General features: G+C 56.1%; 60 protein-coding genes, 2 tRNA genes and 1 pseudogene (1 of these 63 only partly in view). 39 read left to right on the top strand and 24 right to left on the bottom strand.

The window, feature by feature from the left end; all coding sequences use genetic code 11:
- The 3 genes from arcB to mtgA all read left to right on the top strand — a co-directional run.
- Positions 1-2148, top strand: the 3' portion of a protein-coding gene (gene arcB, locus PFH44_RS00925; protein ID WP_283824084.1) for an aerobic respiration two-component sensor histidine kinase ArcB. It extends 192 nt beyond the left edge of the window; 2148 of the gene's 2340 nt are visible here — the last part of the coding sequence; the start codon falls outside the window, past its left edge; the stop codon is at positions 2146-2148.
- Between the two features lie 234 nt (positions 2149-2382).
- Positions 2383-3036 (top strand): isoprenoid biosynthesis glyoxalase ElbB, encoded by a 654-nt coding sequence (gene elbB / locus PFH44_RS00920; RefSeq protein ID WP_283824083.1) that lies wholly within the window; start codon positions 2383-2385, stop codon positions 3034-3036.
- Positions 3033-3758: a monofunctional biosynthetic peptidoglycan transglycosylase gene (gene mtgA, locus PFH44_RS00915; RefSeq protein WP_045856569.1), complete on the top strand. Its 726-nt coding sequence runs from the start codon at positions 3033-3035 to the stop codon at positions 3756-3758. The genes elbB and mtgA overlap by 4 nt, the downstream gene beginning before the upstream one ends.
- A 60-nt stretch (positions 3759-3818) precedes the next feature.
- Here mtgA and npr read toward each other — a convergent pair whose 3' ends face one another.
- The 11 genes from npr to PFH44_RS00860 all read right to left on the bottom strand — a co-directional run bounded on the left by npr (position 3819) and on the right by PFH44_RS00860 (position 11718).
- A complete protein-coding gene (npr, locus tag PFH44_RS00910) occupies positions 3819-4091 on the bottom strand; it encodes a PTS phosphocarrier protein NPr (RefSeq protein WP_041147423.1) in 273 nt (90 codons plus the stop codon).
- Positions 4088-4942, bottom strand: a complete 855-nt coding sequence (gene rapZ / locus PFH44_RS00905) for an RNase adapter RapZ (protein WP_041147422.1) — start codon at positions 4940-4942, stop codon at positions 4088-4090. Before rapZ ends, npr begins: the two co-directional genes overlap by 4 nt.
- A 45-nt stretch (positions 4943-4987) precedes the next feature.
- Positions 4988-5476 carry a PTS IIA-like nitrogen regulatory protein PtsN gene (ptsN, locus tag PFH44_RS00900; RefSeq protein WP_045856571.1) on the bottom strand — a complete coding sequence of 163 codons (489 nt, stop codon included), beginning with the start codon at positions 5474-5476 and terminating at the stop codon, positions 4988-4990.
- A 73-nt stretch (positions 5477-5549) separates the two neighbouring features.
- Positions 5550-5837 carry a ribosome hibernation promoting factor gene (gene hpf / locus PFH44_RS00895; protein ID WP_004868168.1) on the bottom strand — a complete coding sequence of 96 codons (288 nt, stop codon included), beginning with the start codon at positions 5835-5837 and terminating at the stop codon, positions 5550-5552.
- A gap of 22 nt (positions 5838-5859) precedes the next feature.
- The gene (gene rpoN, locus PFH44_RS00890; protein ID WP_045856573.1) at positions 5860-7293 is read right to left on the bottom strand and encodes an RNA polymerase factor sigma-54; all 1434 of its coding nucleotides are present in this window, start codon (positions 7291-7293) and stop codon (positions 5860-5862) included.
- 47 nt (positions 7294-7340) lie between these two features.
- On the bottom strand, positions 7341-8066 hold the full coding sequence (lptB, locus tag PFH44_RS00885; RefSeq protein ID WP_045856575.1) for an LPS export ABC transporter ATP-binding protein: 726 nt from the start codon (positions 8064-8066) through the stop codon (positions 7341-7343).
- A 6-nt stretch (positions 8067-8072) separates the two neighbouring features.
- The gene (gene lptA / locus PFH44_RS00880; RefSeq protein ID WP_045856577.1) at positions 8073-8618 is read right to left on the bottom strand and encodes a lipopolysaccharide ABC transporter substrate-binding protein LptA; all 546 of its coding nucleotides are present in this window, start codon (positions 8616-8618) and stop codon (positions 8073-8075) included.
- Entirely contained in the window at positions 8587-9162 is a 576-nt protein-coding gene (lptC, locus tag PFH44_RS00875) for an LPS export ABC transporter periplasmic protein LptC (RefSeq protein WP_283824082.1), read from the bottom strand. Before lptC ends, lptA begins: the two co-directional genes overlap by 32 nt.
- The gene (gene kdsC, locus PFH44_RS00870) at positions 9159-9725 is read right to left on the bottom strand and encodes a 3-deoxy-manno-octulosonate-8-phosphatase KdsC (protein ID WP_045856581.1); all 567 of its coding nucleotides are present in this window, start codon (positions 9723-9725) and stop codon (positions 9159-9161) included. Before kdsC ends, lptC begins: the two co-directional genes overlap by 4 nt.
- Before the next feature lie 14 nt (positions 9726-9739).
- A complete protein-coding gene (kdsD, locus tag PFH44_RS00865) occupies positions 9740-10744 on the bottom strand; it encodes an arabinose-5-phosphate isomerase KdsD (RefSeq protein ID WP_200842819.1) in 1005 nt (334 codons plus the stop codon).
- Positions 10741-11718, bottom strand: coding sequence for a calcium/sodium antiporter (locus PFH44_RS00860; protein WP_045856583.1), 978 nt, complete (start codon positions 11716-11718; stop codon positions 10741-10743). The genes kdsD and PFH44_RS00860 overlap by 4 nt, the downstream gene beginning before the upstream one ends.
- 209 nt (positions 11719-11927) lie before the next feature.
- Here PFH44_RS00860 and mlaF point away from each other — a divergent pair, with 209 nt between their 5' ends.
- The 7 genes from mlaF to murA all read left to right on the top strand — a co-directional run bounded on the left by mlaF (position 11928) and on the right by murA (position 16734).
- Positions 11928-12740 (top strand): phospholipid ABC transporter ATP-binding protein MlaF, encoded by an 813-nt coding sequence (mlaF, locus tag PFH44_RS00855; protein ID WP_041147415.1) that lies wholly within the window; start codon positions 11928-11930, stop codon positions 12738-12740.
- Between the two features lie 7 nt (positions 12741-12747).
- Complete coding sequence (mlaE, locus tag PFH44_RS00850; protein ID WP_045856585.1) at positions 12748-13530, top strand: lipid asymmetry maintenance ABC transporter permease subunit MlaE; 783 nt, start codon at positions 12748-12750, stop codon at positions 13528-13530.
- Between the two features lie 4 nt (positions 13531-13534).
- Positions 13535-14086 (top strand): outer membrane lipid asymmetry maintenance protein MlaD, encoded by a 552-nt coding sequence (mlaD, locus tag PFH44_RS00845; protein WP_045857854.1) that lies wholly within the window; start codon positions 13535-13537, stop codon positions 14084-14086.
- Positions 14087-14103: 17 nt separating this feature from the next.
- Positions 14104-14739 (top strand): phospholipid-binding protein MlaC, encoded by a 636-nt coding sequence (gene mlaC / locus PFH44_RS00840; RefSeq protein ID WP_045856587.1) that lies wholly within the window; start codon positions 14104-14106, stop codon positions 14737-14739.
- Positions 14739-15029, top strand: coding sequence for a lipid asymmetry maintenance protein MlaB (gene mlaB / locus PFH44_RS00835; RefSeq protein ID WP_045856589.1), 291 nt, complete (start codon positions 14739-14741; stop codon positions 15027-15029). The genes mlaC and mlaB overlap by 1 nt, the downstream gene beginning before the upstream one ends.
- Before the next feature lie 136 nt (positions 15030-15165).
- On the top strand, positions 15166-15420 hold the full coding sequence (ibaG, locus tag PFH44_RS00830) for a BolA family iron metabolism protein IbaG (protein ID WP_041147411.1): 255 nt from the start codon (positions 15166-15168) through the stop codon (positions 15418-15420).
- A gap of 54 nt (positions 15421-15474) precedes the next feature.
- A complete protein-coding gene (murA, locus tag PFH44_RS00825) occupies positions 15475-16734 on the top strand; it encodes a UDP-N-acetylglucosamine 1-carboxyvinyltransferase (RefSeq protein WP_041147410.1) in 1260 nt (419 codons plus the stop codon).
- A gap of 58 nt (positions 16735-16792) precedes the next feature.
- Here the strand turns inward: murA and sfsB are convergent, their stop codons facing one another.
- On the bottom strand, positions 16793-17065 hold the full coding sequence (gene sfsB / locus PFH44_RS00820; protein WP_041147409.1) for a DNA-binding transcriptional regulator SfsB: 273 nt from the start codon (positions 17063-17065) through the stop codon (positions 16793-16795).
- Between the two features lie 199 nt (positions 17066-17264).
- Positions 17265-18236, bottom strand: a complete 972-nt coding sequence (ispB, locus tag PFH44_RS00815; RefSeq protein WP_283824081.1) for an octaprenyl diphosphate synthase — start codon at positions 18234-18236, stop codon at positions 17265-17267.
- A 260-nt stretch (positions 18237-18496) separates the two neighbouring features.
- On the opposite strand from ispB, the gene rplU reads away from it, so the two are divergent.
- The 4 genes from rplU to cgtA all read left to right on the top strand — a co-directional run bounded on the left by rplU (position 18497) and on the right by cgtA (position 21340).
- Positions 18497-18808, top strand: coding sequence for a 50S ribosomal protein L21 (gene rplU / locus PFH44_RS00810; RefSeq protein ID WP_041147407.1), 312 nt, complete (start codon positions 18497-18499; stop codon positions 18806-18808).
- 19 nt (positions 18809-18827) lie between these two features.
- Positions 18828-19085, top strand: a complete 258-nt coding sequence (gene rpmA, locus PFH44_RS00805) for a 50S ribosomal protein L27 (RefSeq protein WP_041147406.1) — start codon at positions 18828-18830, stop codon at positions 19083-19085.
- Positions 19086-19180: 95 nt separating this feature from the next.
- Positions 19181-20146 (top strand): DMT family transporter, encoded by a 966-nt coding sequence (locus PFH44_RS00800; RefSeq protein ID WP_045856593.1) that lies wholly within the window; start codon positions 19181-19183, stop codon positions 20144-20146.
- Between the two features lie 15 nt (positions 20147-20161).
- Positions 20162-21340, top strand: a complete 1179-nt coding sequence (cgtA, locus tag PFH44_RS00795; RefSeq protein ID WP_045856595.1) for an Obg family GTPase CgtA — start codon at positions 20162-20164, stop codon at positions 21338-21340.
- A gap of 94 nt (positions 21341-21434) precedes the next feature.
- Here the strand turns inward: cgtA and dacB are convergent, their stop codons facing one another.
- Positions 21435-22868 carry a serine-type D-Ala-D-Ala carboxypeptidase gene (dacB, locus tag PFH44_RS00790; RefSeq protein ID WP_283824080.1) on the bottom strand — a complete coding sequence of 478 codons (1434 nt, stop codon included), beginning with the start codon at positions 22866-22868 and terminating at the stop codon, positions 21435-21437.
- A gap of 235 nt (positions 22869-23103) precedes the next feature.
- On the opposite strand from dacB, the gene greA reads away from it, so the two are divergent.
- Positions 23104-23580, top strand: a complete 477-nt coding sequence (gene greA, locus PFH44_RS00785) for a transcription elongation factor GreA (RefSeq protein ID WP_045856599.1) — start codon at positions 23104-23106, stop codon at positions 23578-23580.
- A 152-nt stretch (positions 23581-23732) separates the two neighbouring features.
- On the opposite strand, the gene yhbY is transcribed toward greA, so the two are convergent.
- Positions 23733-24026 carry a ribosome assembly RNA-binding protein YhbY gene (gene yhbY, locus PFH44_RS00780; RefSeq protein ID WP_041147757.1) on the bottom strand — a complete coding sequence of 98 codons (294 nt, stop codon included), beginning with the start codon at positions 24024-24026 and terminating at the stop codon, positions 23733-23735.
- A 124-nt stretch (positions 24027-24150) separates the two neighbouring features.
- On the opposite strand from yhbY, the gene rlmE reads away from it, so the two are divergent.
- The 7 genes and pseudogenes from rlmE to PFH44_RS00745 all read left to right on the top strand — a co-directional run bounded on the left by rlmE (position 24151) and on the right by PFH44_RS00745 (position 30294).
- Positions 24151-24780, top strand: coding sequence for a 23S rRNA (uridine(2552)-2'-O)-methyltransferase RlmE (gene rlmE, locus PFH44_RS00775; protein ID WP_041147401.1), 630 nt, complete (start codon positions 24151-24153; stop codon positions 24778-24780).
- 99 nt (positions 24781-24879) lie between these two features.
- Positions 24880-26811, top strand: a complete 1932-nt coding sequence (ftsH, locus tag PFH44_RS00770) for an ATP-dependent zinc metalloprotease FtsH (protein WP_045856601.1) — start codon at positions 24880-24882, stop codon at positions 26809-26811.
- 98 nt (positions 26812-26909) lie between these two features.
- Positions 26910-27758, top strand: a complete 849-nt coding sequence (folP, locus tag PFH44_RS00765) for a dihydropteroate synthase (RefSeq protein WP_123708951.1) — start codon at positions 26910-26912, stop codon at positions 27756-27758.
- The gene (gene glmM / locus PFH44_RS00760) at positions 27751-29088 is read left to right on the top strand and encodes a phosphoglucosamine mutase (RefSeq protein WP_045856605.1); all 1338 of its coding nucleotides are present in this window, start codon (positions 27751-27753) and stop codon (positions 29086-29088) included. The genes folP and glmM overlap by 8 nt, the downstream gene beginning before the upstream one ends.
- Before the next feature lie 229 nt (positions 29089-29317).
- Positions 29318-29647, top strand: a complete 330-nt coding sequence (secG, locus tag PFH44_RS00755; protein ID WP_041147397.1) for a preprotein translocase subunit SecG — start codon at positions 29318-29320, stop codon at positions 29645-29647.
- 14 nt (positions 29648-29661) lie between these two features.
- Positions 29662-29748, top strand: a tRNA-Leu gene (locus PFH44_RS00750).
- 144 nt (positions 29749-29892) lie between these two features.
- Positions 29893-30294 (top strand): annotated as a pseudogene (locus PFH44_RS00745) (hypothetical protein).
- A gap of 92 nt (positions 30295-30386) precedes the next feature.
- Here PFH44_RS00745 and argG read toward each other — a convergent pair.
- Entirely contained in the window at positions 30387-31730 is a 1344-nt protein-coding gene (argG, locus tag PFH44_RS00740) for an argininosuccinate synthase (protein ID WP_076946560.1), read from the bottom strand.
- Positions 31731-32181: 451 nt separating this feature from the next.
- Between argG and PFH44_RS00735 the strand changes: the two genes are divergently transcribed.
- The 12 genes from PFH44_RS00735 (at position 32182) to mtr (ending at position 45991) form a co-directional block, all read left to right on the top strand.
- Positions 32182-32258: transfer RNA gene (locus PFH44_RS00735), tRNA-Met, on the top strand.
- Positions 32259-32464: 206 nt separating this feature from the next.
- A complete protein-coding gene (gene rimP / locus PFH44_RS00730; protein ID WP_072051836.1) occupies positions 32465-32917 on the top strand; it encodes a ribosome maturation factor RimP in 453 nt (150 codons plus the stop codon).
- A gap of 27 nt (positions 32918-32944) precedes the next feature.
- Positions 32945-34432, top strand: coding sequence for a transcription termination factor NusA (gene nusA / locus PFH44_RS00725; RefSeq protein WP_045856615.1), 1488 nt, complete (start codon positions 32945-32947; stop codon positions 34430-34432).
- 24 nt (positions 34433-34456) lie between these two features.
- On the top strand, positions 34457-37147 hold the full coding sequence (infB, locus tag PFH44_RS00720; protein WP_045856617.1) for a translation initiation factor IF-2: 2691 nt from the start codon (positions 34457-34459) through the stop codon (positions 37145-37147).
- Positions 37148-37301: 154 nt separating this feature from the next.
- Positions 37302-37703, top strand: a complete 402-nt coding sequence (rbfA, locus tag PFH44_RS00715; RefSeq protein ID WP_041147389.1) for a 30S ribosome-binding factor RbfA — start codon at positions 37302-37304, stop codon at positions 37701-37703.
- Complete coding sequence (truB, locus tag PFH44_RS00710; RefSeq protein ID WP_045856618.1) at positions 37703-38647, top strand: tRNA pseudouridine(55) synthase TruB; 945 nt, start codon at positions 37703-37705, stop codon at positions 38645-38647. Before rbfA ends, truB begins: the two co-directional genes overlap by 1 nt.
- 147 nt (positions 38648-38794) lie before the next feature.
- The gene (gene rpsO, locus PFH44_RS00705) at positions 38795-39064 is read left to right on the top strand and encodes a 30S ribosomal protein S15 (protein ID WP_004868066.1); all 270 of its coding nucleotides are present in this window, start codon (positions 38795-38797) and stop codon (positions 39062-39064) included.
- Positions 39065-39305: 241 nt separating this feature from the next.
- Complete coding sequence (gene pnp / locus PFH44_RS00700) at positions 39306-41441, top strand: polyribonucleotide nucleotidyltransferase (RefSeq protein ID WP_045856622.1); 2136 nt, start codon at positions 39306-39308, stop codon at positions 41439-41441.
- Between the two features lie 108 nt (positions 41442-41549).
- Positions 41550-42434, top strand: a complete 885-nt coding sequence (nlpI, locus tag PFH44_RS00695; protein WP_045856624.1) for a lipoprotein NlpI — start codon at positions 41550-41552, stop codon at positions 42432-42434.
- Between the two features lie 103 nt (positions 42435-42537).
- The gene (yrbN, locus tag PFH44_RS00690) at positions 42538-42618 is read left to right on the top strand and encodes a protein YrbN (RefSeq protein ID WP_115191791.1); all 81 of its coding nucleotides are present in this window, start codon (positions 42538-42540) and stop codon (positions 42616-42618) included.
- A complete protein-coding gene (locus PFH44_RS00685; RefSeq protein WP_283824079.1) occupies positions 42611-44605 on the top strand; it encodes a DEAD/DEAH family ATP-dependent RNA helicase in 1995 nt (664 codons plus the stop codon). Before yrbN ends, PFH44_RS00685 begins: the two co-directional genes overlap by 8 nt.
- Positions 44606-44746: 141 nt before the next feature.
- Positions 44747-45991: a tryptophan permease gene (mtr, locus tag PFH44_RS00680; RefSeq protein ID WP_045856629.1), complete on the top strand. Its 1245-nt coding sequence runs from the start codon at positions 44747-44749 to the stop codon at positions 45989-45991.
- Positions 45992-46042: 51 nt separating this feature from the next.
- On the opposite strand, the gene PFH44_RS00675 is transcribed toward mtr, so the two are convergent.
- From PFH44_RS00675 to ubiU, 3 genes are all read right to left on the bottom strand, one after another.
- On the bottom strand, positions 46043-47050 hold the full coding sequence (locus PFH44_RS00675; RefSeq protein WP_041147383.1) for a luciferase-like monooxygenase: 1008 nt from the start codon (positions 47048-47050) through the stop codon (positions 46043-46045).
- Between the two features lie 143 nt (positions 47051-47193).
- The gene (locus PFH44_RS00670) at positions 47194-48072 is read right to left on the bottom strand and encodes a U32 family peptidase (RefSeq protein WP_283824078.1); all 879 of its coding nucleotides are present in this window, start codon (positions 48070-48072) and stop codon (positions 47194-47196) included.
- 8 nt (positions 48073-48080) lie between these two features.
- Positions 48081-49076: a ubiquinone anaerobic biosynthesis protein UbiU gene (gene ubiU / locus PFH44_RS00665; RefSeq protein ID WP_045856633.1), complete on the bottom strand. Its 996-nt coding sequence runs from the start codon at positions 49074-49076 to the stop codon at positions 48081-48083.
- Positions 49077-49297: 221 nt separating this feature from the next.
- Between ubiU and ubiT the strand changes: the two genes are divergently transcribed.
- Positions 49298-49822 carry a ubiquinone anaerobic biosynthesis accessory factor UbiT gene (gene ubiT / locus PFH44_RS00660; RefSeq protein WP_041147380.1) on the top strand — a complete coding sequence of 175 codons (525 nt, stop codon included), beginning with the start codon at positions 49298-49300 and terminating at the stop codon, positions 49820-49822.
- Entirely contained in the window at positions 49816-50319 is a 504-nt protein-coding gene (locus PFH44_RS00655; RefSeq protein ID WP_045856636.1) for a GNAT family N-acetyltransferase, read from the top strand. The genes ubiT and PFH44_RS00655 overlap by 7 nt, the downstream gene beginning before the upstream one ends.
- On the opposite strand, the gene PFH44_RS00650 is transcribed toward PFH44_RS00655, so the two are convergent.
- A complete protein-coding gene (locus tag PFH44_RS00650; RefSeq protein WP_283824076.1) occupies positions 50306-50590 on the bottom strand; it encodes a GIY-YIG nuclease family protein in 285 nt (94 codons plus the stop codon). The genes PFH44_RS00655 and PFH44_RS00650 overlap by 14 nt on opposite strands.
- A 55-nt stretch (positions 50591-50645) precedes the next feature.
- On the opposite strand from PFH44_RS00650, the gene PFH44_RS00645 reads away from it, so the two are divergent.
- From PFH44_RS00645 to PFH44_RS00635, 3 genes are all read left to right on the top strand, one after another.
- Positions 50646-51083 (top strand): YhbP family protein, encoded by a 438-nt coding sequence (locus PFH44_RS00645; protein ID WP_133600847.1) that lies wholly within the window; start codon positions 50646-50648, stop codon positions 51081-51083.
- Positions 51084-51174: 91 nt separating this feature from the next.
- Entirely contained in the window at positions 51175-51819 is a 645-nt protein-coding gene (locus tag PFH44_RS00640) for an NAD(P)H-binding protein (RefSeq protein ID WP_045856641.1), read from the top strand.
- Positions 51820-51865: 46 nt separating this feature from the next.
- Positions 51866-52906 carry a permease gene (locus tag PFH44_RS00635; protein ID WP_283824075.1) on the top strand — a complete coding sequence of 347 codons (1041 nt, stop codon included), beginning with the start codon at positions 51866-51868 and terminating at the stop codon, positions 52904-52906.
- Positions 52907-52956: 50 nt separating this feature from the next.
- Here PFH44_RS00635 and dolP read toward each other — a convergent pair whose 3' ends face one another.
- The 4 genes from dolP to PFH44_RS00615 all read right to left on the bottom strand — a co-directional run.
- A complete protein-coding gene (gene dolP / locus PFH44_RS00630) occupies positions 52957-53532 on the bottom strand; it encodes a division/outer membrane stress-associated lipid-binding lipoprotein (protein ID WP_045856646.1) in 576 nt (191 codons plus the stop codon).
- A gap of 9 nt (positions 53533-53541) precedes the next feature.
- A complete protein-coding gene (gene diaA, locus PFH44_RS00625; RefSeq protein WP_041147373.1) occupies positions 53542-54132 on the bottom strand; it encodes a DnaA initiator-associating protein DiaA in 591 nt (196 codons plus the stop codon).
- Between the two features lie 23 nt (positions 54133-54155).
- Positions 54156-54542 (bottom strand): YraN family protein, encoded by a 387-nt coding sequence (locus PFH44_RS00620; protein WP_045856648.1) that lies wholly within the window; start codon positions 54540-54542, stop codon positions 54156-54158.
- On the bottom strand, positions 54500-55590 hold a 1091-nt coding region (locus PFH44_RS00615; protein ID WP_283824074.1), incomplete at its 5' end, for a penicillin-binding protein activator. The genes PFH44_RS00615 and PFH44_RS00620, both read right to left, overlap by 43 nt.

Raw genomic sequence — 55590 nt, 5'->3', positions numbered from 1 at the left:
ATTACCCCGTGGGCGGTCTACTTTCTGTCGGTGGTGGTTGAGCAGCTTGAGGAGTCGCGACAGCGCCTCTCGAGGCTGGTGGAGAAGCTGGAGGAGATGCGCGAGCGGGATCTGAAGCTCAACGTGCAGCTCAAAGACAACATCGCCCAGCTCAATCAGGAGATTGGCGAGCGCGAGAAGGCGGAAGCCGAGCGCGAAACCACGCTGGAACAGCTGAAGATTGAGATGAAAGAGCGTGAAGAGACGCAGATTCAGCTCGAGCAGCAGTCCTCCTTCCTGCGCTCATTCCTCGACGCCTCGCCGGACCTTGTTTTCTATCGCAATGAAGATAAAGAGTTTTCCGGCTGTAACCGGGCGATGGAGCTGCTGACGGGTAAAAGCGAGAAGCAGCTTATCCACCTCAAGCCGCAGGATGTCTATAACGAAGAGGCGGCGGAGAAGGTGCTGGAAACGGATGAGAAAGTCTTCCGACATAACGTCTCTCTGACCTACGAACAGTGGCTGGATTACCCGGACGGGCGCAAAGCCTGCTTTGAAATCCGCAAGGTTCCTTACTACGATCGCGTCGGCAAACGCCGTGGCCTGATGGGCTTCGGCCGCGATATTACCGAACGTAAGCGCTATCAGGACGCTCTGGAGCGAGCCAGCCGCGATAAGACGACCTTTATCTCGACTATCAGCCACGAGCTGCGTACGCCGCTTAACGGCATCGTGGGGCTCAGCCGCATCCTGCTGGATACCGAACTCACCGGCGAGCAGGAAAAATACCTGAAAACGATCCACGTCTCGGCGGTGACGCTGGGCAATATCTTCAACGATATTATCGATATGGATAAGATGGAGCGGCGTAAGGTCCAGCTCGATAATCAGCCGGTGGACTTCACCAGCTTCCTTGCCGACCTCGAAAACCTCTCCGGCCTGCAGGCGCAGCAGAAAGGGCTGCGCTTCGTGATGGATCCGACGCTGCCGCTGCCGCATAAGGTCGTCACCGACGGTACGCGTCTGCGGCAGATCCTGTGGAATCTCATCAGCAACGCGGTCAAATTTACCCCTCAGGGCGGCAACGTGACCGTCCGTATTCGCTACGATGAGGGCAATATTCTGCACTTTGAGGTCGAGGATTCCGGTATCGGTATCCCGCAGGCGGAGCAGGATAAAATCTTCGCCATGTACTATCAGGTTAAGGATAGCCACGGCGGGAAACCTGCCACCGGCACCGGAATTGGCCTGGCGGTGTCGCGCCGGCTGGCACGCAATATGGGCGGCGATATCAACGTCGCCAGCCAGCCGGGCCAGGGCGCAACCTTTACCTTAACCGTGCATGCGCCGGCGGTAGCGGAGGAGGTTGAAGACACGCTGGCGGAAGATGAAATGCCGCTCCCGGCGCTGAGCGTGCTGCTGGTAGAGGATATTGAGCTGAACGTGATTGTCGCCCGCTCGGTGCTGGAAAAACTGGGCAATAGCGTTGATGTGGCGATGACCGGTAAAGCCGCGCTGGAGATGTTCGAACCCGGTGAATATGACCTGGTGCTGCTGGATATTCAGCTACCGGATATGACCGGCCTCGATATCTCACGCCACCTGAAGCAGCGCTTTGCCGCCGACGAGCTGCCGCCGCTGGTGGCGCTCACGGCCAACGTTCTGAAGGACAAAAAAGAGTACCTGAATGCCGGTATGGATGATGTGCTGAGTAAGCCGCTGTCGGTCCCGGCGCTCACCGCCATCATCAAAAAGTTCTGGGATTCGCCGGAAGATGACGAAGACGAGGCACCGGCCGTGGATGCGGCTAAATCGGCCTCGGTGCTGGATATTCCGATGCTGGAGCAGTACATCGAGCTGGTGGGGCCGAAGCTTATCAGCGACGGTCTGGCGGTTTTCGAGAAGATGATGCCGGGCTATCTGGCGGTGCTGGAGTCCAACCTGACCGCCCGCGACCAGAAAGGGATTGTCGATGAAGGCCATAAGATTAAGGGCGCCGCGGGCTCTATCGGCCTGCGCCACATTCAGCAGCTTGGACAGCAGATTCAGACGCCGGACCTGCCCGCGTGGTCAGATAACGTTGGTGAATGGGTTGAAGAGATGAAATCGGAGTGGCAGAACGATGTGGCGGTGCTGAAGGCGTGGGTTGCGGCGGCACATAAAAAATGACCCCGGATAAACCGGGGTGCGCGAACACTGCGCCAACACCAGGGAACCGGTCGTTGCGCCACAATTTTTAGAGATATTTTTTACACGGCGCAACCTGAGGATTTGGTTTGCTCGCTGATCAAGATAGCAAACCTTAAATTATTTGTTACATGAATCAGTCAAATATGTGAAGCAATGCGGGTAAATCAAAATTTTTGACTGGTTTCAACGAATTTGCACTAAGGAGCAGGGGTAATGAAAAAGATTGGCGTCGTATTAAGCGGCTGCGGTGTCTATGACGGCACCGAGATTCATGAGGCGGTTATTACGCTGCTGGCGATTGCTCGCGGCGGCGCCCAGGCGGTGTGCTTTGCCCCTGATAAGGCGCAAACGGATGTGATCAACCATCTGACCGGCGAGCTCCTGCCGGAAAGCCGCAACGTGCTGATTGAAGCCGCGCGTATCGCCCGCGGTGAGATCCAGCCTCTGTCCGAGGCTCGGGCCGACGATCTCGATGCGCTGATTGTCCCCGGGGGATTTGGCGCCGCGAAAAACCTCAGCAGCTTCGCCAGCCAGGGCAGCGAATGCGTCGTCGACGGCGAGCTGAAGGCGCTGACGCAGGCTATGCATCGGGCCGGTAAGCCGCTGGGCTTTATCTGCATCGCGCCGGCGCTACTGCCAAAAATTTTACCCGCCCCGCTGCGGCTCACCATTGGCACCGATCTGGACACCGCCGAAGCGCTGGAGGATATGGGGGCCGAGCATGTGCCCTGTCCGGTCGATGACATCGTGGTGGACGAAGAGAATAAAGTGGTGACCACCCCGGCCTATATGCTGGCGCAGAATATCGCCGAAGCGGCGAGCGGGATTGAGAAGCTAGTGGCGCGCGTGCTGGTTCTCACGGCATGAAGACCCGCTTTTCGCCGCTGCGAACGGTAAAGCGCGGGCTGCTGCGGGTGCTGCTGGTGGCCGCCGCCTTCTGGGGCGGCGGCATTGCGCTGTTTAGCGTGCTGCCGGTGCCCTTTTCGGCGGTGATGCTGGAGCGGCAGGTCGGCGCCTGGCTGAGCGGCAATTTTCATTATGTCGCCCACTCCGATTGGGTGGGGATGGATGAGATATCGCCGTGGATGGGGCTGGCGGTGATGGCGGCTGAGGACCAAAAGTTCCCCGACCATTGGGGCTTTGACGTTCCGGCGATAGAAAAGGCGCTGGCGCACAATGAGCGTAACGAAAACCGCGTGCGCGGCGCCTCGACCCTGTCGCAGCAGACGGCCAAAAACCTGTTTTTATGGGATGGCCGCAGCTGGCTGCGTAAGGGGCTGGAGGCCGGTCTGACGGTCGGGATTGAAACGGTATGGAGTAAAAAACGCATCCTCACCGTTTATCTGAATATCGCCGAGTTTGGCGAGGGGACGTTTGGCGTTGAAGCCGCGTCGCAGCGCTACTTCCACAAGCCGGCGAGCAGGTTAACGCCGGCGGAAGCGGCCCTGCTGGCCGCCGTATTGCCTAATCCGATTCGTTTTCGCGCGGACGCGCCGTCGGGCTATGTCCGCAGTCGACAGGCGTGGATTTTACGCCAGATGCGTCAGCTCGGCGGAGAAGGGTTTATGCGGGAGAACAGGCTGTATTAATAGGGTCGGCGGGTGTGTTACCCCGGTAAGCATCGCGCGACCGGGGGAATGACGCCGGCGTTAGTCTTCGTCAAAACCGGCGTTAAACAGCGCAATAACCGCAGCCAGCGCTTCGACTTCCTGCGGACCGCTGGCCTCAATCTCAATTTGCCGACCCTTCGCGGAGTCGAGCATCAGCAGAGCAATCACGCTATTGGCTTCCGCCTCCGTGCCCTCATCGTTGCGCAGCAGCACTTCGGCATCGAAATTTTGCATTAGCTCGAACAGCTTCATCGCCGGGCGCGCGTGCATGCCCAGCTTGTTAGTGATCTCAACGCTCTGCTTTACGGTCATGATTTGCGTTTTTCCAGCGTCCGGTGACGCGACTGCACGTTCTTACCGCGCGAGCGGAAGTAGTCAGCCAGTTGTTCGGCGATATAGACCGAACGATGTTTACCGCCGGTACAACCGATAGCGACCGTCAGATAGCTGCGGTTATTGGTCTCCAGCATGGGTAACCATAGCTCAAGATAGCTGCGGGTCTGATAAATAAAGTTGTGAACCTCGGTGTGCCGGTCGAGGAAGGCGGCAACGGGTTTATCGAGGCCGGTCATCGGGCGCAGCTTGGGATCCCAGTGCGGGTTAGGCAGGAAGCGCACGTCGAAGACGTAATCGGCATCGATCGGAATACCGTGCTTAAAGCCAAAGGATTCAAAGACCATGGTGAGCTCACGCTCGCGTTTGCCCAGCAGGCGCGTGCGCAGCATTTCTGCCAGCTCGTGTACCGACATTTCGGAGGTGTCGACGATCAGGTCGGCGCGGGAGCGCAGCGGCTCCAGCAGCGCGCTCTCTTCGTCGATGGCGCTCTCAAGCGACAGGTTTTTGCTTGAAAGCGGATGCAGGCGACGCGTGTCGCTGTAGCGACGAATCAGCGTATTGCGATCGGCATCAAGGAACAGCAGCTGAGGAGAAAACGCCTCAGGCAGGCTCTTCATCGCCTGTTCAAAGATTTCTGGCGACTCCGGCATGTTGCGCACGTCAATGCTGACGGCGGCGGAAATGTTTCTGTCGGCCAGCGATCTCGCCAGTTCGGGCAGCAGCACTACCGGCAGGTTATCTACGCAGTAGAAGCCCATATCTTCCAGCGCCCGCAGGGCGACGGATTTCCCCGAACCTGAGCGGCCGCTGACGATCATCAGTACCATGTACCGTTTCTCCTCAGTACGATAAAGGGGAGGCTATCGCTCCCGTTATGCGTCATCGCTGCTTCCTGCCTCGGTGATAATCTCATACAGCTCTTCGTCGCTTTGCGCGGCGCGCAGGCGACGGCAAATCGTTTTATCCGCCAGCCGTTTTGCCACCAGCGACAGCGTATGCAGGTGGGTTTTGGTCTGATCCGCCGGCACCAGAAGCGCAAACAGCAGATCGACGGGCTGATTGTCGATCGCATCAAAGGCGATCGGCGTTTCCAGCTGCACAAAAACGCCGACGGCGCGCAGCGTATCCTCTTCAAGCTTGCCGTGCGGAATGGCGATGCCGTTGCCAATTCCGGTACTGCCCATTTTCTCACGGGTGAGGATCGCTTCGAATACCACCTGGGACGGCAGACCTAGCTGCTTTGCTGCCAGCTCGCTGATAATCTCCAGCGCGCGCTTTTTGCTCTGGCAGTGAACCTGGCTACGGGTACATTCCTGATTAAGGACATTGCTCAGTTGTAGAGCTGGATCGTTGTTCATCATAATTTCACCTGAGCTCGCTCTCTGCCAGCTGCCGACAATAGCCGACGGCCGGCAGGGACGATCGCCCGGACAATTAGTGTTGTTTTAGTTTATCTTTATGTTTCGTTAACTGTCGTGCCAGCTTATCGATGAGACCATCGATAGCGGCATACATATCCTGGCCTTCCGCACTGGCATGGATTTCGCCACCGTTGACATGCAGATTGGCGTCCGCAATTTGCGTCACCTTCTCTACTTTTAACACAATGTAGACCTGATTGATCCTGTCGAAAAACTGCTCCAGTTTGCTGAACTTCGCGTTGACGAACTCGCGCAGGGCCGGGGTGATTTCGACGTTGTGTCCTGTAATGTTGAGCTGCATAGTGTCTTCCTTATCGGTTGGGTCACACCAGCTGTTTACGCTGGTTAGACGGCGGAATGGATAAAGACTCTCGGTACTTAGCGACGGTGCGGCGCGCCACCATGATACCCTGTTCAGACAGGATGGTGGTGAGCTTACTGTCACTCAACGGCTTCGCGGGGTTCTCCGCGGCGATTAACTTCTTCACCAGCGCGCGAATGGCGGTCGACGATGCCTCGCCTCCGCCTTCGGTATTCACGTGGCTGGAGAAGAAATACTTCAGTTCAAAAATACCGCGCGGGCTGTGCAGGTACTTTTGCGTGGTCACGCGTGAAATCGTCGATTCATGCATTTCGACGGCCTGAGCGATATCCGCCAGCACCATCGGTTTCATAAACTCTTCGCCCTGTTCAAAGAAGGCCTGCTGCTGTTCGACGATGCAGCGGCTGACGCGCAGCAGCGTATCGTTGCGGCTTTCCAGGCTTTTTATCAGCCAGCGGGCTTCCTGCAGGTTGCTGCGGATAAACTGGCTATCGGCGTCGTTACGCGTGCTGTTGCCCATTGCGGCGTAGTGCTGGTTGATCTTCAGGCGCGGGATGCTGTCGGAGTTCAGCTCTACGATCCAGCGATCGCTTACCTTACGCACCAGCACATCGGGAATCACGTATTCCGGTTCGTTGGTTTGGATCGACTGACCCGGGCGCGGATCTAACGACTGGATCAGATTAACCGCTTCTTTCAGAACGTCCTCTTTCAGCCGCGTGACGCGCATCAGGGAGCGAAAGTCGTGGTTGGCGAGCAGATCGAGATGATCGCTGATGATAAGCCGGGCCTCTTCCAGCCACGGCGTCTCTTTGGCAAACTGTGAAAGCTGAACCAGCAGACAGTCGCGCAGATCTTTTGCCGCGACGCCAACCGGGTCAAAGCGCTGGATGCGCTTCAGTACCGCTTCAACTTCTTCGAGGCCGATTTCGTCATCGTCAATGCTCTCAACGATATCCTCCACCCGTAGGGTGAGGTAGCCGGTATCATCAACGGCATCGACGATAGAGGTGGCGATAGCGCGGTCGGTATCGGTGAACGGCGTCAGCTGGACCTGCCACATCAGATAATCCTGCAGGCTCTGGGTCGTTTCACCCTGATAGATAGGCAGCTCGTCATCCTGGTAATCGACGCCGTTGCCAGAAGGCGTACCGGCGGTGTAAATCTCATCCCAGCTGGCGTCGAGCGGCAGCTCCTCGGGCATATCTTTTTGCTCAAGGGCGTCCACGGTATCCAGAGACTCGCGGTCCTCGACTTCTTTCGTTTCTACCTCTTCATGAAGATCGGTTTGCTCAAGCAACGGATTACTCTCCAGCGCCTGCTGGAGTTCCTGCTGGAGTTCTAACGTGGACAGCTGCAGCAAACGAATGGCCTGCTGCAGTTGTGGCGTCATGGCAAGCTGTTGGCTTAGCCTTAATTGCAAACCTTGCTTCATATTCAGGGCTAATATCTCCGGCTAAAACGTCTGTAACCTCTACCCTATCAGAGTCTGAAGTCTTCCCCAAGATACACGCGCTTAACCTGCTCGTCTTCAAGGATTTGCTGTGGGGTGCCGTGAGCAATCAGATGCCCCTGGCTGACGATATAGGCACGTTCGCAGACCGCCAGAGTTTCCCTGACGTTATGGTCGGTGATAAGGACGCCAAGGCCGCTGTCGCGCAGGTGTTCGATGATGCGTTTGATATCGATAACGGATATGGGGTCGACGCCAGCAAAGGGTTCATCCAGAAGGATAAATTTAGGGTTGGCGGCCAGCGCGCGGGCAATTTCAACGCGGCGACGTTCGCCGCCGGAAAGCGCCTGACCGAGGCTATCGCGCAGATGCTCGATATGAAACTCTTCCATCAGCTCTTTCGCGCGATCGTCACGCTGTTCGCTGCTCAGATCGTCACGAATCTGCAGTACTGCCATCAGGTTGTCGTAGACGCTCAGGCGGCGGAAAATCGAGGCCTCCTGCGGCAGATAGCCAATGCCCCGGCGCGCGCGCGCGTGAAGCGGCAGCAGGCTGATATCTTCATCGTCGATGATAATATTGCCGGCGTCGCGCGGCACGATCCCGACCACCATGTAGAAGGTGGTGGTTTTGCCGGCGCCGTTCGGGCCGAGCAGGCCGACAATCTCACCGGAGTTGACGGTCAGACTGACATCTTCCACCACGCGGCGGCCTTTATAAGCTTTGGCGAGATTCTTTGCAGTTAATGTTGCCATAACGAATTACTTACCTTTCTTTGGCTGATCGGTGCCTTTGTCCTGCAGCTGCGAAGGAACCAGAACCGTAGTCACGCGCCCGCCTTTGTTGCTGAACGCCTGCATTTTCTGCTCTTTCACCAGATAGGTGATCTTGTCACCCTGGATATTGCTATCGATCTGTTCCAGATGCGCATTGCCGGTCAGTACGACGAAATCATTTTGCAGTTCATAATGCATTTTTGACGCGCGGCCTTTCACCGGCTTGCCGTTATCCTGCATCTGGAAGAAGGTTGCCGGATTGCCGTATCCGTCGATCACCTCTTTACCCCTTTCGCCGCCGGGACGAGTGACCACGACCTTATCGGCATTGATCTTGATGGTGCCCTGGGTCACGACGACATTACCGGTAAAGGTGACAACATTGCCCTGCATATCCAGCGACTGCTGATCGGATTCGATATGAATCGGCTGATCGGTGTCGCCAGTCTTTGCCAGTGCCGGCAGGCTGGCGGCCAGTATGGCGCTGGCGAGCGCAATCTTAAGGCTGAGTTTGTTTGTTCTGAATTTCATAAGAGGTTCTAACCTTTTCAATCAGCTCGGCATTTTTGCTGCGCAGGTTACCGCGCATTCTTAGGCCACTGGAATTAAATGTTGTCCCGTACAACGTCACCATGTCATCGGAGGTAACATCCTGCGTCACCAGATTTATCTGGGCGTTATCCGTCGTAATTTTCTGCAGTTGAGAGTCGGTGCTTAGCGCATTTACCTCAACGTGCCCATAAAGATACAGCATACGATCGTTGGTCAGCTTGGCTTTATCCGCTTTGATTGACCAGGTTGGAACTTTGTTGGTATCAAAGGTGGTCATCACCGGCTGAGTGAACCACGACAGCTCCTGCGCAGAAAAATACGCCACGTGCTCGGCGATAAGGCGATAGTTAAGCGCCCCTTCCGGACTGTAAACGACGGTATCGGTATGCTCGCTGGTATAGGTTGGGTCATCAGGATTGACCTCCGGCTGAGCGCTATCGTCCGTACCCGCCAGGTTAAGGCCGATCAGGATCAGCGCGACCAGCGACAGTAAAATGATAACCCAACGTCTGGTTTTACTCATATTGATTGCCCTTTGGCCTCATCCAGCTTGCCCTGCGCCAATAGTAACAAATCGCAGACTTCGCGTACCGCTCCGCGCCCGCCGTTGATGCGGGTAACATAGTCTGCGCGTGGAAGCAGCAGCGGGTGCGCATCCGCTACGGCAACGCTTAAGCCTGTTTCTGCCATTACCGGCCAGTCGATCAGGTCATCGCCAATATAGGCCACTTCGTCCGCACGGACGGCCAGCTTGCTTAATAAGTCACGGAAGGCCAGCAGCTTATCGGACTGCCCTTGATAGAGATGCGTAATGCCTAACGTCTGACAGCGATCTTCTACTAGTTTAGCGTTTCGCCCGGTAATAATCGCCACTTCAATACCTGAAGTCAGCGCGCAGCGGATCCCGTAGCCATCGCGTACGTTGAACGCCTTCAGCTCTTCGCCGTTGTTGCCCATATAGATCAGACCGTCGGAAAGCACGCCGTCGACGTCGAGGATCAGTAAACGGATCTTCGCCGCGCGTTCGAGAAATTCAGGGCTTACCGGTCCGTAGCAGGTCGCCAGCGGAGCATCAGCATTATTCATTATTTTATCCTTACTTACACTACGCCTGCGCGCAGGAGATCGTGCATATGTACCACACCCAACAGACGGTCGCCATCGGCAACTAATACGCAGGTGATATGACGGGCTTGCATCAGGTTTAGCGCATCGACGGCCAGAATGCCGGGACGGATGCGAATCCCACCCGGCGTCATGACCTCGGCGATGCCGGCATTACGCATATCGACCCCGGAATCGAACACCCGGCGCAGGTCGCCGTCGGTGAAAATACCGATGATGTTCATCTCATCGTCGCAGACAGCGGTCATGCCTAAATTTTTCCGCGTGATTTCCAGCAGCGCATCGCGCAGCGTGGCCTGCAGCGTCACGTGCGGGATTTCATCGCCCGTGTGCATGATATCATTGACCCGCAGCAGCAGCTTGCGGCCCAGCGCGCCGCCGGGGTGCGACAGCGCGAAATCTTCGGCGGTAAAGCCGCGCGCTTCCAGCAGCGCGACCGCCAGAGCATCGCCCATCACCAGCGCCGCGGTGGTGCTTGACGTCGGGGCAAGGCCAAGCGGACAGGCTTCTTTCAGCACCTTCACGCACAGGTGGATATCCGCCGCGCGCGCCATGCTGCTTTCCGGGCGGCTGGTCATGCAGATCAGCGGCACCCGCTGGCGCTTAAGCACCGGGATCAGCGCGAGCATTTCGTTCGATTCGCCGGAGTTCGACAGGGCGATAATAACGTCCTGCGGCGTGACCATGCCTAAATCGCCGTGGGCCGCCTCGCCGGGATGAACGAAGAACGACGGCGTACCGGTGCTGGCGAAGGTGGCTGCCATTTTGCGCCCGATATGGCCGGACTTACCCATCCCCATGACCACCACTTTGCCCGTGCAGCGGAAAATCGTTTCGCAGGCGCGCGTAAAATCTTCATTAATGTATTGATCGAGCTGAGCCAGACCTTCACGTTCAATTTCCAGGACCTCGCGGCCTGCCCGTTGAAAGTCAAAATCCGTTGGCAAATCTGTTTGCGACATAATGGTATCCCGATTCATTCACCAAAGAGCGGTGCTGCCCAGTACAGCATCGCCAACCAAACCACAAAACCGCCGACCAGCAGCGCCCCGGCAAGTCGGCTGGGCTGCCGTTTTCGGCGCCAGCACAGCAGGGCGAAAATTACGCTGACCAGCATCATGACGGCATAGTCGCGCGTAAACGCTTCGGGGGCGAAGGATCCCGGCGCGATCAGCGCCGGCAGCCCGAGAACCAGGACAATATTCAGGATATTGGCGCCAATGATATTCCCGATGGCGATATCATCTTCCCCTTTACGGGCGCCAGCAATCGCCGTTGCCAGTTCCGGCAGGCTGGTGCCGATGGCGACCACCGTGAGGCCAACGGTCAGCTCGCTGATGGCGAAGTAGTTCGCCAGCACGGTGGCATTATCCACCACCATGCGGGTTGCCATCGGCATGACAATCATCGCCACCCCGAGCCACAGCAGAGCGACGGGGAGCGAACCTTCCCGCGGCAGCTCCGCTATCTGCTCCCGGGTCAGGCTGTCGTTACCCTGACGCTCGGCGATGCGCGCTATTTTTACCGTGAACAGTAGCCATAGTATGGCTAGCGCCAGTAAAAAAAGGCCGTCCATGCGCGAGAGCTGGCCGTCATAGAGGACAAAGCTCGCGAGCAGGCTGACCAGCAACATTAGCGGCAGTTCGCGGCGCAGGATATCAGAATGTACGGTAAATGGATGAAGTAAGGCGGCGAGGCCAAGAATTAACAGGATATTGGTGATGTTGGATCCGATCGCCGTCCCGATGGCCAGATCGGTCTGCCCGTGCAGGGAGGCGGCCGCAGAGACGATGATCTCGGGCAGGCTGGTGCCGATACTCACCACCGTCATGCCAATGATAAGCGGCGGGATCCCTATCATGCGGCACAGTATTGAAGCGGCGTAGACCAGACGATCGGCGCTGTAGACCACCAGCAGTAAACCAATTATTAACAGAGCCGTCGCTAAGAGCATCTAAAGTCCTTTCTTCAGGTATAATCGTCGCCTCGCTGATCGTCCGTACGCAGCGTAACGAATTCTTAATTTTGACTTTATGTTTGTCAAAAGTAAAACAAATGCCAGCTTTCGCTAACCCGGGCAGGTAAGATTCTGTAAAAATGTTGGGTTTATGGTGGAAGAAAGCACCATGCTTAGCCTGAGGGATGTTTTGTAAGGATGATTTTATGAGCCAAACTCTGGCGAATTTAGTCGAAGTACGCGGTATCAGCTTCTCTCGAGGCGATCGCGCGATCTTTGATGATATCTCGCTGTCGGTGCCGCGCGGTAAGATCACGGCGATCATGGGGCCATCGGGAATCGGTAAAACGACCCTGCTGCGCCTGATCGGCGGCCAGATCCCGCCGGACAGCGGCGAAATCCTGTTTGATGGCGAAAACGTGCCGCAGATGTCGCGTTCGCGCCTGTATACCGTACGTAAGCGCATGAGCATGCTGTTTCAGTCCGGCGCGCTGTTCACCGATATGAACGTCTTTAATAACGTGGCCTATCCGCTGCGCGAGCACACTCAGCTGCCCGAAGCGCTGCTGCATACTACCGTGATGATGAAGCTTGAGGCCGTTGGCCTGCGCGGTGCGGCAATGCTGATGCCTTCTGAGCTATCCGGCGGCATGGCGCGCCGTGCCGCGCTGGCAAGAGCTATCGCGCTCGAACCGGATCTCATCATGTTTGACGAACCGTTCGTCGGCCAGGATCCCATCACCATGGGCGTGCTGGTTAAGCTGATTTCTGAACTTAATAGTACCCTGGGCGTCACCTGTATCGTGGTATCGCACGACGTACCGGAAGTGCTCAGTATTGCGGATTACGCCTATATTGTGGCCGATAAGAAAATCGTCGCCCACGGCAGCGCCCGGTCGCTGCGGGAAAATGCCGACCCTCGGGTTCGCCAGTTTATTGATGGTATCGCCGACGGCCCGGTGCCGTTCCGCTACCCGGCAGGCGACTATCAGCATGATTTATTAGGCATAGGGAGTTAAACGACTGATGCTGCTAAATATGCTGGCATCGCTCGGCCATCGGGGGATTAAAACCACCGCGGCTTTTGGGCGTGCCGGATTAATGCTTTTCAACGCCGTAGTGGGCAAGCCGGAGTTTCGCAAGCACGCGCCGCTGCTGGTGCGCCAGCTGTACAACGTTGGCGTGCTGTCGATGCTGATCATCATCGTGTCGGGGCTGTTCATCGGCATGGTGCTCGGCCTGCAGGGGTATCTGGTGTTAACCACCTACAGCGCAGAAACCAGTCTTGGTATGCTGGTGGCGCTGTCTCTGCTGCGCGAGCTGGGACCGGTGGTTGCCGCGCTGCTGTTTGCCGGGCGTGCCGGTTCGGCGCTGACCGCCGAAATAGGGCTGATGCGTGCGACCGAACAGCTCTCGAGCATGGAGATGATGGCCGTCGATCCTCTGCGTCGCGTAATATCGCCGCGCTTTTGGGCCGGCGTTATCTCACTGCCGCTGCTGACGATTATTTTTGTCGCGGTGGGGATCTGGGGCGGTTCGCTGGTTGGCGTTAACTGGAAAGGTATCGACAGCGGCTTCTTCTGGACCGCGATGCAAAACGCCGTCGACTGGCGAATGGATCTGGTTAACTGCCTGATTAAGAGTCTGGTTTTCGCCATTACGGTGACATGGGTAGCGTTATTTAACGGTTATGACGCTATCCCCACTTCCGCAGGGATTAGCCGGGCAACGACGCGCACCGTGGTGCATTCGTCGCTGGCGGTTCTGGGGCTGGATTTTGTGCTGACTGCGCTGATGTTTGGGAATTGAGTTCATGCAAACGAAAAAAAGTGAAATCTGGGTAGGCGTATTTTTACTGGTGGCGCTGCTGGCGGCGCTGTTTGTATGCCTGAAGGCCGCGAACGTGACCTCTCTGCGAACCGAGCCGACGTATCGTCTTTACGCGACGTTTGACAATATCGGCGGCCTGAAGGCGCGCTCGCCGGTACGCATTGGCGGCGTGGTCGTTGGCCGGGTGGCGGACATCACCCTCGATCCAAAAACCTACCTGCCGCGGGTAGCCATCGATATCGATGAGAGCTACAACCATATTCCTGACTCCAGCTCGCTGGCCATTCGTACTTCCGGCCTGCTGGGCGAGCAGTACCTGGCTCTGAACATGGGGTTTGAAGATCCGGAGCTGGGAACATCTATCCTTAAAGATGGTGGGACGATTCAGGACACTAAATCTGCCATGGTTCTGGAAGACCTGATTGGCCAGTTCCTTTACAACAGTAAAGGCAGCGACAATAAGAATTCTGGCGATGATCCGGCAGCCCAGGAAAGTCATACTGACGCAGCGCAGCCTGCCGCCACGACGCACTAACTCAGGAGAGACCCGATATGTTTAAACGCTTACTGATGATCGCCATGCTGGCGATTGCGCCATTGACCGCAGCGACCGCAGCGGATCAGTCCAATCCGTACAAGCTGATGGATGAAGCCGCGCAGAAAACCTTCGACCGCCTGAAAAATGAGCAGCCGAAGATTCAGGCTAACCCGAACTATCTGCGTGAAATCGTCGACCAGGAGCTGATGCCGTACGTGCAGGTGAAGTACGCCGGCGCGCTGGTGCTGGGCCGCTATTACAAAGATGCAACCCCGGCGCAGCGTGAAGCCTACTTTACCGCCTTCCGCGAATATCTGAAGCAGGCGTACGGCCAGGCGCTGGCGATGTATCACGGTCAGACCTATCAAATCGCGCCGGAACAGCCGCTGGGCGATGCGACTATCGTTCCTATTCGCGTGACGATCCTCGATCCTAACGGTCGTCCGCCGGTGCGCCTGGACTTCCAGTGGCGTAAAAACACCCAGACCGGCAACTGGCAGGCCTACGATATGATTGCTGAAGGGGTGAGCATGATCACCACCAAGCAGAACGAGTGGAGCGATCTGCTGCGTACTAAAGGCGTCGATGGCCTGACCGCGCAGCTGAAATCGATCTCCGCCCAGCCGATTACCCTGGAACAGAAAAAATAATGAGCGGTCAGCTGAGCTGGACCCGCAGCGGCGAGCGCCTGGCACTGCAGGGTGAGCTGGACCAGGATCTGCTGGTCCCGCTCTGGGACGACCGCGCGCAGGCGACTGAAGGCGTATCGACTATCGACCTGAGCGCGGTAACCCGGGTCGATACCGCGGGCCTGGCGCTGCTGGTGCATTTCGTGGCGCTGATTCGTCGCCAGGGCAGGGAGGCGCAGCTGATCGGCAAGAGCGATAATTTGCAAACGCTGATCGGTCTTTACAACCTTCCTGCCGATATGATCCCATAATTTTTCAGAGTGTTACCACTGGCGCTATCCGCAAAGCCCCATCAATATTTTCGATGGGGCTTTTTGCTTGTTTAAGACCGCGTCACTTTCCTCTAAGATGTTGGGCTATTTTCACTACCAGATAAAATTTGAACCCATGGAAAATCATGAAATTCAGACCGTGCTGATGAACGCACTCTCCCTCCAGGAAGTCCACGTCTCTGGCGATGGCAGTCACTTTCAGGTTATTGCTGTGGGCGAGCTGTTCGACGGCATGAGCCGCGTGAAGAAGCAGCAGACTATCTACGCCCCGCTGATGGAATATATTGCCGACAACCGCATCCATGCTCTGTCGATCAAGGCGTATACCCCGCAGGAGTGGGCCCGCGATCGCAAGCTAAATGGCTTTTAAGCTGTAGGGATGCTCCCTGCAGCGTATATGAATTCTTAACAGAGAACAGAATCAATGGATAAATTCCGTGTTCAGGGTCCGACTCGTCTCCAGGGCGAAGTCACCATCTCCGGTGCGAAAAACGCAGCCCTGCCGATCCTCTTTGCCGCACTGCTGGCAGACGAGCCGATTGAGATCCAGAATGTACCGAAGCTGAAAGACATTGATACCACGATGAAGCTGCTGAGCCAGCTCGGCGCCAAAGTTGAGCGTAACGGTTCGGTATGGATTGATGCGGGCCCGGTTGACGTCTTCTGTGCTCCGTACGATTTAGTCAAAACCATGCGCGCCTCTATCTGGGCGCTGGGGCCGCTGGTGGCGCGTTTTGGCCAGGGCCAGGTTTCACTGCCGGGCGGCTGTGCGATCGGCGCCCGTCCGGTTGACCTGCATATTACCGGCCTGGAGCAGCTGGGCGCCGAGATCAAGCTGGAAGAGGGCTACGTCAAGGCATCGGTCAATGGACGCCTCAAAGGCGCGCATATCGTTATGGATAAGGTCAGCGTTGGCGCGACCGTCACCATCATGAGCGCCGCGACGCTGGCAGAAGGCACCACCGTTATCGAAAACGCCGCGCGTGAGCCGGAAATCGTCGATACGGCCAACTTCCTCGTTGCGCTGGGCGCGAAAATTAAAGGCCAGGGCTCTGACCGCATTACCATTGAAGGCGTAGAGCGTCTGGGCGGCGGCGTATATCGCGTTCTGCCGGACCGCATCGAAACCGGGACCTTCCTGGTCGCGGCGGCAATCTCCGGCGGTAAAATCGTCTGCCGCAATGCGCAGCCTGATACCCTCGACGCCGTGCTGGCGAAGCTGCGTGACGCGGGTGCCGATATTGAGACCGGTGAAGACTGGATTAGCCTTGATATGCACGGCAATCGTCCTAAAGCCGTCAACGTACGTACCGCGCCGCACCCGGGATTCCCGACCGACATGCAGGCGCAGTTTACGCTGCTAAACCTGGTGGCTGAAGGCACCGGCGTGATTACCGAGACCATTTTCGAAAACCGCTTTATGCACATTCCGGAACTGATCCGTATGGGCGCACACGCGGAAATCGAAAGCAATACGGCGATCTGCCACGGCGTGGCCCAGCTGTCCGGTGCTCAGGTAATGGCAACCGACCTGCGCGCATCGGCAAGCCTGGTACTGGCGGGCTGTATTGCGGAAGGCACCACGATTGTCGATCGTATCTATCACATCGACCGCGGATACGAGCGGATTGAAGATAAGCTGCAGGCGCTGGGCGCGAATATCGAACGCGTCAAAGGCGAGTAAAGCTGCTATCGCAGCCCTCTGACGTTGGTCCGGGGGCTGCATCCTGTATTACCTCGACTCACTTCTCACTTTTCTTCTGGCGTATCATCTGCGTTCTGTCGATAAACCGATGGGTAATCGGGTCATGGTAGCGTGACGGCCAAATAGCCCAGGGCGTGGTTTCCAGCGCGTTCGCAATAATCAGTTCGCCTTTGGGCCACGGCCGGGTTAGGGCATTGGCCAGGGTTGAGGAACTCAGACCGTTGCGTCGCGATTCCGCTGCCAGCGATGTGCCCTTTTTACGTAATCCGGCGATAATATCGGCCGGGTGCCAATCGATGAACTTATCCATAAATTCTCCTGGTGATAAGGTTCCAGATCGCCCCAAGCGGACGACAGGGTCACTATACCCCTGGTTTATTAAAGTTCTAACAAGTTCCAGTAAATAGAATGAATATTCAGAATTCATCAAGGTTCAGCGGCTGAGGGGGAGGGCTGGGGATTTTTTAGGAACTTTCCCGCGCGACGCGCGGGAAGGGTCGAAAGGGCGATTAGCGATCGCGCTGTACGGCGATGTGCGCCAGGCCGATGAGCGCTTCGCGCCACGGCGAGTCGGGTAAAACCTGAAGCGCAACAATCGCCTTGTCGGCTTCTTCTTCCGCGCGCTTTTGGGTCCATTCCAGCGAACCGCAGGCGCCCATGGCCTCCAGAACGGCTGTCAGCAGGTGACGTCCGTTACCCTGTTCGATTGCGCCGCGGATCATGGCGGACTGCTCCGGAGTGCCGTGGCGCATCGCATGCAGCAGCGGCAGAGTAGGTTTACCCTCGTTCAGGTCATCGCCCACGTTTTTACCCAGACGGTCGCCGTCGGAGCTGTAGTCCAGCAAATCATCGATCAGCTGGAAAGCGGTGCCCAAATAGCGGCCGTAGTCCTGTAATGCCCGCTCCTGTTCCTCGGTGCAGCCGGCCAGGATCCCGGAACATTGCGCGGCGGCCTCGAACAGTCGGGCCGTTTTGCTGTAAATCACCCGCATGTAGTTTTCTTCGGTGATGTCCGGGTCGTTAACGTTCATCAGCTGCAGGACTTCGCCTTCGGCAATCACGTTAACGGCTTTTGACATGACCTCCAGCACCTTCAGCGAGCCGAGGCTGGTCATCATCTGGAAAGAGCGGGTATAGATAAAATCACCAACCAGCACGCTGGCTGCATTGCCGAAGGCCGCATTGGCCGTGGCTTTGCCACGACGCATATCCGACTCGTCAACGACATCATCATGAAGCAGGGTCGCGGTATGGATAAATTCGATCAGCGCGGCAATGGTGACGTGCGCATTCCCCTGATAACCGACGGCGCGCGCCGCGAGGACCGCAATCATCGGACGAATACGTTTACCGCCTCCGCTGACGATGTAATAGCCTAACTGATTGATAAGCTGAACATCTGAGTCGAGTTGCTCAAGGATTGTCGCATTGACACCCGCCATATCTTGCGCGGTTAACTCATTGATTTTTTCTAAATTCATCGCAAAAGCCGGGCCACAAGTCCTGTTACCGCGAATCCAGGTGGGTTCACAGCAGGATTAAGATAGAATTAAAAGAAGATATGATTGTACTGAAAAAATGGCATAGATAAACGTTAGCGTGAAAGTTGTGTTTTTTTTCTGCGTTGAGCGACGATCGCTCTTGTCAAAGGCTCGCCTTTTGCGTAATATTCGCGCCCTATTGTGAATATTTATAGCGCACTCTAAATCACATTAAGAGGTGCGCGGAAGCGGAGTTTTATATGTACGCGGTTTTCCAAAGTGGTGGTAAACAACACCGAGTAAGCGAAGGTCAGACCATTCGCCTGGAAAAGCTGGACATCGCAACTGGCGAAGCTGTTGAGTTCGCTGAAGTGCTGATGGTCGCAAACGGTGAAGAAATCAAGATCGGCGTTCCTTTCGTTGAGGGCGGCGTAATCAAAGCTGAAGTTGTTGCTCATGGTCGTGGCGAGAAAGTTAAAATCGTTAAGTTTCGTCGTCGTAAACACTACCGTAAGCAGCAGGGCCATCGTCAGTGGTTCACTGATGTGAAAATTACTGGCATCAGCGCCTAAGACCTGAGGAGAGATTTAAATGGCACATAAAAAGGCTGGCGGCTCAACTCGTAACGGTCGCGACTCAGAAGCTAAACGCCTGGGCGTTAAGCGTTTCGGTGGCGAAACCGTTCTGGCGGGTAGCATCATCGTTCGTCAGCGTGGTACCAAATTCCACGCTGGTAGCAACGTAGGTTGCGGTCGTGACCACACTCTGTTTGCTAAAGCAGACGGTAAAGTGAAATTTGAAGTTAAAGGCCCGAACAACCGTAAATATATCAGCATCGTTGCTGAGTAAGGTTTTCGAGGTCCGGTAACGGATTAAAGCCCCGCAACGTGTTGCGGGGCTTTTTACATTAGAAGTCCGGAAAATTTTCCGCAGGTAAAACGGGCATGAAGCAGCAGGCCGGCATAGGTATTGTTTTGGCGCTCACCACCGCAATGTGCTGGGGTGCGCTGCCCATCGCAATGAAGCAGGTTCTGGAAGTGATGGAACCGCCAACGGTGGTGTTCTATCGCTTTTTAATGGCGAGTATTGGCCTCGGGGCGATCCTGGCGATTAAAGGCAGGCTGCCGCCGCTGCATCTTTTCCGCAAGCCTCGCTGGCTAATTTTACTGGCTATCGCGACGGGCGGTCTGTTCGGTAACTTCATTCTGTTCAGCTCGTCCTTGCAATATTTAAGCCCGACGGCCTCGCAGGTGATTGGCCAGCTGTCCCCGGTTGGCATGATGGTCGCCAGCGTCTTTATTCTCAAGGAGAAGATGCGCGGGACCCAGGTTATCGGTGCGATAATGCTGCTCTGCGGGCTGGTGATGTTCTTCAACACCAGCCTGATAGAGATTTTTACCCGCCTGACGGATTACACCTGGGGTGTGATTTTTGGCGTGGCTGCAGCGACGGTGTGGGTGAGCTACGGCGTCGCGCAAAAGGTGTTATTGCGTCGTCTGGCGTCACAGCAAATCCTGTTTTTGCTGTACACTTTATGTACGATTGCACTATTGCCGTTGGCAAAGCCGGGTGTGATATCCCAGCTAAGCGACTGGCAGCTGGCGTGCCTGATCTTTTGTGGTTTGAACACGTTGGTAGGTTATGGCGCACTCGCGGAAGCGATGGCGCGTTGGCAGGCAGCACAGGTGAGCGCATTAATTACGCTAACCCCGCTGTTTACGCTGTTATTTTCAGATTTATTATCAATTGCCTGGCCCGATTTCTTCGTCAAACCGATGTTAAACCTGTTGGGTTATCTCGGTGCGTTTGTCGTGGTTGCGGGCGCGATGTTTTCCGCCATTGGTCATCGTCTTTGGGGACGCTGGCGTAAAAATGAAGCGGTTGTAGTAGTCCCCCGCTCAGGCGAATGATTTACGGAGAGTAAAATGAAGTTTGTTGATGAAGCAACGATCCTGGTCGTAGCAGGTGATGGCGGCAATGGTTGCGTGAGCTTCCGCCGTGAAAAATATATCCCAAGAGGCGGCCCTGACGGCGGCGACGGCGGTGATGGCGGCGACGTTTGGCTGGAAGCGGACGAGAACCTGAACACCCTGATTGACTACCGTTTTGAGAAAGCTTTCCGCGCTGAACGCGGGCAGAACGGGCAAAGCCGTGACTGTACCGGTAAGCGTGGTAAAGACGTCTCGGTGAAGGTGCCCGTAGGGACCCGTGTTATCGATCAGGGGACCGGCGAGACCATGGGCGATATGACCAAGCACGGTCAGCGCCTGATGGTCGCCAAAGGCGGCTGGCACGGCCTGGGTAACACCCGCTTCAAATCGTCCGTCAACCGTACCCCGCGTCAGAAAACGATGGGTACGCCGGGCGACAAGCGCGATCTGCAGCTTGAGTTGATGCTGCTGGCAGACGTTGGGATGCTGGGGATGCCGAACGCCGGTAAATCCACCTTCATTCGCGCCGTTTCTGCAGCGAAGCCGAAAGTTGCCGATTATCCGTTCACCACGCTGGTTCCTAGCCTCGGCGTTGTACGTATGGATAACGAGAAGAGCTTCGTCGTGGCGGATATTCCAGGGCTGATTGAAGGCGCCGCTGAAGGCGCAGGCCTCGGTATTCGCTTCCTCAAGCACCTTGAGCGCTGCCGCGTGCTGCTGCACCTCATCGATATTGAGCCGATCGACGGCTCCGATCCGGTCGAGAATGCGCGCATTATCATCGGCGAGCTGGAAAAATACAGCGAGAACCTGGCGTCGAAACCACGCTGGTTGGTCTTCAACAAGATCGACCTGATGGATAAAGCGCAGGCTGAAGAGAAGGCGAAAGCCATTGCCGAAGCGCTGGGCTGGGATGATAAGTTCTACCTGATTTCTGCGGCGAGCCAGCAGGGCGTGAAGGACCTGTGCTGGGACGTGATGACCTTTATCATCGAAAACCCAATCGTGCATGCGCAGGAAGATAAGCCGGCTGAGAAAGTCGAGTTCATGTGGGATGACTACCACCGCGAGCAGCTTGAAAGCGCTGAGATCGAAGTGGAAGACGACGAAGACTGGGATGACGACTGGGACGAAGACGACGAAGAAGGCGTTGAGTTCATCTACAAGCGTTAATTCTGGTTTGCACCGGTCCCTGCGGCGTCATGCTAAGCGGGGAACATCGTCGGGTAGAACGAAAAGGGCCGCATCTGATGCGGCCCTTTTGTATTTAGTTGTTCTGGTACAAATCCTTATACAGCCGGCTTTCGAAGCGCACCAGCGGAATTCGACGGTTGCGCTGATCGGCTGGCGGTACCGCATAGCCTGACAGATACTGCACGAAAGCGATTTTCTGCCCGCTGGCGCCGGTGATAAAGCCCGCCAGATTATAGACTCCCTGCAGGGAGCCGGTCTTCGCGGAAACCTTACCATCAACGCCCGCCTGATGCAGACCCGCACGGTACTGCAGCGACCCGTCATGACCGGCGAGCGGCAGCATCGAGATGAAGTTGAGCTCATTATCGTGCTGGGCAATATATTGCAGCACCTGCATCATCGTGGCGGGAGCAATCAGGTTGTGGCGCGACAGGCCGGAACCGTCGGCAATAATCGTATTGCCCAGGTCGATGCCAGCCTGCTGACGCAGGATTTGGCGTACCGCATCGGAACCCGCACGCCAGGTGCCCGGCACGCCGAGGCGCGCGTGACCAATGGTGCGGAATACGGTATCGGCAATCATGTTGTCTGATTTTTTCAGCATGATGCGCAGGAGGTCGTGCAGCGGCGCGGACTGAGTGCTCGCCAGCACGGTCCCCGGATCGTTGGCCAGCGTCTGGCGTAGCAGGGTCCCACTGTAGGTGATGCCGGCCTGGGTCAATTCAGACTTCAGGATCACCCCGGCATAGCTGGCGCCGTCCTGAATGGCAAAGGCCAGCGGCAGCGGCTCGCTACGCTGCGGCAGACAGCCGGTCAGGGTGAAGCGGTTAAGATCGCCCGGGACCACGTCGAGCTCGCAGTACTGAGCCTCCGCGGAGCCGCGGGCCAGCGTGCGGACCTGGCTGAACATGGTGACCGGGTAATACGAAGCGACGCGAATAAACGCCAGGTCTCCGGGCTTCTGCGCGCTGTACAGCGAGATCGAGAAACAGTTGCGATCGACGATCGCCGCCGCCGGCGGGGCGCTAAAGCACTGGGTCATATCGTTCCACGGCCAGCCCGGCGCTTTGTCATGGCTGGCGAAGACCGAGGTATCGATCAGGACGTTCCCTTCGATCCGCTGGACGCCGGCCTTTTTGAGCGTGGCCACCATATTACGAATATCCTGCCGCCTGAGCGTAGGATCGCCGCCAAAACGGGCAATCAGGTCACCTTTCAGCACGCCACCGTCGAGGGTACCTTTGGTTTCCAGCGTGGTGGTGAAACGGAAGTCTGGCCCCAGCTGGAGCAGGGCAGCCAGCGCGGTGATCACCTTCTGAGTACTGGCCGGTAGCGCCATTTGCTGGCTGTGAAAGTCTATCTCCGGCGTAGGGGAGCCGACCTTTTGCGCCATAAAGGCGAGGTTAGCACCCGCAGGAAGCTGGTTGATGTACTCGTCAATGTTTGCCGCCTGAGCGCTAAACGCAATGCCGGCAGTCAATCCGATGATAAATCTGGAAAATCGCATAATCTCGCGCTAACAACCTGAAACCGAGCCGTCATACTACGGTGCAACACCCTGTAAAGTAAACGATGACCCATAGTGAACTTCAGGGTAAAATACGTATCAAATTGAAAATTGCTGCTGACCTGGGGAATGTTTCCCGGGTTGGTTTTCTTTTTGCTCCTGTCCTGCTTTTTGCCAGGCAGGTTGCGGAACGGGGATATCCGTTCCATGAAGGAATGATAAAGAGGTATAACAAATGCAAGCTATTCCGATGACCTTACGTGGCGCTGAAAAACTACGCGAAGAGCTGGATTTTCTGAAATCCGTTCGTCGCCCTGAAATCATTGCAGCCATCGCCGACGCCCGTGAACATGGCGATCTCAAAGAGAACGCTGAGTACCATGCGGCCCGCGAACAGCAGGGTTTCTGTGAAGGTCGTATCAAAGATATTGAGGCCAAGCTGTCCAATGCGCAGGTTATCGATATCACCAAAATGCCGAATAACGGCCGCGTGATTTTTGGTTCGACGGTTAACATCCTGAACCTCGATACCGACGAAGAACAGATTTATCGCATCGTGGGCGATGACGAAGCGGATTTTAAGCAGAATCTTATCTCCGTGAACTCGCCGATCGCTCGCGGGCTGATCGGTAAAGAGCAGGATGATGTGGTGACAATCCGCACGCCGGGTGGCGAGGTCGAATACGAAATTATCAAGGTTGAGTACCTTTAATTAGTATTTCCCGCTACGCTGTTGATAGATTGTAAAGAAAGGAAAAAGGCCGCATAGCGGCCTTTTATCAACGTCCAGAGCATGGCATTTTGCTCGTCTACCCGCAGAAATCCCTCGTTTTACACAAAGTTGTGTCGAGATTCAGGATATTCTTAGCGTGGCAGCGAGATTTTACGCTCTTTAGATGGGCGGTACAGTACCAGCGTTTTACCGATGACCTGTACGTTACAGGCGCCGGTTTCGCGTACGATAGCTTCCACGATCAGGGTTTTAGTCTCGCGGTCTTCCGAGGCGATTTTCACCTTGATGAGCTCATGGTGCGCTAGCGCTTGTTCGATCTCGGCCAGTACCCCTTCGGTCAAACCATTATTGCCAAGCATAACTACCGGCTTGAGCGGATGTGCCAGACCTTTCAGGTGCTGTTTTTGTTTAGTACTCAGATTCATCGTATTTTTTTGCTTACGTTGGGATTGAAAACGGTTCATTCTACCGCCATCTCCCATATATCGCCAAACTACAGTGTCGATTTTTACGTCGCAAAGTATGATGAACCCGAAATGGGAATGTTAAATGACAGGTAAAAAGCGTTCTGCCAGTTCCAGCCGCTGGCTTCAGGAACACTTTAGCGATAAATATGTTCTCCAGGCACAGAAAAAGGGGTTACGTTCCCGAGCCTGGTTTAAACTTGATGAAATACAGCAAAGTGACAAAATTTTTAAGCCGGGGATGACGGTTGTTGACCTCGGTGCTGCACCCGGAGGCTGGTCGCAATATGCGGTCACGCAGATCGGAAACAGCGGCCGCATCATCGCTTGCGATCTTTTACCGATGGATCCAATCGTTGGTGTGGACTTCCTTCAGGGCGACTTTCGTGATGAATTAGTCCTGAAAGCGTTACTTGAGCGCGTAGGTGACAGTAAAGTACAAGTTGTCATGTCCGATATGGCGCCAAACATGTGCGGAACACCGGCGGTGGACATCCCCCGGGCCATGTATTTGGTGGAACTGGCGCTTGGAATGGCTCGTGATGTATTAGCGCCAGGTGGTAGTTTTGTAGTTAAGGTGTTCCAGGGCGAAGGCTTCGATGAGTATCTAAGAGAAATTCGCTCCCTGTTTACGAAGGTCAAAGTTCGTAAGCCGGACTCTTCCCGTGCTCGTTCGCGTGAAGTGTACATTGTAGCGACCGGGCGAAAACCATAACCGGTAGATTTCAAACGAAAGTTTGAAAGAAACTGGATATAGAGTATCCTGACGCTGTTTTTAACACAGTTGTAATAAGAGGTTAATCCCTTGAGTGACATGGCGAAAAACCTAATACTCTGGCTGGTCATTGCCGTCGTGCTGATGTCAGTATTCCAGAGCTTTGGGCCCAGCGAGTCTAATGGCCGTAAGGTGGATTATTCAACCTTCCTGCAAGAGGTCAACCAGGACCAGGTTCGCGAAGCGCGTATCAACGGACGTGAGATCAACGTTACCAAGAAAGATAGTAACCGTTACACGACTTACATTCCGGTTAACGATCCGAAGCTGCTCGATAACCTGTTGACGAAAAACGTCAAAGTGGTTGGCGAACCGCCGGAAGAACCGAGCCTGCTGGCCTCCATCTTCATTTCCTGGTTCCCGATGCTGTTGCTGATCGGCGTCTGGATCTTCTTTATGCGGCAAATGCAGGGCGGCGGCGGAAAGGGCGCGATGTCCTTCGGCAAAAGCAAAGCCCGTATGCTGACGGAAGACCAGATCAAAACCACTTTTGCTGATGTCGCGGGTTGCGATGAAGCGAAAGATGAAGTGGCCGAACTGGTGGAATATCTGCGTGAGCCGAGCCGTTTCCAAAAGCTGGGCGGTAAAATCCCGAAAGGCGTTCTGATGGTCGGCCCTCCGGGTACCGGTAAAACGCTGCTGGCGAAAGCGATCGCCGGTGAAGCGAAAGTGCCGTTCTTCACAATTTCCGGTTCTGACTTCGTAGAAATGTTCGTGGGTGTCGGCGCATCTCGCGTGCGTGACATGTTCGAACAGGCTAAGAAAGCGGCTCCGTGCATTATCTTCATCGATGAAATCGACGCCGTCGGTCGCCAGCGTGGCGCTGGTCTGGGCGGTGGTCACGATGAGCGTGAGCAGACGCTGAACCAGATGCTGGTTGAGATGGATGGTTTCGAAGGTAACGAAGGTATTATCGTTATCGCCGCAACAAACCGTCCGGACGTTCTGGACCCCGCGCTGCTGCGTCCGGGCCGCTTCGACCGTCAGGTTGTCGTTGGTCTGCCGGATGTTCGCGGTCGTGAGCAGATCCTGAAAGTTCACATGCGTCGCGTTCCGCTGTCGCCTGATATCGACGCGGCAATCATCGCGCGCGGTACCCCGGGCTTCTCCGGTGCTGACCTGGCGAACCTGGTGAACGAAGCCGCTCTGTTTGCTGCCCGTGGCAACAAACGCGTGGTATCGATGGTTGAGTTCGAAAAGGCTAAAGACAAAATCATGATGGGTGCGGAACGTCGCTCCATGGTGATGACGGAAGCGCAGAAAGAGTCGACCGCTTACCACGAAGCAGGACATGCGATTATTGGCCGCCTGGTGCCGGAACACGATCCGGTGCATAAGGTGACGATTATTCCGCGCGGCCGCGCTCTGGGCGTCACGTTCTTCCTGCCGGAAGGCGATGCAATCAGCGCCAGCCGTCAGAAGCTGGAAAGCCAAATTTCGACCCTGTACGGCGGTCGTCTGGCGGAAGAGATTATCTACGGCGCAGAGCATGTTTCTACCGGCGCGTCGAACGACATTAAGGTCGCGACCAACCTGGCACGTAACATGGTGACTCAGTGGGGCTTCTCCGACAAACTCGGTCCGCTGCTGTATGCGGAAGAAGAGGGTGAAGTATTCCTCGGACGCAGCGTAGCGAAAGCCAAGCATATGTCCGATGAGACCGCACGTATCATTGACCAGGAAGTGAAATCACTGATTGAGCGTAACTACAACCGCGCCCGTCAGATCCTGAATGACAATCTGGATATTCTGCACTCGATGAAAGATGCGCTCATGAAGTATGAGACCATCGATGCACCGCAGATTGACGACCTGATGGCACGTCGTGACGTTCGCCCACCGGCTGGCTGGGAAGATCCAGGCACCAACAATTCTGGCAACAACGGCACCCCGAGTGCGCCGCGTCCGGTCGATGAACCGCGTACGCCAAACCCGGGTAACACGATGTCAGAGCAGCTAGGCGACAAATAAGTTAGCCGCTGTTGATGTGGTTGTGCATATCTAAACCCTGGGGCGTCCGCTCTGGGGTTTTTCTTTTTATTTATCTCTCCTGATTCAGGGATCTCGCGATGAAACTTGTAGCCCAGGGCTCAACCCTCGATCTCACCCACCCGCACGTGATGGGTATCCTTAACGTTACGCCGGACTCCTTCTCCGACGGCGGGGCACACAATTCGCTGGTTGAGGCGGTGAAGCATGCCAATCTGATGATTAATGCCGGGGCGACTATCATCGATATCGGCGGCGAATCGACGCGTCCTGGGGCGCTGGATGTTAGCGTTGAGGAAGAGCTGGCGCGCGTGATCCCGGTTGTGGAAGCCATTGCTCAGCGTTTTGAAGTGTGGATCTCGGTCGATACGTCAAAGCCTGAAGTGATCCGTGAAGCCGCTCGGGTAGGGGCGCATATCATCAACGATATCCGTTCGCTCACGGAGCCCGGCGCGCTGGAAGCGGCGGCAGAAACCGGTCTGCCGGTGTGCCTGATGCATATGCAAGGGCAGCCGAAAACCATGCAGGCTGCGCCGAAGTACGAAGACGTCTTCGCCGATGTGACCCGCTTTTTCACCGAGCATATTGTGCGCTGCGAACGGGCTGGGATCGCAAAAGATAAATTGTTGCTCGACCCAGGATTCGGTTTCGGTAAAAATCTTTCCCATAATTATGAGCTGCTTGCTCGACTCGGCGAGTTCCACCATTTTGGTCTCCCGCTGTTGGTAGGTATGTCGCGTAAGTCGATGGTCGGTCAGTTGCTGAACGTTGGGCCGGCAGAGCGCCTCAGCGGTAGCCTGGCTTGCGCAGTAATTGCGGCGATGCAGGGCGCGCAGATAGTTCGCGTCCATGACGTCAAAGAAACGGTAGAAGCGCTGCGCGTGGTGGAAGCCACTCTGGCTACAAAGGAAAATAAACGTTATGAGTAACCGTAAATATTTTGGCACCGATGGTATCCGTGGCCGCGTTGGCGAGGCGCCAATTACGCCGGAATTTGTGCTTAAGCTGGGCTGGGCTGCAGGAAAAGTTCTCGCGCGTCACGGTTCGCGTAAAATCATCATCGGTAAAGATACCCGCATTTCCGGCTATATGCTGGAGTCGGCCCTCGAAGCGGGCCTGGCGGCAGCCGGTCTCTCCGCCTCATTCACTGGCCCAATGCCTACGCCGGCGGTGGCTTATCTGACCCGCGCTTTCCGCGCTGAGGCCGGTATCGTCATTTCAGCGTCGCATAACCCTTTCTACGACAACGGGATCAAGTTCTTCTCTATTGAGGGTACCAAGCTGCCGGATAACGTCGAAGAGGCGATTGAAGCCGAGATGGAGAAAGAGCTGACCTGCGTCGACTCTGCGGAATTAGGTAAAGCCAGCCGGATTGTTGATGCGGCCGGGCGCTATATCGAGTTCTGCAAAGGCACTTTCCCGAATGAGCTGAGCCTGAACGAGCTGAAAGTGGTTGTTGACTGCGCTCACGGCGCGACCTACCACATCGCGCCTAGCGTCTTCCGCGAGCTCGGCGCACAGGTTATTGCAATGGGCTGTGAGCCCAACGGCCTTAATATCAACGAAGAGGTCGGGGCCACAGACGTGCGTGCCTTACAGGCTCGCGTGCTGGCGGAAAAGGCCGATCTGGGCATTGCCTACGACGGCGATGGTGACCGCGTCATTATGGTCGACCATGAAGGCAATAAGGTTGATGGTGACCAGATCCTCTACATTATTGCCCGCGAAGGCCTGCGTCAGGGCCAGCTGCGCGGCGGTGCCGTGGGCACGCTAATGAGCAATATGGGACTCGAGCTGGCGCTTAAACAGCTGGGTATCCCGTTTGCTCGCGCAAAAGTGGGCGACCGCTATGTGCTGGAGAAGATGCAGGAGAAAGGCTGGCGTATTGGCGCCGAAAACTCCGGTCACGTTATCCTGCTGGATAAGACGACCACCGGAGACGGCATTGTTGCAAGCCTGCAGGTCGTTGCCGCGATGGTACGTAACCATATGAGCCTGCACGATCTGTGCAGCGGCATGAAGATGTTCCCGCAGATTCTGGTCAACGTGCGCTTTACCGATAACAACAGCAACCCGCTCGAGCATGAGAGCGTAAAAGCGGTCGCCGCCGAGGTTGAGGCCGCATTGGGTAAACGTGGCCGGGTGCTGTTACGTAAATCCGGCACCGAGCCGCTGATTCGCGTGATGGTTGAAGGCGAGCACGAAGAGCAGGTGCACGAATTCGCTCACCGCATCGCTGATGCGGTTAAAAACGCATAGCTTGTGGCGCTAAGTGATTAAAAAGGCGGCGCTTGCCGCTTTTTTAATTGCCAATAAACGGTTTTTTGCTGTTTTTTTATGCAGTTGATACAATGCGTCGAAATTGCCCTTGCGAAGGTCATTCGCTTTGGTTAGTATTCACACCCGCTTCAGTGGGAAACGTTAATGCGTCCCGCTTTATTGGTCGAAGCAATTGGTATGCGGCGAATCCGCAAGGAACAGGTTGATTATGCAAGAAGCTCTTTTAGTTGTTTTCCTTATTGTGGCGATTGGCCTTGTTGGTCTGATCATGCTGCAGCAAGGTAAAGGCGCTGATATGGGAGCCTCGTTCGGAGCAGGCGCTTCCGGCACGTTGTTCGGTTCTAGCGGTTCTGGTAACTTCATGACCCGCATGACCGGTATCCTGGCTGCGTTGTTCTTCATCATTAGTTTGGTGCTGGGCAATATCAACAGCAACAAGACCAGTAAAGGAAGTGAGTGGGATAATCTGAGCGCGCCGAAATCCGAGCAGACTCAGCCAGCAGCGCCGGCGCAGCCGAGCAGCGATATCCCGCACTGATAAGTAGTATCTGTACCGAGGTGGTGGAATTGGTAGACACGCTACCTTGAGGTGGTAGTGCCCTAACGGGCTTGTGGGTTCGAGTCCCATCCTCGGTACCAATATTCCAAAAAAAGACGCTGAAAAGCGTCTTTTTTTTTGCCTTAACTCGGCGGCTGTTTATTTATAAATAACTCTCCGCTGGCCTTGATCCCATCCAGGTCGCTAAAGTCGCGCTCATCTATTTATCAGAGGTGAGTAACGCAATGAAGCATTTCAGGCTGTTTATCCTTGCCGGCGTGCTGTGCTTGTCCGGATGTAGTACTACGCCAGCGGCGGATCCGGTAGAGGCTATTAATGCGCTGGCGGTACCGGTAATGCATAGCGACGTTCAGCCCGCGGGACAAAACTCTCAGTCAATTACCCGCTGCTTTCAGGATAACCCGGCGCTGATTGGCAGCCTTAGCCGGTCATTAAAAGACAACTATCTGTAGGATGTGGAGAGAAAGGATATCTTCGATAAGGACAGCGATGCCTGTCACGTCTACAGCGCGCTCACCAGGCTCGAACAGATGTCGGCGATGAATGAAGTCTACCGTAAAGAAAATAATATTGCCGGGCTAGAAGAGATCAATAAGGTACTAATTATTAGATGCCGCGACCGGTAAAATTATGAGCCGCAGGTTTTAGGGGGCGCAATTCTGACGAAAGAAAAAAGCCGACGGATTATTCGTCGGCTGAAAGAGTAGATGAAAATAGATTATTTGTCTCTATTTTCCAAATTCTCAACCTGCGGCAGACCGGTGGTTGAAGACGCGGTGAGCAGGCCGGATTGTGCGTAACCGAACAGCTTATCGCGGGTATCGGTGATATCCAGATTACGCATCGTCAGCTGACCAATACGGTCTTCTGCGGAGAACATTGAATCTCCTTTCTCCATTGTCAGACGCTCTGCTTTATAGGTCAGATTGTCGGAGACGGTGTTCAGAATGGAGTAATCATTGCCGCGACGCAGTTCCAGCGTCACCTCACCGGTAATCGCGCTCGCCACCCAACGCTGCAGCGCATCACGCAGCATCAGCGCCTGAGAGTCAAACCAGCGTCCCTGATACAGCAGGCGACCCAGCTGGCGCCCGTGGGCGTGGTACTGCTCAATGGTATCTTCGTTATGGATGCCGGTCAGCAGACGCTCATAGGCAATGTGCAGCAGCGCCATGCCCGGTGCTTCATAGATGCCGCGGCTTTTTGCTTCGATAATACGGTTTTCAATCTGGTCGCTCATGCCAAGCCCGTGGCGACCGCCGATGCGGTTTGCTTCCAGCATCAGCTCCACGTCATCGCTGAAGGTTTGGCCGTTGAGCGCGACCGGATGGCCCTGCTCAAAGCGAATGGTCACTTCTTCTGCCGGGATCTTCACGCTCTCATCCCAGAACTTAACCCCCATGATCGGGGTGACGATTTTGACGCTGGAGTTCAGGAATTCCAGGTCCTTCGCTTCGTGGGTTGCGCCCAGCATGTTGGAGTCCGTGGAGTAGGCTTTCTCAACGGACATTTTGTAGTCAAAACCGCAGGCAATCATGAACTCGGACATTTCCTGACGTCCGCCAAGCTCATCGATAAAGTCGCTATCCAGCCACGGTTTGTAAATTTTCAGCTCAGCGTTGGTCAGCAGGCCGTAACGATAGAAGCGCTCAATATCGTTGCCTTTATAAGTACTGCCGTCACCCCAGATGTTAACGCCATCTTCTTTCATCGCGGCAACCAGCATGGTGCCGGTAACGGCACGACCGAGCGGGGTGGTGTTAAAATAGGTCAGGCCGCCGGTGGTGTTATGGAATGCGCCGCACTGGATAGCGGCAATGCCTTCAGCAACCAGCTGTTTACGGCAGTCGATCAGACGAGCGCCCTCGGCACCGTACTCTTTGGCGCGGCGAGGAATAGCATCGTAATCCTCTTCGTCCGGCTGGCCCAGGTTAGCGGTATAGGCGTAAGGTACCGCGCCTTTTTTACGCATCCACAGCAGGGCGGCGCTGGTATCCAGTCCACCAGAGAAAGCGATACCAATACGTTGACCAATCGGGAGATGCTTAAGAATCGTCGTCATAAAATAAAACCCTGCTAGATAGACTGTTGTGAGTTCGGTTTACCAGGTCCAGAACCTGTCCCATTTGACTATTCCGTTTGCCATTGAGGTTCAGGGTCATGCTTAAAAACCTTTATGTATAACCATACACGCCGGTCTTCTCGCGCTGTCCATGCCAAGGTGGCGTAAAAATCACGTCAAATGGGATATGTCCCTATTGCATGTTTATGCACTAATAGTGAGTTTTCATTTAATCATCTTTTATTGATGACAGGAAGTGATTCATTGTTTTTTTGCTAAAAAAGGGCGAAATGCCAGCATAAACGGTAACCGGACAATGTGAAAAACATGTTGACAAAATATAGGGTTTATCAATACACTTTACCACGATTTTATGTCCCGTCCTCGGTACCAAATCCCAGCAGTATTTGCGTCTTTTACTCAATAAGAGTAAAATATGCCACGTTTCAGGCGCGGGGTGGAGCAGCCTGGTAGCTCGTCGGGCTCATAACCCGAAGGTCGTCGGTTCAAATCCGGCCCCCGCAACCACTTTCCCTTTGAGTACTTTTTCAAATATACTGTGAGGACCTGGTCCTTTCGTAGCCGAATTTGAAAGAATTCTCCTGGAAGTGTTCCAGATCGCAGTTGCGATCGCAGGGTTCAGTTATCTAAAACCCCGATTTATCGGGGTTTTTTGTTATCTGACTTCAGAATAACTGGGCTATACGCCCTTTTTTTATGTCTTGGGGGTGGGTTTGTCCACATTAGAGCAAAAATTAACAGAGATGCTCACTGCGCCGGTTGAAGCGCTTGGCTTTGAGCTGGTCGGCATCGAATTCGTTCGTGGTCGCACTTCCACACTGCGCATCTATATTGATAGTGACAATGGCATCAATGTTGATGATTGTGCTGATGTAAGCCACCAGGTCAGTGCTGTCATGGACGTCGAAGATCCGATCACCGTTGCTTATAACCTGGAAGTGTCTTCACCTGGTCTCGATCGCCCGATGTTTACCGCCGAACACTATGCGCGTTTTTCCGGTGAAGAAGTTGCGCTGGTACTGCGTATGGCGGTGCAAAATCGCCGCAAATGGCAGGGCGTTATCAAAGCGGTAGACGGTGAAATGATCACGGTAACCGTCGAAGGTAAAGATGAAGTGTTCGCGCTGAGTAACATCCAGAAGGCGAACCTGGTTCCCCACTTTTAACAGTCTGGATTGAGGTGAAAGGCCCCGATGAACAAAGAAATTTTGGCTGTTGTTGAAGCCGTTTCCAACGAAAAATCGCTGCCGCGCGAAAAGATTTTCGAAGCGCTGGAAAGTGCTCTGGCAACGGCGACAAAGAAAAAATACGAGCAAGAGATCGACGTGCGTGTGAGCATCGATCGTCGTAGCGGTGATTTTGACACCTTCCGTCGCTGGTTGGTCGTAGAAGAAGTTACCCAGCCGACTCGCGAAATTACGCTTGAAGCGGCGCGTTACGAAGACGAAAGCATGAATCCTGGTGACTTTGTCGAAGACCAGATTGAATCCGTCACCTTCGACCGTATCACCACGCAAACGGCAAAACAGGTTATCGTACAGAAAGTACGTGAAGCCGAACGCGCAATGGTTGTCGATCAGTTCCGCGAGCACGAAGGTGAAATCATCACCGGCGTGGTGAAAAAAGTGAACCGCGATAACATCACTCTGGATCTGGGCAGCAATGCTGAAGCCGTGATCCTGCGTGAAGATATGCTGCCGCGTGAAAACTTCCGTCCAGGCGACCGTATTCGCGGCGTTCTGTACGCGGTACGTCCGGAAGCGCGCGGCGCTCAGCTGTTCGTTACCCGTTCTAAGCCGGAAATGCTGATCGAACTGTTCCGCATTGAGGTGCCGGAAATCGGTGAAGAAGTTCTCGAGATTAAAGCTGCCGCTCGCGATCCGGGCTCTCGTGCGAAAATCGCGGTGAAAACCAACGATAAGCGTATCGATCCGGTTGGCGCCTGTGTCGGCATGCGCGGTGCGCGCGTTCAGGCGGTTTCTACCGAACTGGGCGGCGAGCGTATCGATATCGTCCTATGGGATGATAACCCGGCGCAGTTCGTGATTAACGCGATGGCTCCGGCTGACGTTGCGTCTATCGTGGTGGATGAAGACAAGCACACCATGGATATCGCCGTTGAAGCGGGCAATCTGGCGCAGGCGATCGGCCGTAACGGTCAGAACGTGCGTCTGGCATCGCAACTGAGCGGCTGGGAACTCAACGTAATGACCGTTGATGACCTGCAGGCTAAGCACCAGGCTGAAGCCCATGCGGCGATCGATACTTTCACTAAGTATCTTGATATTGATGAAGATTTCGCCACGATGCTGGTTGAAGAAGGTTTCGCCACTCTGGAAGAACTGGCCTATGTGCCGGTGAAAGAACTGCTGGAAATCGACGGTCTGGATGAAGCCACCGTTGAAGCACTTCGTGAGCGTGCGAAAAATGCGCTGACCACGTTGGCGCTGGCTCAGGAAGAAAGCCTGGGAGACACCAAACCTGCCGATGATTTACTGAATCTGGAAGGTCTGGAACGTCTGATGGCTTTCAAACTGGCTGCCCGTGGCGTTTGTACGCTGGAAGATCTCGCCGAGCAGGGCATTGATGATCTGGCTGATATCGAAGGCTTGACCGACGAAAAAGCCGGAGAGCTCATCATGGCCGCCCGTAATATTTGTTGGTTCGGCGACGAAGCGTAATAAACTGTAGCAGGAAGGAACAGCATGACAGATGTGACCATTAAAGCGCTGGCCTCAGAGATTCAGACCTCTGTGGATCGCCTGATACAGCAATTTGCTGATGCAGGGATCCGCAAATCGGTCGATGACTCTGTGACCGCGCAAGAGAAGCAAACCTTGTTGACGCACCTGAACCGTGAACACGGCTCGGCGCCCGACAAGCTGACGCTGCAGCGCAAAACGCGCAGCACGTTAAATATTCCAGGTACCGGTGGAAAGAGCAAATCGGTACAAATCGAAGTCCGCAAGAAACGCACCTTTGTGAAACGCGATCCGCAAGAGGCAGAACGCCTTGCCGCGGAAGAGCAGGCGCAGCGTGAAGCGGAAGAGCAGGCCCATCGTGAAGCTGAAGAAACGGCTAAGCGAGAGGCGCAATTAAAAGCTGAACGTGAGGCCGCAGAACAAGCTAAACGTGAAGTCGCTGATAAAGCGAAACGTGAAGCTGCGGAAAAAGACAAAGTGAGCAATCAACAAACCGACGAAATGACAAAAAACGCCCAGGCTGAAAAGAGCCGCCGTGAAAACGAAGCTGCAGAGCTGAAGCGTAAATCGGAAGAAGAAGCACGTCGCAAGCTTGAAGAAGAAGCGCGCCGCGTGGCGGACGATGCACGCCGTATGGCCGCAGAAAACGAAAAGAACTGGACCGAAACCCCAGAAACGCCTGTTGAAGAAACCTCTGACTATCACGTGACCACGTCTCAGCATGCCCGTCAGGCAGAAGACGACAACGACCGTGAAGTTGAAGGCGGTCGTGGCCGTGGCCGTAACGCCAAAGCAGCACGCCCTCAGAAGAAAGGCAACAAGCACGCTGAATCCAAAGCCGATCGCGAAGAAGCCCGTGCGGCAGTACGCGGTGGTAAAGGCGGCAAGCGTAAAGGTTCTTCTCTGCAGCAGGGCTTCCAGAAGCCGGCTCAGGCCGTGAACCGTGACGTTATCATTGGCGAAACCATCACCGTTGGCGATCTGGCTAACAAGATGGCGGTCAAAGGCTCTCAGGTCATCAAAGCGATGATGAAGCTGGGCGCAATGGCGACCATCAACCAGGTCATCGACCAGGAAACCGCGCAGCTGGTTGCCGAAGAGATGGGCCACAAGGTTATCCTGCGTCGTGAGAACGAGCTGGAAGAAGCGGTAATGAGCGACCGTGATACCGGCGCTGCGGCAGAAGCCCGTGCACCGGTTGTGACCATCATGGGTCACGTTGACCACGGTAAAACCTCGCTGCTCGACTATATCCGTTCAACCAAAGTAGCGTCCGGCGAAGCGGGTGGTATTACCCAGCACATCGGTGCGTACCACGTTGAAACTGAAAACGGCATGATCACCTTCCTGGACACCCCGGGCCACGCCGCGTTCACCTCAATGCGTGCTCGTGGTGCTCAGGCAACGGATATCGTTGTTCTGGTTGTTGCCGCGGACGATGGCGTGATGCCGCAGACTATCGAAGCTATCCAGCATGCGAAAGCAGCGCAGGTGCCGGTCGTCGTTGCGGTCAACAAAATCGATAAGCCAGAAGCGGATATGGATCGCGTTAAAACCGAACTGTCTCAGTACGGCGTGATGCCGGAAGAGTGGGGCGGCGAGTCTCAGTTCATCCCTGTTTCTGCGAAAGCCGGTACCGGTATCGACGACCTGCTGAACGCTATCCTGCTGCAGGCTGAAGTTCTGGAGCTGAAGGCCGTTCGTAACGGTATGGCAAGCGGTGCGGTTATCGAATCCTTCCTGGATAAAGGTCGCGGTCCGGTTGCTACCGTTCTGGTACGTGAAGGTACTCTGAACAAGGGCGATATCGTTCTGTGTGGTTTCGAATACGGCCGCGTTCGTGCAATGCGTAACGAACTGGGTCAGGAAGTGCTGGAAGCCGGTCCGTCCATTCCGGTTGAGATCCTCGGCCTGTCCGGCGTTCCGGCAGCGGGTGACGAAGTGACCGTTGTTCGTGACGAGAAAAAAGCGCGTGAAGTTGCGCTCTATCGTCAGGGCAAATTCCGCGAAGTCAAACTGGCGCGTCAGCAGAAGTCCAAGCTTGAGAACATGTTCGCTAACATGACCGATGGCGAAGTTCACGAAGTGAACGTGGTACTGAAAGCGGACGTTCAGGGCTCTGTAGAAGCTATCTCCGACTCTTTACTGAAGCTGTCTACCGACGAAGTCAAAGTGAAGATCATTGGTTCTGGCGTAGGTGGTATCACCGAAACCGACGCGACCCTGGCTGCGGCATCCGACGCCATCCTGGTTGGCTTCAACGTGCGTGCTGATGCCTCTGCTCGTAAAGTGATTGAATCTGAAAGCCTGGATCTGCGCTACTACTCCGTCATCTATAACCTGATCGACGAAGTTAAAGCAGCAATGAGCGGCATGCTGTCTCCGGAACTGAAACAGCAGATCATTGGTCTGGCTGAAGTGCGTGATGTGTTCAAATCGCCGAAATTTGGCGCCATCGCGGGCTGTATGGTTACCGAAGGTACGATTAAGCGTCACAACCCAATCCGCGTACTGCGTGACAACGTGGTTATCTACGAAGGCGAGCTGGAATCCCTGCGCCGCTTCAAAGATGACGTTAACGAAGTCCGTAACGGCATGGAATGTGGTATCGGCGTTAAGAACTACAACGACGTTCGCGTTGGCGACATGATCGAAGTGTTCGAAATCATCGAGATCCAACGTACCATCGCGTAATCTTCGCCGACTGCTGGGCCGCAGCGCCTGTTGCTGCAGCCCAACATTGTCAGAAGATCGCTGAAGGTAAGCCGGGTTAGCGAAGCGCCACCCGGCAATAATTCTAAAAAGGGGCTTATGGCCCCTTTTTTGTCTTTATTCTGGAGAATTTATTATGGCGAAAGAATTTGGTCGCCCGCAGCGCGTAGCTCAGGAGATGCAAAAAGAGATTGCTATCATCCTGCAGCGCGAAATTAAAGATCCGCGCCTGGGCATGATGACGACCGTCTCAGGCGTAGAAATGTCCCGCGATCTGGCCTATGCCAAAGTGTTCGTGACGTTCCTGAACGACAAAGATGAAGCCGCTGTTAAGGCGGGTATTAAAGCGTTACAGGAAGCATCCGGGTTTATCCGCTCTCTGCTGGGTAAAGCGATGCGTCTGCGTATCGTGCCGGAACTGACCTTCTTCTACGACAACTCGCTGGTCGAAGGGATGCGCATGTCTAACCTGGTGACCAGCGTGGTGAAGCATGACGATGAGCGTCGTGTGAATCCGGACGACGTCAAGGAGGACTAATGAGTCGTCCTCGTCGTCGCGGCCGCGATGTGCACGGCGTGCTGTTGCTGGATAAACCCCAGGGGGCTTCCAGCAATGACGTACTGCAAAAAGTAAAACGTATTTATAACGCTAACCGGGCAGGGCACACCGGCGCGCTGGATCCGCTGGCAACCGGCATGCTGCCGATTTGCCTCGGAGAAGCGACCAAGTTTTCCCAGTACCTGCTCGATTCTGACAAGCGTTACCGCGTCATTGCCAAACTGGGTCAACGCACTGACACCTCTGATGCCGATGGCCAGGTTGTGGAAGAGCGCCCGCTGGCCTTTAGCGACGCTCAGCTGGCCTCTGCGCTGGAAGACTTTCGCGGCGAGACTCAGCAGGTGCCGTCCATGTATTCGGCGCTGAAGTACCAGGGTAAAAAGCTGTACGAATATGCCCGTCAGGGGATTGACGTCCCGCGCGAAGCCCGGCCGATTACCGTCTACGAGCTGCTGTTTATTCGCCATGAAGGCGATGAGCTCGAGCTGGAAATCCACTGTTCAAAAGGGACCTATATTCGTACGATTATCGACGATTTAGGCGAAAAGCTAGGCTGCGGCGCGCACGTTATTTTCCTGCGCCGCCTGGCGGTCAGCAAGTATCCTGTTGAACGTATGGTGACGCTGGAACAGCTGCAGGCGCTGGTTGAACAGGCGCAAGAGCAGGATATCCCTGCCGCGCAGCTGCTCGATCCGCTGCTGATGCCGATGGACAGTCCGGCGTCGGATTATCCGTTGGTTAATATTCCCGAAACGTCGGCGGTATACTTTAAAAACGGTAATCCGGTCCGCACTTCTGGCGCGCCGAAGCAGGGTCTGGTTCGCGTAACGGAAGGTGAAGACGAGAAGTTTCTCGGCATGGGCGAGATTGATGACGAAGGCCGCGTGGCGCCGCGTCGTCTGGTCGTTGAATACCCTGCCTGAGGGCTGTTCTTGCGATAAAAGCTGGCTGCGAGTAGAATATCGCCGCCTGACGTCCGCAAAAATGTTTTAACATTTTCGGGCGTCGCATCAGGGGTTGCTGAATTAGAGATCGGCACCCTTTCTTTCTTTTAATTTTTGGAGTTCAAAATGTCTCTAAGCGTTGAAGCTAAAGCAAAAATCGTTTCTGAGTTTGGTCGTGGCGAAAACGACAGCGGTTCTACCGAAGTTCAGGTTGCACTGCTGACTGCCCAGATTAACCATCTGCAGGGTCACTTCTCCGAGCATAAAAAAGATCACCACAGCCGTCGTGGTCTGCTGCGCATGGTTTCCCAGCGTCGTAAACTGCTCGACTACCTGAAACGTAAAGATGTTGCACGTTACTCTTCGCTGATCGAGCGTCTGGGTCTGCGTCGCTAATTCTGCGAGTTTCAGAAAAAGGGGCCTCAGGGCCCCTTTTTTCGACCAGGCGGCAGCAATTAGCTAAAAACTCATGTATTGTTGCTATTAATGATCTTCGTGCAGAGGTTCGCGCGGCTAATGAGAGGCTTCATCCGCAGGGGCGGGTAAAGGTTGTCATTAGTCGCGAGGATGCAGAAGATCGGGTCATCTGACGCTATATCCTCGATATAGCGTCACTTTTTGATAAAAGGATAGAATTTTGCTAAATCCGATCGTTCGTAAATTCCAGTACGGCCAACACACCGTTACCCTGGAAACCGGCATGATGGCCCGCCAGGCCACTGCTGCTGTCATGGTAAGCATGGATGACACCGCGGTATTCGTTACCGTTGTTGGCCAGAAGAAAGCGAAGCCAGGCCAGGACTTCTTCCCGCTGACCGTAAACTATCAAGAACGTACCTATGCAGCAGGTAAAATCCCGGGTGGTTTCTTCCGTCGTGAAGGCCGCCCAAGCGAAGGCGAAACCCTGATTGCGCGTCTGATTGACCGCCCGGTTCGTCCGCTGTTCCCGGAAGGTTTTGTTAACGAAGTTCAGGTTATTGCTACCGTTGTTTCCGTTAACCCGCAGGTTAACCCGGACATCGTTGCCATGATCGGTGCTTCCGCTGCGCTGTCCCTGTCCGGTATTCCGTTTAACGGTCCTATCGGCTCCGCGCGCGTTGGCTACATCAACGACCAGTACGTACTGAACCCGACTCAGGATGAGCTGAAAGAGAGTAAGCTGGACCTGGTTGTTGCCGGTACCGAAGCTGCGGTCCTGATGGTTGAATCTGAAGCAGAACTGCTGAGCGAAGACCAGATGCTGGGCGCGGTGGTGTTCGGCCACGAGCAGCAGCAGATTGTTATTCAGACCATCAACGATCTGGTAAAAGAAGCGGGTAAACCGCGCTGGGAATGGCAGCCGGAAGTCGTAGACGCCGCGCTGAATGCCCGCGTTGCAGCCCTGGCTGAAGCTCGCCTGAGCGATGCTTACCGCATCACTGACAAACAAGAGCGCTATGCTCAGATTGGCGTGATCAAAGCTGAAACTATCGCCACGCTGACCGCTGAAGATGAAACCCTGGACGCTAACGAGCTGGGTGAAATTCTGCACGCTATCGAGAAAAATGCCGTTCGTAGCCGCGTACTGGCAGGCGAGCCGCGCATCGATGGCCGTGAAAAAGATATGATTCGTGGTCTGGACGTTCGTACCGGCGTACTGCCGCGTACCCACGGTTCCGCACTGTTCACCCGTGGCGAAACTCAGGCGCTGGTTACCGCGACCCTGGGCACCGCGCGTGACGCACAGAACATTGATGAGCTGATGGGCGATCGTACCGACTCCTTCCTGTTCCACTACAACTTCCCTCCGTACTCCGTAGGCGAGACCGGAATGGTGGGTTCACCGAAGCGTCGTGAAATTGGTCACGGTCGTCTGGCTAAGCGCGGCGTGCTGGCCGTGATGCCGACCACCGAAGAGTTCCCGTACACCGTTCGCGTGGTTTCTGAAATCACCGAGTCTAACGGCTCTTCTTCCATGGCTTCCGTTTGCGGCGCCTCTCTGGCACTGATGGACGCCGGCGTGCCGATTAAAGCCTCCGTTGCGGGTATCGCGATGGGTCTGGTGAAAGAAGGCGACAACTACGTCGTTCTGTCCGATATTCTGGGCGACGAAGATCACCTCGGCGATATGGACTTCAAAGTTGCGGGTTCCCGCGACGGTATCTCTGCTCTGCAGATGGATATCAAAATTGAAGGTATCACCAAAGAGATCATGCAGGTTGCTCTGAATCAGGCTAAAGGTGCGCGTCTGCACATCCTGGGCGTCATGGAGCAGGCGATTAACGCGCCGCGCGGCGACATCTCAGAATTCGCACCGCGTATCCACACCATCAAGATCAGCCCGGACAAGATCAAAGACGTTATCGGTAAGGGCGGCTCCGTCATCCGTGCGCTGACTGAAGAGACCGGCACCACCATCGAAATCGAAGATGACGGTACCGTGAAAATCGCAGCGACCGACGGCGACAAAGCGCAGCACGCGATTCGTCGTATCGAAGAGATTACCGCTGAGATCGAAGTTGGCCGTATCTACAATGGTAAAGTGACCCGTATCGTTGACTTTGGCGCATTCGTTGCCATCGGCGGCGGTAAAGAAGGTCTGGTGCATATTTCTCAGATCGCCGACAAGCGCGTAGAGAAAGTCACCGATTACCTGCAGATGGGTCAGGAAGTGCCGGTTAAGGTTCTGGAAGTTGACCGTCAGGGCCGCGTCCGTCTGAGCATCAAAGAAGCAACTGAGCAGACTCAGCCTGTCAGCGCACCGGAAGCTCCGGTCGCAGAGCAGGGCGAGTAAGGTTGCCGTTTGCCCTCCGCGTTTGCGGAGGGCGTATTACGGGCAGGACGCCTTGTTTGCAGCCGGGGAACTGGACGTTCATCCAATCGTTGTCTTCGGGAGTGGGAAATGAAGCCTTTTTTGCGCTGGTGTTTCGTGGCGACAGCTCTCACGCTGGCAGGATGCAGCAGCTCTGCCTGGCGTAAGGACGCAGTCCTCGCGGTGCCATTGCAACCGACTTTGCAGCAAGAAGTGATTCTGGCGCGCATGGAACAAATTCTTGCCAGTCGGGCTTTAACCGATGATGAACGCGCACAGCTTTTATATGAGCGCGGAGTGTTGTATGATAGTCTCGGTCTGAGGGCACTAGCGCGAAACGATTTTTCACAAGCGCTGGCAATCCGACCTGATATGCCCGAAGTATTCAACTACTTAGGCATATATTTAACGCAGGCAGGCAATTTTGATGCTGCCTATGAAGCGTTTGATTCTGTACTTGAGCTTGATCCAACTTATAACTACGCGCACTTAAATCGCGGCATCGCCCTGTATTACGGGGGTCGTGCTAAGTTAGCGCAAGATGATCTGCTGGCGTTTTATCAAGACGATCCCAATGATCCTTTCCGTAGCCTGTGGCTTTATCTCGCTGAGCGCAAACTCGACGAGAAGCAGGCGCTTGAAGCACTAAAACAGCGCTTCGACAAATCGGACAAAGAGCAATGGGGATGGAACATTGTCGAGTTCTACCTTAACGATATCAGCGAAAAAACGCTGATGGATCGTTTGAAGGCAGACGCAACGGATAACACCTCGCTCGCTGAGCATCTCAGTGAAACCAACTTCTATTTAGGTAAGTACTACCTAAGTCTGGGGGACAAGGACAGCGCTACGGCACTGTTCAAACTGGCGGTCGCAAACAACGTTCACAACTACGTTGAGCACCGATACGCATTGTTGGAATTATCGCTCTTGGGCCAGGAGCAAGATGACCTGGCAGAATCGGACCAGCAATAGCTGACGAACAAACATCAGCCCAAATTTTTATTGCCATCACCTTCACGGGTGAGGGCGTTGTTGTTCGTTAATACACCTACTTTGAGCCGGTTCACACTTTTCAATGAAAATTACTGTAAATTTTCACGTTGAGTTATGTAGACTGGCCGCCATTAATTTTGAGGCACACGTACTACATGGCTGAATTCGAAACCACTTTTGCAGATCTGGGCCTGAAGGCTCCTATCCTTGAAGCCCTTAACGATCTGGGTTACGAAAAACCATCTCCGATCCAGGCTGAATGCATTCCGCATCTGCTGGGCGGCCGCGATGTTCTGGGTATGGCCCAGACGGGTAGCGGTAAAACCGCAGCGTTCTCTTTACCGCTGCTGAACAATCTTGATCCTGAGCTCAAAGCACCGCAAATCCTGGTGCTGGCGCCGACCCGCGAACTGGCGGTACAGGTTGCTGAAGCGATGACGGACTTCTCTAAACATATGCGCGGCGTAAACGTGGTAGCCCTTTACGGCGGCCAGCGTTATGACGTGCAGCTGCGTGCTCTGCGCCAGGGACCACAAATTGTTGTCGGTACCCCGGGTCGTCTGCTTGACCACCTGAAGCGCGGTACTCTGGATCTCTCTAAGCTGAGCGGTCTGGTGCTGGATGAAGCTGACGAAATGCTGCGCATGGGCTTCATCGAAGACGTAGAAACGATTATGGCTCAGATCCCGGAAGGTCATCAGACCGCTCTGTTCTCTGCCACCATGCCGGAAGCGATCCGTCGTATTACCCGCCGCTTTATGAAAGAGCCGCAGGAAGTGCGCATCCAGTCCAGCGTAACCACTCGCCCGGACATCAGCCAGAGCTACTGGACTGCTTACGGCATGCGTAAAAACGAAGCGCTGGTGCGTTTCCTGGAAGCGGAAGATTTTGATGCGGCGATTATCTTCGTTCGTACCAAAAACGCGACCCTGGAAGTGGCCGAAGCGCTGGAGCGTAGCGGCTATAACAGCGCCGCGCTGAACGGTGACATGAACCAGTCCCTGCGTGAGCAGACTCTGGAGCGTCTGAAAGATGGTCGTCTGGACATCCTGATTGCGACCGACGTTGCGGCCCGTGGCCTTGACGTTGAGCGTATCAGCCTGGTTGTTAACTACGACATCCCGATGGACTCCGAATCTTACGTTCACCGTATCGGCCGTACCGGTCGTGCAGGTCGTGCAGGCCGTGCGCTGCTGTTCGTTGAGAACCGCGAACGCCGTCTGCTGCGTAACATCGAACGCACCATGAAGCTGACCATTCCGGAAGTAGAGCTGCCGAACGCAGAGCTGCTGGGCAAACGCCGTCTGGAAAAATTCGCCGCTAAAGTTCAGCAGCAGCTGGAAAGCAGCGATCTGGATCAGTACCGTGCGCTGCTGACGAACATCAAGCCGTCCGCTGAAGGCGAAGAGCTGGATATCGAAACTCTGGCCGCAGCACTGCTGAAAATGGCTCAGGGCGAACGTCCTCTGATCCTGCCGCCGGATGCGCCGATGCGTGCTAAACGCGAATTCCGCGATCGCGACGATCGTTTCGAACGTCGTAATGACCGTAACGATCGCAATGACCGTGGCCCGCGTGGCGACCGTCCTGAGCGTAGCGGTGAAGATCGCCCTAAACGCGAGCGTCGTGACGTTGGCGATATGGAACTGTATCGCATTGAAGTGGGCCGCGACGATGGTGTTGAAGTTCGTCACATCGTTGGCGCTATCGCTAACGAAGGCGACATCAGCAGCCGTTACATCGGTAACATCAAGCTGTTCGGTACCCACTCAACGATCGAGCTGCCGAAAGGCATGCCGGGCGAAGTGCTGCAGCACTTTACTCGTACCCGTATCCTGAACAAGCCGATGAACATGCAGCTGATGGGCGATGCCCAGCCGCGCCCTGAGCGTCGTGGCGGCGGTGAACGTCGTGAAGGCGGTCGTGCTTTCGGTGGCGAACGTCGTGAAGGCGGTCGTGGTTTCGGCGGTGAACGTCGCGAAGGCGGTCGTGGTGATGGTCGTCGTTTCAGCGGCGAACGTCGTGAAGGCCAGGCACCGCGTCGTGAAGGTCATGCTCCGCGCCGTGATGATTCAGCGCCGCGTCGCGAAGATTCCGCCGCGCGTCGGGATGACTCTTCAAGCCGTCGTCGTTTCGGTGGCGATGCGTAATTAGCTTCCGCTAGCGTAAAGTAAATGATACAGCCCCGATCTTAACGATTGGGGCTTTTTTTATTTCAATTGTACTCGTGTACTGGTACAGTGCTGCACGCTAACGATGAGCAAAGTATTATTGACTGGAGATTACGCTAAATGGCGACACTAACCACTACGGCATCGCGCCCGTCCTTAATTGGCGGCGTGGTGATTATCGGCGGAACCATTATTGGCGCGGGCATGTTCTCGCTGCCGGTGGTCATGTCCGGCGCGTGGTTCTTCTGGTCGCTGGCGGCTCTGGTTTTCACCTGGTTCTGCATGCTGCATTCCGGGCTGATGATTCTGGAAGCCAACCTGAATTACCGCATTGGCTCCAGCTTCGATACCATCACCAAAGATCTGCTCGGCAGAGGCTGGAACCTGATTAACGGCGTGTCGATTGCCTTCGTGCTCTATATCCTCACCTACGCCTACATCTCGGCCAGCGGCTCAATATTGCACCATACCTTTTCCGAGATGTCGCTCAACGTTCCGGCGCGGGCGGCAGGATTGGGCTTTGCCCTGCTGGTGGCCTTTGTCGTCTGGCTGAGCACCAGGGCGGTAAGCCGCATGACGGCGATTGTGCTGGGAGCGAAGGTCATTACGTTTTTCCTGACCTTCGGCAGCCTGCTGGGACACGTACAGCCGACGACGTTGTTCAACGTTGCCGAGCAAAACGCATCCTATATGCCGTACCTGCTGATGACGCTGCCGTTTTGCCTGGCATCCTTCGGCTATCACGGCAACGTCCCCAGCCTGATGAAGTACTACGGTAAAGATCCGCGCACCATTACGCGCTGCCTGGTTTACGGCACGCTGCTGGCGCTGGGGCTGTACGTTATCTGGCTGCTGGTGACGATGGGCAATATCCCGCGCGCGGAGTTTATCGGCATCGCGCAGAAGGGCGGTAACATTGATGTCCTGGTGCAGGCTCTGAGCGGCGTGCTGAACAGCCGCAGCCTGGATCTGCTGCTGGTGGTGTTCTCAAACTTTGCGGTAGCCAGCTCGTTCCTCGGCGTGACGCTGGGGCTGTTTGATTATCTGGCAGACCTGTTCGGTTTCGATGACTCCGCGCTGGGGCGCTTTAAGACCGCGCTCCTGACCTTCGTACCGCCGGTTATCGGTGGCCTGCTGTGGCCGAACGGCTTCCTGTATGCCATCGGCTATGCGGGACTGGCGGCAACCATCTGGGCGGCAATCGTCCCGGCTCTGCTGGCTCGCGCATCGCGCAAGCGCTTCGGTAGCCCACAATTCCGCGTTTGGGGCGGAAAGCCGATGATTGCGCTGATTCTGTTATTCGGTATCGGCAACGTTATCGTCCACTTCTTATCGAGCTTTAACGTTCTGCCGGTTTATCAATAACGATTTCGCTTCCCGGCCAGCATTACGCGCGGCCGGGAAGCGGGACGGACGTTAACCCAACAGCTCCTCTTTCACCTGCATTGCCAGCTCAAACGAGTGCAGGCGCGCCTGATGATCGAAAATCTGGCCGTTAACCATCAGCTCGTCGGCCTGGGTTTCGCGCAATATCGACTCCAGACCGTGACGGACCTTCGCCTTATCCCCGACCAGAGACATGCTCAACGCCTGCTGTACGCCGTATTGCTCGGAGGCAGACCACAGCTGATGCATATTCTCCACCGGAGGCGGCAGCTGGCCGGTTTCACCCCGGCGTAGCTTAGCGAAAGCCTGCTGCATTGAGGTAAACAGGAACTCCGCATCGCGGTTACTGTCGGCGGCAACAATGTTGATGCACACCATCGCATACGGTTTTTCCAGTCGCGCCGAGGGTTTGAAATGCGTGCGGTACAGGTGCAGAGCCTGGAACAGCATGTCTGGTGCAAAGTGCGAAGCGAAGGCAAACGGCAGGCCGAGCTGCGCCGCCAGCTGGGCGCTGTAGAGGCTGGATCCAAGCAGCCATACCGGGATCTGCTCCCCGTAACCGGGCACCGGGCGCACGTGCGGATTCGGGTCACGGGCATCGAACCAGTCAACCAGCTCCGCAACATCGCGCGGGAAGTTATCGACGTCACCGCTCATGTGGCGGCGCAGCGCGCGCATGGTGGGCTGATCGCTACCCGGGGCGCGGCCAAGACCGAGGTCGATGCGGCCAGGATAGAGGGTATTCAGCGTGCCAAACTGCTCGGCAATTACCAGCGGCGAGTGGTTGGGCAGCATCACGCCGCCGGAACCGAGGTGCAGAGTGCGGGTGTTGGCCGCCAGATAGCCGATAAGCACCGACGTCGCGGCGCTGGCAATACCGACCATATTATGGTGCTCCGCCAGCCAGTAGCGGTGATAGCCGCGTTTTTCAGCCAGCTGCGCCAGGTCTAACGAATGGGAGAAGGCTTCTTTCGCCGAAGAACCTTGCGGGATCGGTGCCAGATCGAGCACCGAGAACGGAATAGATTTGTCAGTCATAAAGGCTCACTTTGCTACAGCATAGTCATCAGATTGAAGGTCTTCTTCCAGCCTGGCGCATCCGGGGCGCGCCGGCCAGAAAAGCTGCGGCTTCAATAGTGCATTAAAAAGTGACGATAGCTATTAACAAAGTGAGCGGTTTATCAGCTCTGTAGCTCCAGCCCGGCCAGCCGTTTCCAGTAGCCATTGCACTCGCTGTTGGCGGTGAGCGGCAGCGGCGAGGCGCCGTTTTCGTTTGCCCGGAAGGCATCGAGCGTGGCAAAGACCTTGTCATCCATCGGCGACAGGCGAACCATATCGACCAGGCCGCGCATCGACGCCAGCTCGTTGCCGAGGTTATAGACGTATCCGCTCATGGTCTGAATGCCGTTGAGCACAAAGACCTGCTGGTTTTCCTGCGACAGCACGTCGCGGCCGTTGGGGTACTTGATGCAGCAGGTTTCGCACTCATCCTTCGGTTTGTCTTCCGAGCGGGCGGTAAAGCAGCGCGCGGAGTAGGCCAGCGGCAGGTGGCCATAGCTCAGCACTTCAACCTCGAACCGCTCGCGGATCCCCAGCTCTTCACACTGCGTCAACAGGTTCATCAGCCAGTCGCGGGAAAGCTCGACCGGCATGCACCAGCGCACCATTCCCTGCCTGAGCAGCAGGCGCAGGGTCACGGCGTTATAGCAGTTGAGCGCATGGCCGGCGACGAACGGCAGCTTGCGTTCAGCGCACATATTGACGACCCCCAGATCGCTGGCCTCAATCAAAAACTCACCGTTGTCGACGTAGCGTTTCAGCTCCCCCAGCTCAGAGGAGGCCTGAACCAGGGCGAGGGTCGAGAGGACCACCTGCTTGCCGCTGCTCGCCAGCATTCTTGCCATATCGATCCAGTCGCCGACTTTGGTCGCGCGGCGCTTGCTGCATACCGCTTCCCCGAGATAAATCGTCTCGGCGCTACAGCCTGTCGCCTGCTGGTAAAAATCTTCCAGCGTCTCTTTTGGCCAGTAGTACAGCACCGGCCCTAATGAATATTTCATCACGTTTCTCACTGCCATTTACGGTGATAGGCGCCAAGGGTGGTTTGCGTCCCCTCGGACATTGCGCCGAGAGTCTCCATCCATGCGGATTGTGGGACAAAATCCTGCGGGGAGGCTTTACAGCGATCGATGGCCTGACGCCAGACCTTCGCCACCTGGGTGACGTAGGCCGGGCTGCGCTGGCGGCCTTCAATTTTCACCGAGGCGATATTCGCCGCCATCAGCTCCGGCAGCAGCTCAAGGGTATTCAGGCTGGTGGGCTCTTCCAGCGCGTGATAGCGCTCGCCGTCGACCAGATAGCGGCCTTTGCACAGGGTGGGGTAGCCGGCGTTCTCGCCGTCCTGATAGCGGTCAATCAGGACTTCATTCAGGCGCGACTCCAGGCCCTGCGGAGTCTGCTGCCAGCGAACGAAGCGCGCGGGCGAACAGGCGCCGACGGTATTTGGCGACTCGCCGGTCAGGTACGAGGAGAGATAGCAGCGGCCTTCCGCCATAATGCACAGGCTGCCGAAGGCGAAGACCTCCAGCGGAACCGGGGTGACGCGCGCCAGCTGTTTGACCTGATGGATGGAGAGCACGCGCGGCAGCACCACGCGGGCGACGTCGAAATTGCGGTGGTAGAAGCGCACCGCCTCTTCGTTGGTCGCAGACGCCTGAACCGACACGTGACGTTCAATATGCGGATAGCGCTCGGCGGCATATTCCAGCATGGCGATATCGGCGAGGATCAGGGCATCGGCCCCCAGCTGGGCGGCCATATCCACCGCGCGCTGCCAGCGGGCGTAGCCGTCCGGGTGGGCGAAGGTGTTGATCGCAATATGCAGCTTGCGGCGATGCTGATGGACGAAGCTGACGGCTTCCTGCAGCTTCTTTTCGGTGAAATTAAGACCGGCAAAGTGGCGGGCGTTGGTGTCATCTTTCAGCCCGATATACACGGCATCGGCACCGTTTTCGATGGCCGCCTTAAGCGCCGGGAGGTTACCGGCTGGGCAGAGCAGCTCCATAATTTTTCCTGAAAAACGCGGCCTGTCGGCGACGCTGAATGGTTAACGAGCAGGGATTTTAGTTAACCTTCTGGTGACAATTTTTGATTTGAGGCAGTTAAAAGCGTATTGGTGGCGCCAATAATAGGTACCCGTCATGGTGATTTTGTTGATTTACGCCGCTATGTTGTTTATTTGATATGGCACAATAGCGGAACTGTCGCTTTCATGGAGTAAAGCTTGTGTTGGATAAATTGCGTTCCCGGCTGGTCCACTTTGGCCCGTCTTTGATGAGCGTGCCGGTTAAGCTGGCGCCTTTTGCCCTCAAGCGCCAGGTGCTGGAGCAGGTGCTCAGCTGGCAGTTTCGTCAGGCGCTGGCGGATGGAGAACTGGATTTTCTCGAAGGCCGCTGGTTAAGTATTAATGTGCGCGATATTGGCCTGCTGTGGTATACCTCAGTGAGCGAGGGTCGGCTGGTGGTTAGCCCGACGGCAGAAGCGGACGTCAGCTTTAGCGCTGATGCCAGCGATCTGCTGATGATCGCGGCGCGTAAGCAGGATCCGGATACGCTGTTCTTCCAGCGTCGGCTGGTTATCGAAGGCGATACCGAGCTGGGGCTGTACGTAAAAAACCTGATGGATGCCATTGAGCTGGAGCAGATGCCGAAAGCGCTGCGCATAATGCTGCTGCAACTGGCGGATTTTGTTGAAGCTGGCCTAAGCAGCCCGCGGAAACCTGAACAGACATCGGTAGGTGAGGCATGCTGATTCGAGTTGAAATTGGAATTGATGCACCGGGAATCGACGCGTTGCTGCGCCGAACCTTCGGCGGCGATGCCGAAGCACAGCTGGTGCACGATTTACGGGAAGATGGCCTGATCACGCTAGGCGTGGTGGCAACGGACGATGAAGGTCAGGTGGTTGGCTACGTTGCCTTCAGTCCGGTCTCCGTTGAAGGCGAAGAGCTGCAGTGGGTTGGCATGGCGCCGCTGGCGGTAGATGAAAGCTACCGCGGTCAGGGGATTGGCCGCCAGCTGGTCTATGAAGGGCTGGATTCGCTGAATGAATTTAGCTACGCCGCGGTCGTTACCCTCGGCGAGCCGGCGCTGTACGGCCGCCTGGGCTTTGAACCGGCCGCGCGTTTCGATCTGCGCTGCCGCTGGCCTGACACCTCTGAGGCATTTCAGGTACGCCCTCTGGCCGATGACGCGCTGCAAGGGGTCCACGGACTGGTCGAGTACAGCGACCACTTCAATCGCTTCTAAGGCTCTCCAGCAGGGCTTCAAACGTACCATCTCCGGCAACGAGGCGCTCCTTCTGGCGCTTCGTTAGCTGCTTGATGCGATACTCCAGTCTCAGCGCTAGTGAGTGTTCACCAACTTCCTGACTAAAGGCCAACTGCAGCGCGCCTTTCCCGCGTAGAGCTTTCGCTCCTTTGCCATCCTGATGCTGACAAAAGCGGCGAGAGACGTCGGTGGTAATCCCGGTATAGAGGCGATTATCGGCGGCACGAATCAAATAGAGAAACCAGCGCACGGTCCAAAGGTCGGTATGTTAAGGTGTGTGCACCATAGCATACTGGAGAAAAAAGATGGATACGCTTGCCGCGATCGGCCGCTGGCTGGGCAAACAGCACGTCGTCACCTGGTGCGTCGCCAGCGAGGGTGAGCTCTGGTGTGCCAACGCTTTCTATATTTATGATCCTGAAAACGTAGCATTTTATCTTCTTAGCGACGAGAAAACTCGCCACGGTCAAATGACCGGCGAGCGCGCTAAGGTTGCCGGGACGGTAAACGGTCAGCCGAAAACCGTGGCGCTGATCCGCGGAGTTCAGTTTAAAGGCGAGATTCGCCGGCTTCACGGAGAAGAGGAGGCAGAGATGCGCCAGCGCTACGTGAGGCGCTTCCCGGTTGCCCGCGCGCTGCCGGCAGCGGTGTGGGAAATCCGCCCCGACGAGCTCAAGTTTACCGACAATACCCTCGGCTTTGGCAAGAAGCTGTACTGGCAGCGCGAGGCTGCGAGAGAGTAATTCCCCAGGCAGACGTGCAATTCCTCCCTTTTCCTGCATACTTTTTCTCAAGCTATCCGCCGCCCGTCGCGGCGGAACCTCAGGAGAGATCATGAGCCAGGTGCTGATAACAGGCGCGACCGGTTTGGTTGGTGGGCACTTACTTCGAATGCTGGTGCGCGAGCCGACCGTTTCGACGATAGCCGCGCCCACTCGCCGCCCGCTGGCGGATACGCAGGGGGTATTCAATCCCCATGACCCCCAGCTGAGCGATGCGCTGGCGCAGGTCGTTGATCCGATAGACACCGTCTTTTGCTGCCTGGGCACCACGCGACGCGAGGCGGGGAGCAAAGCGGCCTTTATTCATGCTGACTATACGCTGGTGGTGGATACGGCGCTAACCGGACTACGGCTGGGGGCGAAACATATGCTGGTCATCAGCGCCATGGGAGCCGACCCGCATTCGCTGTTTTTCTACAATCGCGTCAAAGGGGAAATGGAGCAGGCGCTGCGCGCCCAGGCGTGGCGCAATCTGACGATCCTTCGCCCCTCTATGCTGCTGGGCGAGCGGGACAACAGGCGCGCCAATGAAGCGCTGCTGGCGCCGCTGTTCCGCCTGCTGCCGGGGAACTGGAAGTCTATCGACGCCCGCGACGTCGCACAGGCGATGCTCAGCGAAGCGCTCGCGCCCGCTCAGGAAGGTGTCACCGTTCTGCCATCGGCAAAACTGCGTGAAATCGCCGCCAGCGAGGCGTAGTATTCAGCGCTTCTCTGTATAACCACATTTCTTGCTGGGGAATGCTATGACTGGTCAGTCTTCATCTCAGGCGGCATCATCTTTTCAATGGTGGAAGCCCGCGCTCTTTTTTCTCGTCGTCATCGTTGGCCTGTGGTTCGTTAAATGGCAGCCCTATTACGGTAAGGCCTTCACCGCCGCAGAAACGCATAGCATTGGAAAATCTATTCTCGCCCAGGCCGACAGCAACCCGATAAAAGCCGCGTGGGACTACGCGCTGGTCTACTTCCTGGCGGTCTGGAAAGCGGCGGTGCTGGGCGTGCTGCTGGGCTCGCTGATTCAGGTGCTGATCCCGCGCAACTGGCTGCTGCGCACGCTGGGGCAATCGCGTTTTCGCGGTACGCTGCTGGGGGCGATTTTCGCTCTGCCCGGCATGATGTGTACCTGCTGCGCCGCGCCGGTGGCGGCGGGCATGCGTAAGCAGCAGGTGTCGATGGGCGGCGCGCTGGCGTTCTGGATGGGTAACCCGCTGCTGAATCCGGCGACGCTGGTGTTCATGGGATTTGTGCTGGGCTGGCAGTTTGCCTTGATTCGTCTGGTGGCCGGTCTCGCGACCGTGCTGGTGGTGGCGACGCTGGTACAAAAATGGGTGAAAGAGGCCGCGACTCAGCCGGCGGCGGTGCCCGACGTTTCCCCGCAAACTGCCGAGGGCGGTTTCTTCAGCCGCTGGCTGCGGGCGCTGTGGACGCTGTTCTGGAACACGATCCCGGTCTATATTCTGGCGGTGCTGGCGCTGGGCGCCGCGCGCGTCTGGCTGTTCCCGCACGCCGACGGCGCGATCGGTAACACCCTGTTCTGGGTCCTGGCGATGGCGATAGCCGGCTGCCTGTTCGTTATCCCGACGGCGGCGGAGATCCCTATCGTTCAGACCATGATGCTGGCGGGAATGGGCGTTGCGCCGGCGCTGGCGCTGCTGATCACTCTGCCTGCGGTCAGCGTACCGTCGCTGATTATGCTGCATAAGGCGTTTCCGGCGAAGGCCCTTTGGCTGACCGGCGGGCTGGTGGCGCTGTGCGGCGCGATTGTTGGCGGGCTGGCGTTACTGTGATGGTTTTTCCGGGCGACAACGCTGAGGGGTTGTCGCCCGGGATACGGTACTTACTTGATATAGGTAAACGCGGTGGTGACGCGAGAAACGCCGCTGACCCGGCTGGCGATATCCGCCGCAGCGCGACCTTCGCGGTCGGTTACCAGCCCCATCAGGAACACTTCCCCGTTCTCGGTGGTCACCTTCACGTTCGATGATTTCACCTGGTCAGTGCCCAGCAGCTGGGAGCGAACCTTGGTGGTAATCCAGGTATCCGAAGAGGCGGTGCCGAGACCGATCGGCTGGCCCTGACGCACTTCGTTAAAGACTTCCGTGGTTCCTTCGACGCCCATCGCAATTTGCTTCGCGCGCGCGGAGAGATCGGCCACCGGAGATTGACCGGTCAGCAGGACTTTGCCCTGGTAGGCGGTGACGTTAATGCGGGCCTGCTTCTTAATTTGTTCATCTTTCGACAACGCGCTGTTGACGCGTAGCTCAAGCGTACTGTCATCGACCTGTGTGCCAACCGTACGCGGGTCCGTTGCGGCCTTGGTGCCGACTGCTGCCGTTCCGACGACTGCTGCGGCAACGCATCCCTGAAGCAGTAGCGCAGAAAGAAGGATGGCGAGGGGCGAGAGAGCCTTCATGTGTTCTCCTTATTCGTCCTGGTGTGGAAAAAGCGTGTTATCAATCAAATCGCACAGACAGTTGACGGTAAGCATATGCATTTCCTGAATACGCGCGCTGCGATGCGAGGGAATGCGAATTTCGACGTCCTGCTGACCCAGCAGGCCGGCCAGCTCGCCGCCGTCATAGCCGGTTAATGCAACGATGGTCATATCGCGAGTGACGGCCGCTTCGACGGCTTTTACGATATCCCGACTATTGCCGCGGGTGGAGATCGCCAGCAGTACATCACCAGCGTGCCCAAGCGCGCGCACCTGCTTGGCGTAAACTTCGTCATGCAGGCGATCGTTGGCTATTGCCGTTAAGACCACATTATCGGTATTTAGTGCAATGGCAGGTAAACCAGGGCGCTCCGTTTCGAAACGATTGATCATGCTGGCAGCAAAATGCTGTGCATTGGCGGCAGAGGTGCCGTTGCCACAACAGAGGATTTTGTTGCCGTTGAGGAGTGACTGCACGAGGGTCATCGCCGCGCGGGAGATGGCGTCCGGGAGTGCTTCCGCTGCTGCAATTTGGGTTTGAATGCTTTCAGTGAAGCAGGCTTTAATTCTATCGAGCACGGGATCCCTTAAATTCGTTTACGCTATTCGCCAAAGGCGTTTTTCAGCCATTGGATGTCGTTTCCGGTGAAGGCTACCACATCGAAACGGCAATCCACAGTATCAAAGCTCCCATTATGTCGGGAGAGCCACAGACGCGCGGCATGGAGGAGTCGTTGTTGCTTTTTCAGCGTGACGCTGGAGGCGGCATCGCCGTAGCCTGCGCTACGACGATAGCGCACTTCGACAAAGACGGTAACCGCCCCGTCGCGCATTATCAGGTCAATCTCGCCGCCCCGCTCGCGGGCGTTGGCGGCGATAAAACGCAGTCCCTGGCTTTCCAGCCAACGGCGGGCCCGGGCTTCCCAGGCGTCGCCGGTTCGTTTGGCTAGTTGGCCGAGACGATCTGTCCGCGCTGGTACTTGAGCCATGACAGTTTCCTGTTGATCACGCAGTCCTGCGTGGCCGTCAGATCGCCGGTGTTACCGTTCAGCTCAAATCCCGGCACCTGACGTATTTGCGAGAAATGGTTGGCCAGTGACCAGGCGTCGGCGCCCATCGCGTACAGGCGCGCCAGCGAGTAGTCGTTACGCACGGCGGACAGCGCCTGCTGCATCAGCGCCGGGTTGCTGCCGGCGAGCATTGGGATTTCGCTGTACTGCAGGCCGTCCATTTCCAGGCGGAAGTCCGGGCCAGCGGTGCCCTGAGCGCTGCGAGAGCTGGCGTACAGGGTCACGCTGCTTTGGCTGCCGTTGCGCAGGGCAATCATCGGTTTGATGTAGCCAATTTGTTCCGGCGTCGCGAGGATCCAGGCGGCATCGACGCTGCCGCCGCTGCTGACCGGCACGTCGCTCGGGCTACCCAGCGCGCTATCCTGAGCGGAAGGCAGGGTGGACACCGGGCTACCGGTCAACGAGATACCGCCGTTGACGCTGGACTTCAGCTCGGAGGTTGAGCCAATACGCTGCTGTAAAACCGTGCCGCCGCCGATCTTAAGCCACTCGTTGGCAAAGGCGCTGACCACGCGATCGCCCAGCGCTCCGCGCGGAACCAGCAGCAGCGGAGTCTGCTTGCCCTGATCGTGAATATGGCGGGCCGCATCGCGCGCTTCGTCCTCCGGGGAGAGGGCGAAATAGCAGATATTGGCGCGGTTCTCGACTTTTTCCGGCTGGTTCAGCGCGAGAACGTTCAGGGAGGTGTTGCTTTTAATGACCTCTTCGACGTTGTTTTTAAGCAGCGGGCCGATGACGATGGTCGCGCCGTCCTGCTGCACCTGGGCCAGCAGCTGGCTCATCGGCTGGCTGGTGGTGTCATAGATTTTCAGTTCGGCAGCAGGGTTGGCCGGGGTTGAGGCAACCGTCTGGGCCTGCGGCGCCGTCACCGGCGGCTGAGCGGCGTCGGCAGGCGCATCGCTGGCGGCGGCTGGCGTTACCGCTGGCGTCGCGGCCTGTGCGGCCGCCGGAGCGGCGGTTGGCGCAG

It is taken from the genome of Klebsiella sp. Ech2A, from assembly GCF_030078455.1.
In the GTDB taxonomy this organism is placed as follows: domain Bacteria; phylum Pseudomonadota; class Gammaproteobacteria; order Enterobacterales; family Enterobacteriaceae; genus Klebsiella; species Klebsiella terrigena.
This window is presented reverse-complemented; position numbering and strand designations above follow the sequence as displayed.

What these genes read in the sequence shown, in the direction of transcription:
- mlaE (WP_045856585.1), top strand. Translation starts at nt 12,748, where the DNA reads ATGCTGCTAAATATGCTGGCATCGCTCGGCCATCGGGGGATTAAAACC.
- nusA (WP_045856615.1), top strand. Translation starts at nt 32,945, where the DNA reads ATGAACAAAGAAATTTTGGCTGTTGTTGAAGCCGTTTCCAACGAAAAA.
- mlaF (WP_041147415.1), top strand. Translation starts at nt 11,928, where the DNA reads ATGAGCCAAACTCTGGCGAATTTAGTCGAAGTACGCGGTATCAGCTTC.
- PFH44_RS00800 (WP_045856593.1), top strand. Translation starts at nt 19,181, where the DNA reads ATGAAGCAGCAGGCCGGCATAGGTATTGTTTTGGCGCTCACCACCGCA.
- yhbY (WP_041147757.1), bottom strand. Translation starts at nt 24,026, where the DNA reads ATGAATCTGAGTACTAAACAAAAACAGCACCTGAAAGGTCTGGCACAT.
- argG (WP_076946560.1), bottom strand. Translation starts at nt 31,730, where the DNA reads ATGACGACGATTCTTAAGCATCTCCCGATTGGTCAACGTATTGGTATC.
- mlaB (WP_045856589.1), top strand. Translation starts at nt 14,739, where the DNA reads ATGAGCGGTCAGCTGAGCTGGACCCGCAGCGGCGAGCGCCTGGCACTG.
- PFH44_RS00860 (WP_045856583.1), bottom strand. Translation starts at nt 11,718, where the DNA reads ATGCTCTTAGCGACGGCTCTGTTAATAATTGGTTTACTGCTGGTGGTC.
- elbB (WP_283824083.1), top strand. Translation starts at nt 2,383, where the DNA reads ATGAAAAAGATTGGCGTCGTATTAAGCGGCTGCGGTGTCTATGACGGC.
- ubiU (WP_045856633.1), bottom strand. Translation starts at nt 49,076, where the DNA reads ATGGAGCTGCTCTGCCCAGCCGGTAACCTCCCGGCGCTTAAGGCGGCC.
- infB (WP_045856617.1), top strand. Translation starts at nt 34,457, where the DNA reads ATGACAGATGTGACCATTAAAGCGCTGGCCTCAGAGATTCAGACCTCT.
- mlaD (WP_045857854.1), top strand. Translation starts at nt 13,535, where the DNA reads ATGCAAACGAAAAAAAGTGAAATCTGGGTAGGCGTATTTTTACTGGTG.
- PFH44_RS00635 (WP_283824075.1), top strand. Translation starts at nt 51,866, where the DNA reads ATGACTGGTCAGTCTTCATCTCAGGCGGCATCATCTTTTCAATGGTGG.
- ptsN (WP_045856571.1), bottom strand. Translation starts at nt 5,476, where the DNA reads ATGATGAACAACGATCCAGCTCTACAACTGAGCAATGTCCTTAATCAG.
- rbfA (WP_041147389.1), top strand. Translation starts at nt 37,302, where the DNA reads ATGGCGAAAGAATTTGGTCGCCCGCAGCGCGTAGCTCAGGAGATGCAA.
- lptC (WP_283824082.1), bottom strand. Translation starts at nt 9,162, where the DNA reads ATGAGTAAAACCAGACGTTGGGTTATCATTTTACTGTCGCTGGTCGCG.
- greA (WP_045856599.1), top strand. Translation starts at nt 23,104, where the DNA reads ATGCAAGCTATTCCGATGACCTTACGTGGCGCTGAAAAACTACGCGAA.
- PFH44_RS00655 (WP_045856636.1), top strand. Translation starts at nt 49,816, where the DNA reads ATGCTGATTCGAGTTGAAATTGGAATTGATGCACCGGGAATCGACGCG.
- cgtA (WP_045856595.1), top strand. Translation starts at nt 20,162, where the DNA reads ATGAAGTTTGTTGATGAAGCAACGATCCTGGTCGTAGCAGGTGATGGC.
- secG (WP_041147397.1), top strand. Translation starts at nt 29,318, where the DNA reads ATGCAAGAAGCTCTTTTAGTTGTTTTCCTTATTGTGGCGATTGGCCTT.
- truB (WP_045856618.1), top strand. Translation starts at nt 37,703, where the DNA reads ATGAGTCGTCCTCGTCGTCGCGGCCGCGATGTGCACGGCGTGCTGTTG.
- PFH44_RS00675 (WP_041147383.1), bottom strand. Translation starts at nt 47,050, where the DNA reads ATGACTGACAAATCTATTCCGTTCTCGGTGCTCGATCTGGCACCGATC.
- dacB (WP_283824080.1), bottom strand. Translation starts at nt 22,868, where the DNA reads ATGCGATTTTCCAGATTTATCATCGGATTGACTGCCGGCATTGCGTTT.
- mtgA (WP_045856569.1), top strand. Translation starts at nt 3,033, where the DNA reads ATGAAGACCCGCTTTTCGCCGCTGCGAACGGTAAAGCGCGGGCTGCTG.
- dolP (WP_045856646.1), bottom strand. Translation starts at nt 53,532, where the DNA reads ATGAAGGCTCTCTCGCCCCTCGCCATCCTTCTTTCTGCGCTACTGCTT.
- rapZ (WP_041147422.1), bottom strand. Translation starts at nt 4,942, where the DNA reads ATGGTACTGATGATCGTCAGCGGCCGCTCAGGTTCGGGGAAATCCGTC.
- rpoN (WP_045856573.1), bottom strand. Translation starts at nt 7,293, where the DNA reads ATGAAGCAAGGTTTGCAATTAAGGCTAAGCCAACAGCTTGCCATGACG.
- sfsB (WP_041147409.1), bottom strand. Translation starts at nt 17,065, where the DNA reads ATGGATAAGTTCATCGATTGGCACCCGGCCGATATTATCGCCGGATTA.
- kdsC (WP_045856581.1), bottom strand. Translation starts at nt 9,725, where the DNA reads ATGAATAATGCTGATGCTCCGCTGGCGACCTGCTACGGACCGGTAAGC.
- hpf (WP_004868168.1), bottom strand. Translation starts at nt 5,837, where the DNA reads ATGCAGCTCAACATTACAGGACACAACGTCGAAATCACCCCGGCCCTG.
- nlpI (WP_045856624.1), top strand. Translation starts at nt 41,550, where the DNA reads ATGAAGCCTTTTTTGCGCTGGTGTTTCGTGGCGACAGCTCTCACGCTG.
- folP (WP_123708951.1), top strand. Translation starts at nt 26,910, where the DNA reads ATGAAACTTGTAGCCCAGGGCTCAACCCTCGATCTCACCCACCCGCAC.
- rlmE (WP_041147401.1), top strand. Translation starts at nt 24,151, where the DNA reads ATGACAGGTAAAAAGCGTTCTGCCAGTTCCAGCCGCTGGCTTCAGGAA.
- lptB (WP_045856575.1), bottom strand. Translation starts at nt 8,066, where the DNA reads ATGGCAACATTAACTGCAAAGAATCTCGCCAAAGCTTATAAAGGCCGC.
- rpsO (WP_004868066.1), top strand. Translation starts at nt 38,795, where the DNA reads ATGTCTCTAAGCGTTGAAGCTAAAGCAAAAATCGTTTCTGAGTTTGGT.
- rplU (WP_041147407.1), top strand. Translation starts at nt 18,497, where the DNA reads ATGTACGCGGTTTTCCAAAGTGGTGGTAAACAACACCGAGTAAGCGAA.
- yrbN (WP_115191791.1), top strand. Translation starts at nt 42,538, where the DNA reads ATGAAAATTACTGTAAATTTTCACGTTGAGTTATGTAGACTGGCCGCC.
- PFH44_RS00645 (WP_133600847.1), top strand. Translation starts at nt 50,646, where the DNA reads ATGGATACGCTTGCCGCGATCGGCCGCTGGCTGGGCAAACAGCACGTC.
- PFH44_RS00620 (WP_045856648.1), bottom strand. Translation starts at nt 54,542, where the DNA reads ATGGCTCAAGTACCAGCGCGGACAGATCGTCTCGGCCAACTAGCCAAA.
- ispB (WP_283824081.1), bottom strand. Translation starts at nt 18,236, where the DNA reads ATGAATTTAGAAAAAATCAATGAGTTAACCGCGCAAGATATGGCGGGT.
- PFH44_RS00685 (WP_283824079.1), top strand. Translation starts at nt 42,611, where the DNA reads ATGGCTGAATTCGAAACCACTTTTGCAGATCTGGGCCTGAAGGCTCCT.
- lptA (WP_045856577.1), bottom strand. Translation starts at nt 8,618, where the DNA reads ATGAAATTCAGAACAAACAAACTCAGCCTTAAGATTGCGCTCGCCAGC.
- murA (WP_041147410.1), top strand. Translation starts at nt 15,475, where the DNA reads ATGGATAAATTCCGTGTTCAGGGTCCGACTCGTCTCCAGGGCGAAGTC.
- PFH44_RS00670 (WP_283824078.1), bottom strand. Translation starts at nt 48,072, where the DNA reads ATGAAATATTCATTAGGGCCGGTGCTGTACTACTGGCCAAAAGAGACG.
- mtr (WP_045856629.1), top strand. Translation starts at nt 44,747, where the DNA reads ATGGCGACACTAACCACTACGGCATCGCGCCCGTCCTTAATTGGCGGC.
- ibaG (WP_041147411.1), top strand. Translation starts at nt 15,166, where the DNA reads ATGGAAAATCATGAAATTCAGACCGTGCTGATGAACGCACTCTCCCTC.
- kdsD (WP_200842819.1), bottom strand. Translation starts at nt 10,744, where the DNA reads ATGAATCGGGATACCATTATGTCGCAAACAGATTTGCCAACGGATTTT.
- rpmA (WP_041147406.1), top strand. Translation starts at nt 18,828, where the DNA reads ATGGCACATAAAAAGGCTGGCGGCTCAACTCGTAACGGTCGCGACTCA.
- ftsH (WP_045856601.1), top strand. Translation starts at nt 24,880, where the DNA reads ATGGCGAAAAACCTAATACTCTGGCTGGTCATTGCCGTCGTGCTGATG.
- glmM (WP_045856605.1), top strand. Translation starts at nt 27,751, where the DNA reads ATGAGTAACCGTAAATATTTTGGCACCGATGGTATCCGTGGCCGCGTT.
- PFH44_RS00640 (WP_045856641.1), top strand. Translation starts at nt 51,175, where the DNA reads ATGAGCCAGGTGCTGATAACAGGCGCGACCGGTTTGGTTGGTGGGCAC.
- mlaC (WP_045856587.1), top strand. Translation starts at nt 14,104, where the DNA reads ATGTTTAAACGCTTACTGATGATCGCCATGCTGGCGATTGCGCCATTG.
- npr (WP_041147423.1), bottom strand. Translation starts at nt 4,091, where the DNA reads ATGACCGTAAAGCAGAGCGTTGAGATCACTAACAAGCTGGGCATGCAC.